Source organism: Mangrovibacterium sp. (assembly GCF_041596335.1).
Taxonomy (GTDB): Bacteria; Bacteroidota; Bacteroidia; order Bacteroidales; family Prolixibacteraceae; genus Mangrovibacterium.
The window spans coordinates 1-43,566 of record NZ_JBFHIT010000039.1; the positions used below are offsets into that span (position 1 = coordinate 1).

Here is a 43,566-nt window from a genome sequence, read left to right on the forward strand (position 1 = left end):
CGACGCCGGAGCACAAGCCGGACCCGACGCTCAGTCTTCATCTAAAACCGCTCAGGATGGCGAAGTAACAGATGTTGACTTTGAAGAAGTGAAGTAGAGTACGATAAATAACAATTATTGATAATTGGCAAGGCGCAGTAAATTCGAAATTTACTGCGCCTTTTGTTTGCGGTGATCGTTTGTGTCGGGGAAGTATAAGCTAATAGAAATTGTTGTTGTTGTTGTTGTTGTTGTTCTGATACGTTCGCCAACCATCCTGTTTTTGTCCCCAAAAGCTTAACTTATTTTAGGGTAAGTAAATTGTAGCGCCAGAATCATTGAAAAAGCAAGATACTTATATCTCAGCAGAACATTAGGATAATAGAAATATAGGAAGAGTAGGCGTAAAATAAGTTTTCCTGCATAATCAAAGTCAGGAGTAGTGGAAGTTTGGGTTCTTCGTCAATTTTGGGGAATCATCCTGACTGGGACAATAAGACCTTCCGGCAAAGCAGTTCAAAGCTTGCCCTCCCGTACATTTGTCGTTTAATGCTTTTAATTCTGTTAACATGGCCTTCAACGGGGCCATTGCTCCATTTTAGTTGTATTGCATTCTGAACTGCTTTAATATCACGTTTTAGACCTCTTGCAAAAGTCTTTAATCCCGGTAGTTTGGCTTTGGATTCCTCGATTGATTTAATCCATTTCTGAACCTGCCCTTCTCCTGTTTTTAGCATTTTTTTGAACCGCTTAACGAGCCTGCGAACCAGTTTTAGTATGGGCATATTATCAAAAAGAACTTCCATATAACTACTGTGGTCAATATCCTAAATATGATTGAGATAATGCCCAATATATTTTGCAAGTTTTCTAATAATCAGTTGTTTGGTGTGGGGGATCGGTTGTTTTCGCTGCTCAACATAGTTTAATGTCATAACTCCATTTGTTTCTTTAAGGAAAGAGAAGTATTGGTAGACCTGGGTGTCCCGCCGGTATATCCCATTTTTCGAATATCATTTATGATTTCCATATTTGTATAACCATCTATTTTCATTTTAGAAAGGATGTAATTTGAGAATACCTCAATATTGGTCCGTTTGGGATGTGATTTAGGAACCAGGGTATCTTGCTGAAAATATAGCTTTACAGTATTCCTGCAAATACCAAGTTTTCTTCCAATTCTCCTCCTTGATAAGCCTTTGGCCTGTAGTTTCTTTACCATGTTGAAAACCTCTTGCCTGGAATCTGGTTTTTGAACGTGGACAGGAATCTCTGCAATCTCCTTTTTACAAATGGAATTCTGGCTGGAGACAGCTTCTGCATTGCGAAGAATCTCGCAGGTTTTAGCTTTAATGAGTTTACTTATCTTCGGAGATATGCTTTAAAAAAAAGTATCTAAAGCATCAGACAGGTTCAGTAACAGGTGGAACCGGTCTGCTACCTGAACTGTATTAGGGCTAATAGAATCTATTGCTGTTGAATATGAACTGGCCCTGTCCCTTGTGATTGTTTCAATCCCCGGATGATCTCTTAACCAGGCTTTTAAATCCTCGCTATCTCGGGTAGGCAACATATCAATTGGCTTAGATGTTTCCATATTCACTAAGATCGTTCCGTAGTTAACACCTTTTCGAAAAGCCCAATCATCAACTCCAACAACTGTAAGGGTATTTATATCCGGGAGTGGTTGCTGATGGGCACGCCGTGTAAGAGTGGAGCGGCTAACTTTTATTTGTAGTATTTCCGATATTACATGCCCAGAACCGGTTGGCATATCAATTGCAATATCTGATAATAATCGTGTAACCCGCTCTGTTCTTCTGGCATAAGGAAGTATATTGTCATTTTGCTCAGTAAATACTTTCCTCTTGCACTTTTCATTACGGCACTTAAATTTATCGACCGCAAGAGTTTTTCTGGAATGATATTGAAATACAGGTAAATCTGTTATTCTCCTTTCGTAACGGTCATGTACAGAATAGCTGTATTTCTTGCATTCAGGACATTTTGCCCGCTTCCCGGACAACGAGGCATAAATGTGTATTATTGGTGGCTTAAATACAATACTTGAGACTATGATATTTGGGATGACAACAAGGCGTTTGATGTTCATATGTAATAGATTGTCAGCTATGTAAGGACACGAAAATGACATCTGAACAATGACAAAAACAGAGCATATACTCGCTGATTGTCAATTAATAAACAACGGTTTTGATTGTGAGATTTCGTTCCCCAAAATTGAAGAAGAACCACTTTCCCCGGAATAAGTAGGTTCAGCTACATAACTTGTAAACTTCACTTCCACACAAAAGGAAACAGCCCAAACCGTAATCTTCAAAATCGGGTTTACTGGTGTAAGTTACGGGTTGCCCATCTTTAGGTTCTTTTCCGGTTCCTTGTAAATAGCCCAAAAAGCCATTTTCGTGAACCGATTCGTTTGCCATTGCATTCCAGGCTTTGGTAATAGCCGGAAAATATTTATCGGCGTTCAAAGTTCCGTTGTTCACACCCCAAGCCATTCCGTATACAAATAACGAAGTTCCGGTGGTCTCTTTTCCTCCAAAATTATTTGGGTCGTGCAGGCTTGCATTCCAAAAACCATCTTCGCGCTGGATGGAACGTAAAGCTTCCATCATTTCTTTAAAGGTTGTCAGGTATTCATCGCGGTGTTTGTCATCAGCAGGCAAAATATCCAATGTGCGTATTAAGGCAGCAACCACCCAGCCATTTCCACGGCTCCAGTAACAGCCTTCGCCGTTCGGTTCTTTGTAAGGAGGCAGAAAGTCTGCGTCGCGCCACCACAGGCCTTCTTCTTTGTTGTACAAACCTTGAGTTTCCTTGGTGTCCATGTACATTTCGTACATTCTTTCCGAATAAGTATCATCGCCGGTAAGTACTGCAAGTTTTGCAAAAACAGGCATGGCCATCTGTAAGGCATCAATCCAGTCCCAATCGTCTATTTTATCTGTAATTAACATCGAATCAATCGATGCTTTTATGTCGCGAATGCGCTCGGGTTTTGGTTCCATATTGTACAAGTCGATGTAGGTTTGCCCGGCACAATGATTGTCGGCGTGTCTGGTTTTCGCACCATTTCGCAAACCCCATTTGTGCGATTCTCCCCAGTCGATAGCATATTGAAGATATTCCTCTTTGGGAGCTATTTCGTAAAGAGCCATTAATCCTTCGTAATAAACCGCACGGGTCCACAGGTTGCTTGGGCGTTCTTTGTTGGTAATTACGTTTACGCCCGGGGCGGGCCATTTTTTCATCAGGTAATCGTTGGTTAAAACCATTTTATCCAACACTTCTTGTTTCGCCGGTAGTTCCTGTGTTTTTTTACAAGCTACAGTAACAAAAAATAAGCTGCTGATTAGAATTAAAAATTTTATCTTCATATTATGGTTTATTGATATTTTGTCTATTAAATGTTTGATTTCCATCAGGTTTTACGACCTCAGCTCCCGGGCTTGCAGGCCAGAAAAAGTTCTGCCAACTATCGGGTTGTTTCGGATTGTAAGTTTCCCAATCGTTAACCACAAATTTTGTTAGTTGATGGTTTTGGTCAATAATTCCCTGAACTACACATTTTGCCAGTTGGTAAGCTCCGTAAGGATTAAAATGGGTGTTGTCAGCCAATGGTTTTTCCTGATTAGGAAAGGTATGTGCAGGGTAGTGAACAAAGGCTTTTTTTGAGTTTTCTACACCCAGACTTTCATATAAATCTTTGCTCATTTTATTTAAATCAACCAAAGGAATATTCTCTTCTTCAGCCAACTGACGCATGGCATCAGGATATTCTTCCAGTGTGTTTACAATGTTGCCTTTATCATCGAATTTACGGCGGTTGGTAGATGTTACCAAAACCGTTTCAGCACCTTTCTCTTTTGCTGATTTAATAAAGTATCGCAATTGTTGCTGATAACCGGAAAAAGGTTCAACATGACTGCTTCCCGGTTTTTGGTCGTTGTGGGCAAATTCGATAAACAGGTAATCGCCGGGTTTCATCACGCTTAATATCTTTTTTAATCGTTTTTCACCACGAAATGCTTTTAAGGTTTCACCCGATTCGGCATAATTGGCTACCACAATTTCAGCATTCAAAAAGCGCGGAAACATTTGTCCCCAAGAGGCCCAGGGTTCATTTTCCTGATCGGTTACGGTGGAGTTGCCGGAAAGAAAAATGACGGGTAAATCGTTAGCCTCCTCAATGGTCATAGATGAAACACATGGATTGGGACCATTAAATTCGAGCGTTAAATAATTGTCCCAATTTAAATAATCCATTTCGCGGCTTTTTCGTCGAATCTCTTCGGTGGCATTTATGCGCGGTGTGCGAACATCAACTACAAACGATTTGGAAACAGTTTCGCCTTTTTGTGTTTCAATATTTTCGAGCATTAATCGACGCGACTCGGCTTTAACTGTTGTTGCTGAAGTGCCATCGGGATTGCCCAAGCTTAGCGTAACTTTATACCGGCCTTCGGGTACATTAAGCTGAAAATAGAAAGGAGCATTGGAAGATATCCAATCGCCTGATAGGGTATTCTCCTTGTGGCTGTTCCAGATATTACTTTTTTCTCACTCAAAATACCAAAACCTTTTTCTTCAGAATAAACCGTTTCAGCATCTATTTTAATATATCCATTTGCTGCTTTGCCGTTTCCGAAATCAAAACGCCATTTTTTTATCTTTTTTTTTGCGTGTAAAACTGCAAGGAGCTATCGTTAATTTTAATATCGTGGTTTTTTATCAAAGCAATCATTTCTGCTCCGGCTAAAATTACCGGACCATAGCCGTGTGCAGCATATACATTTACAGGGCGATAATAGTAAAATGCCGGGTCGAATCCCATACCTGTCCCAACACAAGTGCCTTCAATCTGGCCTTTCTCGTTTACCTTGCTAGCCACGGCATTCCAGGCCAGACAAACCATTGGACCGTACACTTTGGCATCAACATATCCACGATTTATTGCCCGTGCAATTGAATAACAATAGATAGCCGTTGCCGATGTTTCCAGGTAAGTATCGTTGCGGTCGAGTAATTGATGCCAGAAACCCGTGCCATTTTGGTATTTTGACAGGCCATAAATGTGACGTTGCAGGAGGTCAAGAACTTTGTAGCGTCCATCGTAATTTTCGGGCAAAACTTCAAGTAATTCAACCAGAGTCATAACTGCCCAACCGTTGGCACGCCCCCAATGAAACTGTGGGTGTTCTTCCATTTCCTGAATCCAGCCGTGCATGTACAGACCTTTTTCGTAGTTGAACATTCTTTCAGAGAACTGCAAAACCTGTTTTACCGCATCATCAAAGTACTTGTTCTCGCCGCTGTAACTTCCCATTTGTGCCAGAGCCGGAACGCTCATAAATAAATCATCGAGCCAAAGCGAATTGGGTTGAGGGCGGTTTCGTGCCAGAGTATTGTCTTTTAACCTGAACTGTTTATTGCTGATGTAATCGATTTGCATTTTGATTGTTTTATCCAAATCATCAGCTTTACCGGCTTTTGTGGCTTTTATCATGGCCGCACAAATGGCACCACAATCGTCAAGAGCGTGTGGGTGGAGTGTACGTTGTAAGGCATGCTTTTTCTCTGAATTGTTCGACTCAAATTTTTCAAAAGCTGCAAGCGCCTTGCCCATGAAATTCACCCTTTCAAAGGTGTATTCGGCATATTTAGAATTTCCTGTGGTTTCGCTGGCCAAGAGCATTCCGGCGTAGGTTACGCCCCATTCGTAGCTGTTTAAACGGAAATCACCCTGCGAAAGAATGGTATTTTCATCCACTTTCGAAAAGTCGGTTATTTCTTTACCGGTAGACTTGTCTTCCAGTTTTGCAGGTGTAACGTCATTCAAGTAATCGTAAACCTTGTCCAGTGTCTTTATAATCTCTTCAAGCTCCGGTTTCCCATAAGGCGTAGGATATTCGGGTTGAAGAAGATGAAGTGGTGTGGTTACATCGTTTACTTTTTGGGCATTGGAAAGATGAGATAGAAGTAAAATGAAAATGAATAAACTGAAAATACTTTTTAATGACATAATGTATAGCGTCGTTTAGTTGGTAATTGTCTTTTAATGAATTAGTCCAGTAATCCGAAATAAAAGTAAAGCGTTCGTTTTACAGGCTCAGGCATAGTATTCAATTCTCCGGCAGGCCCCAAACTTTTGGTGTCGTTGCTAATGCCCATGGCCAGTTTTGTTCCCAATGGTGGAATGCCGTCGAGGAAAGAAATATTGCCAACAGGCAGGGCAGGGTAGTTGGTTGGTCCCGAAATTCCATAGAAGTCAAACAAACGAACAAACAAATCTTCTTCCTGTGCTACCATAGTGAATTTTCCGTAAACGGTATTAAATTCCATCCACGAAACATCGGCAAAATAGCCTTTAAACTGCGGGTGTTGCCAGTTGTTGTCGCCCGGCAAAACATTGTTGTACAGACGTTGGAAAACGTCGAGCTGTCCCCCTTGTAAACGGTTTTTCCAGATGTGCGATGGCCCTTCTCCCAGCCACTTTGAACTTATAATATCCGATTCGGGGAATGAAAAACTAATCCCGTTAAAATACTGTTCACCTTCCACTTGGTATTCGTAGTCCATTTGCAGCCAACCACTATTGTACATGGTCCATGTGAGCGATTTTAAAGTGCCGGTGTAGGTGAATTTTATTTGTTGTCTGTCTTTTCCTTTCTCCTGCGAAACGCCTGTTAATTGAGCTTCTCCTGAAACCAAAACCGGCCCGTTATTAAAAGGAATGGGCAACCCAAAATCATTTTTTAAAGCTGAAATTGTGCCGTCCTTTTTGTTCAATTTAACGGTAATTCCCGAAGCTTTCATGGAGATAGATTCTTCAGCTTCAATTACTTCAACTTCCGAGCTTAGGTTTTTGTCTCCTGCCTGCGCTTCAATGGGTAAAATATTATCTTCTTCAATACCCTGCGCTTTAAGTGCTTTTAACCGCTCCGTTTCATTTTCATTCAACGATTTTTCAACCAGTTTTACTACATGGTTGGTATTTCCATCCGTTTTCCAGGTCCAGGTATAAATTTCATCTCCGGCGGTATCAAATGCCCTTAAATAAAGTGCATCGTATTGTTTGTAATTTTCTGGAAGATTTAGTTTTAATTCGCCTTTTTCAACCGGTGCAACATTGGGGCTTTCCACTTTCCCGGTTCTCATTACTTTCTGAAAAGCACCTCGTTGTTGAGGTAAACTGAAGTTTACCAACTGCCATTGGAAACGAATATTTTTGAGGTTGGTAAAATGGTAGCGATTCTCAAGTGGAATAATTCCATTGAAGTTTTTCGGCAATTTGTCGAGATTAATTTTAACGGGTGAATAAATTTCGCGCATGGCATAAAAACTGCCTTCTTTTTCGCGGTGAGGACCAAGCAAACCATCAGGAGCATTTACGCGGTTGGCATCAATTACATTATTCATATCGGTACGAACCAATCCTTCGTCGGCCAATACCCACGAGAAACCGCCTGCTGAACGATCGGAGTTCCAGAACAACTCCCAGAAATCAGCCAGCGCTGTTGCTCCGCCTCCATCATCTTGTGCGTGCAAAAATTCGGTGGGCATGTAAATAAGGCCACCATCCAATATTTTTTTCGAACTGTAGTAATTTTCGTAGTGGTTACAATCCACGCCGTTGTAATCGTTTCCGGGTTTATGGTGCGCATGAATTACCGGGCGTTTCAATGGGTCGTACCTACCATAATCATCATCCAGTTCTTTGTTGGTACCACCTTCGTTGCCGTTGCTCCAGAAAAGAATTGATGGGTGATTCACATCTCTTAGCACCAGCTCGCGTACCAGTTTGCTACCCGATTCAGTATCGTATGCATTTTGCCAGCCGGCCAGTTCGTTTATTACATAAAGTCCCAGCGAGTCGCAATAATTCAGAAATGCCTTGTCGGGAGGGTAGTGGGCGCAACGAACACCGTTCATGTTCATGGCCTTTATAAGTTTTACATCGTTAAGGTCGATTTTTGAATTTACACAGCGTCCGGTTTCGGGCCAAAAAACGTGGCGGTTTACACCCTTCATTTTTATTTTTGTGCCGTTCAAATAAATTCCATCTCCTTCACGGATCTCAATGGTGCGGAAACCAAATTTTTCAACTAATTCATAAGTGGTGGTATTTTTATCTTTCAAACTTACTTTTACTGAATAACGATTTGGCGTTTCGGCCGTCCAGTTTTGTGGCTTATCAACTTTGCATGATAAAACAACCTTTGAATTGTCTTTGCTTACCTTGCTTTCGCAGCTTTGTACAAGGTCGCCGGCAGCATCATAAATTTCAGCAACAATACTTTGGTTTTCCTGAATGTTTACCGGAAAGGCTTCTGCATTAAAAGAACCATCGGCCTGTGCATTTATGGCTACCCGGTCGATATATGATTCAGGAACAGCTTCAAGGTAAACCGGGCGAAAAATGCCTCCAAATATCCAGTAATCGGCATAACGCTCGGCACGGTTTACCGAGTGGTTCGACGACCATTTGTCAACCTTTACTTCCAATTCGTTTTCGCCGCTTTGTAATTTATCGGTTATGTCGTATTTAAATCGATAAAACGAGCCCTGATGTTTTGGACCAGCCAACTGACCGTTGATTTTTACTTCTGTATCGGTCATCGAGCCTTCAAAAACAATCAATACTTTTTTCTTTTCCCATTTTTCGGGAATGGTAAAACGGTGTTTGTAAATACCGCTTTCTTTCGAGTAATCGAATTTTTTGCCATAAGTACGATAATCGCGGCCATAATCGTATTCGCCAAAACCTTGTTGCTCCCAATGCGAGGGCACTTCTATTGTTGTCCATTCGCCACTTTTTCGTCCTTCGGTACAGAAAAAATCCCAGGTTTCGGTGTTCTCGTTATCGGTTCCTGATAGGTATTTAATTTCTTTTTTTGTGGGATTAGCAATCGCTGCTAAGGAAAGAAATCCGAGCGCAATAAAAGTAATTAGTTGTTTTGTGAGATTCATATTTTAATAGTTTACTAGTTTCCAATTAGTAAGGAAAAGCTCTTTCCTGATTTTTCAATAATTACCTTTCTGGTATTTTCATCGTAGCTCCATTTGTCTGCACCATTAACCTTATTGGGTTTTGTTTTTCTTATAACTTCTATGGTATAATCATGTTCTTTTTGTCCTTTAATCTCAATAAGTTTTCCCTGGTTTTGAGTGCTAATTTCAACTTTCGACTGGTAGAAACCATCGCCCAGAGGTTCGTAAAAATGCATATTGGCATTTTCTTCTTTTAAAATGTGCACTACAAACTCTTTCGAATACAAAGTTGTATCGTCGTTAACCAAGGCTTGTATTTCAGTTGGATTTACCGGAATAATTACTAATTCGGCTTTAAAGTTTATTTTTCTAAATTGCTCGTCCAGCGTTAGTTTTCGCTCTTCTTGTTTTGGTGCAGCATTGGTCTTTATCAATTCCGGCTGTTGAATATTTGCAGACTCAATTAACTCAATTGGTTTACCACTAGCTGTTTTAAGCTGAACATTTTTCATGGTCCAATCGCTGGCATAACTCAATTTACCACTTTCTTCTGCTTCAACCGAAACATTTTCCCAATGGATGTTGTGAATGGGTTTCTCGGGATAGGCATTGGCATAAAATGCACGTTTGGCTTTTTCAACGGTAATATTGCTCAGCTTTATATTTCTGAATTCAGGAATTCCTTTTTCTTCCGGCTCAACGCGCTGGCTTAACACTCTCCAGCGGTCTTTAATTTCGTCTTCAGGAATATTATCGGGAATATTGCAGTAACTGTATTCAGGGTACCAGTTTAATTCAAAATGAAACGGATTGGCCACATTTTTCATATTAATGTCGTGAAAATGGATGTTCTCCATAAGCCCACCACGAACCTTTGCCGATTTAAAACGAATACCGATGTTGGTACCAATTGCTTCCAGTCCATATACCTCTATGTTTCGCATACCACCCGACGTTTCGCTGCCCAAAGTAATTAGGCCATGCCCCGAGCGGGTGATGCAGTTGCGGTAAACAATGTTTTCAGCCGGACGGTTAACGCGGAGGCCGTCGGCATCTTTCCCAGCTTTAATACAGAGATTATCATCGTTGCAGTCAATGTCGCAATTCTCCACCAGAATGTCTTTCGATGAGTCGGTGTCAATTCCATCCGAACTTGGCCCATGCCCACCAATATTATTCTGAACGACCAAACCATCAACATGAACACGTGTGCTGTAGGTTAACGAAACGGTCCAAAAACCTGCACGCTGAACAGTAAAATCTTTTAACAACACATCTTCCGATTCCCAAACTACAACTGGTCGCACACGTTCACAATCGTAATCAACTGCCCAGCGGATGCCTTTTTCTTTGTATTCGCCCCACATGCCGCCTGTGTAACGTGGTTCTCCCCAAAATTTTTTCCACCAGTATTTGCCATTGCCATCAATAATTCCTTTTCCGGTAATCCGCACGTTTTTTTCGTCGTAAACGTTTATCAATGCCGCCGGCCATTCCATTTCAATTCCGGCAATGCGGGTCCATTTTCTAGGGTAATGGTCGTTATTCTGAATGGCCTGAATAATTACTCCCTCACCAATGTGTAACTCTACATTCGACTTTATAAAAAGTGCTCCGGATAAATAAGTTCCGGGCTCAAAAACAACTTTACCTCCTCCGGCTTCGGCCGCAGCGTCTATCGTTTTTTGAATGGCTTCTGTTGCTATTGTTTTTCCATCAGCAATCGCACCGTATTTTGCTACGTTAAAAGTGGCATCAGGAATTGTTGTAAAATCCTTTTTGTAAAAGATATTCTCCAGGTGCTTTACCAGTTCACTTTTGCTTTCCTTATCAGCTTTTTGCGTACAGGAAAAAAGGAGGATAGACAAAAATATTAGAGTTGGAATTTTTTTTAGAAACATATTTGTATTGAAATATTAAAAGTCTTTTTTTATTGAAGTTCAACCATTACCACCGATTTGGCTGGCATATTTACCGTAAGCGTATTGCCTTTCATTTTTACTGCATCGAAAGCACTTTCTGTTACTTCCTCCTTTTTTCCAAAATCGTTATAGCTGTTAATTTTATCACCTGTTATAATGCTTCCTGTTGTGAATTCCGACACATCCATTCCGCGTAATTCGCAGTTTACCTCTTTTGCATTTTCAGGGTCGAGATTACTAATGGTAATGTGAACTTTACCACTTTCATCTTTCGATGCTGTGGCCGAAAGTGTTGGAACCGATTCATTTTCGAATGTGTAATTATCGCATTTTATTGATGCCGGAAGCAGGGTTGCATCATGATGTACTTTGTACATTTTAAATACATAAAACGAAGGAGTTTTAACCATTTCATCTTCTTTGGTAAGAATCATGGCTTGCAATACATTTACTGTTTGGGCAATGTTGGCCATTTTAACGCGTCGACAGTATTTGTTGAATAAGTCGAGGTTTACCGAAGCCACCATGGCATCGCGCAGTGTGTTTTGCTGGTACAAAAAGCCAGGGTTTGTGCCAGGCTCTACATCAAACCAGTTGCCCCATTCATCAACAATTAAACCAACTTGGTTTTCCGGGTCGTATTTGTCCATAATGGTTATGTGCTTTTGAAGAAGTTCTTCCATGGCCATTGTTTTTTTCATGGTAGTGAAATATTCACTTTCATCGAATTCAGTGGCTGAACCTTTTTTGGTCCAATTGTGGCAAATGGTGTAGTAATGCAACGAAATTCCCTGGAAGCTACGTCCCGGATTTCCATTTTTCATTAGGGTTTCCATCCATTCGTAGTTGTAGTCGCTTGGACCACAGGCAACTTTGTATAGCTTGTTGTCGCCATAGTTTTTTAGGAATGTTGAATAGCGGCGCATTTCGTCGGCATAAGCTTGTGCCGTGAAATTTCCACCACATCCCCAGCTTTCGTTACCTACACCCCAGTATTTTACTCCCCACGATTCATCTTGTCCATTGGCTTTCCGTAAGTTTGTCATGGGGCTAATATTGTCCGAATTCAGGTATTCCACCCATTGCGACATTTCCTGAACAGTTCCACTACCCAGGTTTCCGCAAATTACCGGTTCGCACTCTAACTGTTTACAGAGTTCAAGAAATTCGTGAGTACCAAAGCTGTTATCTTCAGTTACTCCACCCCAGTGGGTATTTATCATTGTTGGTCTCTCCGTACGAGGACCAATACCATCTTTCCAATGGTACTCGTCGGCGAAACAGCCACCGGGCCAGCGCAGGTTCGGAATACCCATTTCCTTTAAGGCATCAACTACATCATTTCTTATGCCATTAGTATTTGGGACTTCAGAGTCTTCTCCAACCCAATATCCACCATAAATACAGGTTCCGAGGTGTTCTGAGAAATGACCGTAAATGTGTTTGTCTATTTTTTCTTTGCCCAAATCGGCGTTAATTATAATCGTATTTTGAGCTGAAATAAACAATGTCAGATTCAGCAATAGGATTAGTACAATGTTTCTTTTAAAATTCATAGTAGTTTATTTAGTTAATTTATTTGTCCGTATACTTACTTTAGTCTTCCTGCTTTTTAAAACACCGGAGAAATATTTTCCCATTTTACGTCCCAATCTTCAGGAAAACCCGGATTCTCTTTTTCATTCCCTTCAAAACCAGCGCACATCATCGCAACTGCCGTTAACAGTCCGCCATTACCGGGTAAATAAATTCGTAATCGTTGTCCCTGGTAATTGTGGCCATTGACTAAATAGGTGTTTTTAAGTACATCTTTCAGCAGCAAATCAATGGCTTTATCGGGTTTCCCTAACCGCGTAGCACACATGGCTGCCATGGGGTAATCCCAGCCCCATGTTCTTTCCCAATTCCATGTTTTTTCAATGTAATCGAAAGTGGTTGCCATAATGGTTGTATCCAACTGGAGGGTTTCCGGTAATATTCCAAATGCTCCTAAAACCATCGGATGGTCGGAATAATATTCTTCATTTTCATAAGAATCAGGTGCACTTTCTGCCGCCAGGTACAATCCATCTTTATGTGCAAATAGGGATAAATTGTCGATAACAATCTGCCAGTCAGAGTTTGGTGGCAGGTTTAATTGTTTCAGCCAGTTTTGTGCGGTTGAAAGCCCCCAATGCCAGTATCCCAGCTCAAAAGGAGGGTTAAATGTAATTTCTCGTTCAAGGCTTTCCTGAGCGGGAATTAATGGTGGTCCCAAAATGTATCTTTTACTTTTCTCGTCCCAGCGGGCAAAACTTGCCATAAAATCGGCTGTAGCCGAAACCAGAGGCAGGTATTTTTCAAGTATTTCTTTATCTTGTTTTTCCTGAAACAGTTGTTCAGCAAAATAGATAATATGTGGTTGTTGCCAAATTAGAAACTCGCCAACACCCGATGGGCTGTCGTTTCCAAAATTATCGGTCATTTTGGGCCAACGAACTCCCTCGTAACCTTGAATTGTAGCCTTTTGCTGTGCTTTGTCAAAAATATTAAAATAGTAATCAAGGCTTTTTTGCATAAACTCACTTCTGTTCCAATATGTCCAGTGCGCTGCATGCCACCAATGCATTTCGAGGTGGAATTTCCCATACCAGCTGTTAAAGGTTAAACCGGTTTCCTGAGGCGGGTAGTTCCCTGCACATTGAATGCGGGTTAAATATTGCGAAAGAATAACCCGACGTTCTAATTCGTGTGCTCGTTTATCCTCCACGCCCGAAAAATCAACAATTCCACCCGTATTCCAGTAATTTTCCCATCTTGAATTCGAGAGCGATTTTGCTGATTCAAATGTTTCATTTTCAGTAAAGTTATCTTCTAAACTAAATTCAACCGAAACGTTTAATTGCGTTATTTCAGAAGCCGCCTGAAGTACAAAGTAGTGCTTTTCTTTGGTTGTTATTTTAGCGTCTTCAACCCAGTTTACTTTCACAAAATAGGTAGTTGTATCAATGGTGTGCTGAAAAACTGCACTGTTTTGATCGGAATGAATAATTTCGGATTGATGATTATTTTTTTTAGCCCATTCCGATGCATTATCAACATGATTTCCTGTGGGGTAGGGGAATTGTAACTTTAGCGCAACAAGGCCATTTTTAATTCGGTCGGATTTTATTTGTGTATAAATCTTGTCTTTTTCAGGATGAGAAAAAGTTAATACTTCGACTTTGGAATCTTCAATGTCAAAGGAACTGGAGATAATCCCTTCCCATAAATTTAATTGCTGATTGATATTTGTGATTTGGCCAGCTTGAACCGCCGAATTATCCGGGTTTACAAGTTCTAACCCAATATTTGCCAACTGTAAACGGTGTGGATTTACCCTGAAATAATTGGCAGCATCTTGTTTTTTGCCGGGTTCATTCCACTGAACAGCATAGGGGATTTGTCGGCCTTCAACTTCGTAATTTTTGTAGGCTTCTTCTAACTTATAATCTTTGGTGTTAGGAAAGCTATGCCATCCCCATTCGCTCATGGTTCCCAGGCAAACCCCATCTTTATATATCTCTGGGAAAGTTTGTAAGCCTGTTGCATCAACCGTAAAAGCAAATTTTCCGTTTCCTACCGAAAGTGAATTTAGTGAATCGAATGCATTAATTTCAACGTTGTGGCGATTCACCACAGCAAACCTATCGATTTTGGTTTCTGTTTTTTCGGAGGTACAAGAAAAAAGAATAAATAAGACAAATAAAAGGCTTAGGTACGATTTCATTTTTAGATGCTATTGGTTTTGTTTTAGAGTAATTTCTGATATGGTGACCGGACCACGCAAGCCGGAAGGAAGAGGCTGCCAGTGTGCGGCTGTAAAACAGCCATCTTCGCCGAGGTTTTCTCTTTTATGTGCAGCAAAGTTAACGTTGTAGAATTTTTTATAGTTGATGCCGTTTTTATCCATGTCGATAATACGGTTTGCCATAAGGTTGGTAACCTTTATTTCCAGCACGTTTACCGTTTGCAATAATTCATTAGGCAGAACTATCTGGAATGTTGGTCCAACCAGCGTTCCAATTTTTGTTCCGTTGAGTTTGACTATTGCTGATTCGTGAACAGTACCCAAATCGAGCAACAAATCTTTCTGCAAGTCCGTAGTTGGATCAAAATTAGTTGAGTATGTTGCGGTTCCCGAAAATTTTTCATGTTCTTCAGAAATGGTTTCCCAGGGCTGTAATTTGTCGATTGTTATGGTTTCTGGGAGCACTGGTCCACCCTTTTCAAAAACAATTTGCCATGAATTAGATAGTTCTTTTTTTATTTTTGGGCTGTTCCAAAGCGGGTAATTATTTGCTTCAACCTTTGTCGTATAATTTTGCAAGATTAAGGTTTCGCCTGGTTTTAGCTGAAGGTAAATTTTTGCTGTCGCCTTATCTTTGTTTATTTGTGCTTTACCAAACGTTTCATTCATTGGGTTAAACCAAACAGCCTCTTTTTCGAGCGTATTTAAAGTTACCCACTGGTCGATGTTTTTATCTGTCCAATTACTGATAAAATAACATGTGCCTTCGGGCCGGTTTACACGGTTAAACCATAAACCAACTTGTGCTATCGCCTCAGGGTATACTTTAGTTTTTTCGAGAAGTTTGGAAATATCTGCTCCGGCCAGAATACTTCCATTTCCATACTTTGCAAGTTCACTCTGTTTGTCAAAGTTTAGAGTTGTAATAATTTCTTTTAATTCTTTTTCCTGGATTTGGTGCTTGTTGAATCCAGGAACTTTTGTTGGAATTTGATTTTGAAAAATGATGTTTGCACCAGACTCCGCCAGTTCGACCAATTTTTTAAAGGTTGCCAACGAAAGGAATTCACACTCAGGAATCAGAACGGTTTTGTATGTCGCTCCTTTTGATTTAATGGCTCCGTTTTCAACGGTCAGGCTTGCAATTTGTTTGTCGGAAATATAATCGAAAGTATATCCTTGTTCAAGTAAACTATAACTAATTTCTTTTGTAAGTTCTTCGGTGTGCATACCAAAGTGGGGCAGGTGTTCTTTTGTGCGGTTGATCCATGCATCGTAAATGGGGAAATAAAGCAGAATGTCGTTGTTGGGTGTTGAATTTTGCAAAAACGACTGGCAGTTTGCCACATATTGGTTTACTGTTTTTAGCTCTTCCCACCAAGTGTTGGTTGGGGCAAAATGAACTGCAGCATAAAACATCCAGCCTGGCCAGTTTTCTTCAATCGGCGAATATGGAGTTCCGTGATAAACAATGTGATTTACGCCGTGAGTTAGATTCATATCGGCATTTTGTTTTACATCAGCAAGGTTGCTCAGAAAGTGTTCGTTTAACCAGGTGGCTGCTTCGCAGGCAACCAATGGTTTGCCCGATGTATGTGCAGCCGAAGTCGCCATTTTTATGCGCATTGGGTCGGTTCCTTCAGTTTCGGGAATGTGGCTGGCTTCGTACAAATCGAGAATGGCAGCCGGCGAACCGTGTGCCTGGTTGCGTATTGTCGCGTTATGCGATTCGGCCCAATCGGCCCACACTTTTGTGAATCTCTCTAGAATTAAGTCGGAAAGTGTTTCGCGGTAATCGCATAAAACGCGTTTGTTGGTTTCTTCATCCAAATTGCCAAATAAAGCAGGCAAGTGGTGTTGTAAATTGTAACCACGGCGCATTTCAAATTCTTCAAAAAACAATGGAGTCCAGTTTGCGTCGCCACGTGCATCATCAACCTCGTACGAGTCGTTAAAAAAGGCACGAAAACCTGCTAAATCGATGTTTGCTGCATTTTTATCGAAGTCGGACAAAAATACGTTTAGCGCTTCTTCCGAGAAGTGGTCGATAACATTTCCTTCGCCACCTGTTCCGGCACGTTCAACCATTTTACCATGCCATCCCTGGAAAATAGCGTATAAATTCCATGTTCCTTTAGGGGCTGTCCAGTACAGTACTCCGTTTGCGTTAACGGAATGGGTTAAATTAATAGTTTCTCCCTTTTCATTAAAAGCCATTAGCGATTGCAGGGGGAGAGGTTTTTCAAAACGCACCTGGTCGAGCGCAAGATTCTGCAAGTTATTGTTGCTGCTGATAGGGAATTTTATCTCCGAAATTTCTACTCTTTTGCCAACTGCACGAACGAATGGTTCTTGGATAAATTCAATCTTTTCATTTAATTGTTCGCCTTCATTTAAGGTGTATATTTTATATCGTAAATTTTTACAGGCATGTTCAGAAGAAATCCAGGGACCTCCAAATGGCCATCCCGAAGCATTTGCCAAATCAACTCCAAGGCCCAAACGTTGAGATTCTTTTAAGGTATGCTCAAACATTTCCATCCACCTTTTCGATTGAAAAGTAATGGTTTTATCTTCTTCGCCTTTTACATCATAAATGGGTGTTATTTCTACACCACCAAAACCTGCTTTTGCCAATTCTTCCAAATTTGACGTGATGTTGGCTTTATCAACAGCGCTACCGAGCCACCACCAGCGAGTCCAGGGTTTGGTTTCTTTGGTCTGTTCAGGCCATTCGGGTTGAGTTTTAATTTGGCAGGAAGAAAATAGAAGCAATAAGCATACAAGTATTAGTTGTGATAGTTTAGTCGTAAAAGTTTCAGACATTTTTAATTCAGATTAATTATCTATTGAAAATTAATATCTTAATCCCGAGCAAATGTATAAGATTGCCATGATTCTTTGCGATCCTGAATTAGCAAAGAGCTGTAGTGAATAAACGTAAATAGTATTTATTACCTTTATTGGCTTGTTCGCGTAAAATTACAAACTATTCTTCAATTATCCATTGTCCTAAAATGTTCTTTATAGTATAATCTGATGCTTTTTGTGGTGTAAGTTCGCAGGACCATTTAACACGTTTTTCAGTACTTGACCCAGTACCGGAGTTATTTTGAAAAAAACAAACTCATTGACCACCCTTCTCCGATTTGGTGTGAATATCACGAATTATCTGAATAATACGAAATGAGGTAGGTGTCGTAACATGCAGTTATGCAGTCGTCTGGATGGGTGTTGGAAGTCGTAGTGAGGTGATCTCTAAGAACCGTTATACATGGTCAATCGACTTTGTTATTGGGTGGTCTCACGCATCGTTTTTTCTAAGAGGAACTTTAAAGATTATTAATTCTTGTAAAAAAGCAGGTTTGCCTAAACCTGAAATAATTGAAACATGCCGTAGGCATACAGGTTACTTTGTTTAAGAATGCTGATGACGGTGATACAACCCAAGATATAGGTGGTCAAACAGGTGGTAAAGTTGTTAGTCTTACAGATAGACAAAAAGAAGTTTTTAAATATATTGTAGAAGAACCTACTATTTCCAGAAGCAAACTTGTCAAGAGAATGGGAATTAATCCATCAGCAGTACAAAAGCACATTGAAGCTCTTAAAAAGAAAGGATATATTATAAGAGAGATGGCGAAACAATAGGTTCTTGGAAAATTAGATTTCAGAAAAAAATAAAGACACCATGACACACTTGCGACTTCAATAAAAAGCAACAAAAAAGTGCTTATTTGTGCCATATATGTACGGAAAAATCATAAGGTGCTGTTAGTTAGCGCATATTAGTTTTGAAAAAGTCGAGTAAGGTATGATAAGTAACAACTATTGATAATTGGCAAGGCGCAGTAAATTCGAAATTTACTGCGCCTTTTGTTTGCGGTGACCGTTTGTGTCGGGGAAGTATAAGCTAATAGAAATCGTTGTTGTTGTTCTGATACGTTCGCCAACCATCCTGTTTTTGTCCCCAAAAGCTTAACTTATTTTAGGGTAAGTAAATTGTAGCGCCAGAATCATCGAAAAAGCAAGATACTTATATCTCAGCAGAACATTAGGATAATAAAAATATAGGAAGAGTAAGCGTAAAGTAAGTTTTCCTGCAATATCAAAGTCATGAGTAGTGAAAGTTTGGAGCACTGAGATCCCAAATGGAACCGATAAGTACAAATGTAAGGTCTGAACCTAACTGATTTAAATTTATACATATCAGTAATTAGCCCCATAAGCGGGGCGTTTACTGCATCTATTTATCTAACCAGTATGAATATAAGGGCGACATCTTTGGGTTTAATTCCAAATATATCGGTATAAAAATAAGTGAAGATTTGGAACATGTAGGAAGTTGCCACGTTCATGGTGGCGGCTCCCGACTCTTAACCAATTTTATCGAGTACGTTTAGTTTTTGTTTTTGTATTGATTCTTAAATTTTAGCAGCCGTTTCAATCGCAATTTTTAATGCTGTTTTGTGCTCTATGTTTTGAAGAGAAGTTTCATATTACGCAGAATACAAGGATTGATTAGAATACCATTGGTGAGGTGGGGTTTAGGATAAAACAAGTGGAGTATTTGGTGAAAATTAGTAAAAATCCGTACACATAAAAGTGATAGGTACTTTTAATATGCATATTATATTTATATTTGGATGTATAAAACTAATTGCACTATCTATTAAGTATTTAACAAAACAAGATGGAAGAGCTAAAACTTTGGTGTAAAATTAAAAGAGGAGATAATAAGGCTCTTCAAGAACTTCACAATAGGTATTTTCATGCAATGTGCTTGTTTGCTTCAAAATCTATAACTGACCACCAAAATGTTGAAAATCTGGTTTCCGATTGTTTTATAAAACTTTGGGAAAACCGAAGTAAAATTGAAATTAAAACTTCTGTTAAATCGTACTTGTACAGAATGTTGCGAAACGGCATAATTGATTTCTTCAGGAGAAAGGCAGAAATAGCAGAGTTTAGGGAAGAGTTGCCTGATCTAGCTATTGAAGAAGGTTTCGACGAGCAACAACATTATGTGAAAATTCATAGAGCAATTGCCAAATTACCGGCAAAAAAAAGAGAAGTTCTTGAATTGGCTGTTTTTAAATCGCTTACATATCAGGAAATTGCTGATGAATTGAACATCTCGAAAAACACCGTAAAAAATCAAATTTGTAGTGCCTATAAATTTTTAAAAGATTCTTTGCAACCCCACGATTCCTTTTTTTTAGTTTTCTCAAAAAAAATACAAAAAATCACTTTTTACTATAGTCCTACTTTAATTCTTTTTCGTCAGCTTAGTAAAAGGCTACTATTATAGTCTATTAGTATGGTTAGATTGGAGAGAACAGCCGCTATATGCAGCTGTTCTTTAGAGAAATTAAGAAATGGACGAGAACAGAAATAAAGAAAGATTTTGGGAGTTAGCAACTTTAAGAATACATAAAGAGGCTACAGAAGAAGAACTAGATGAATTGGAGTTATTTCTTCAAAATGAAATTTTCCAAAATCTTTATGCCGAGATTGAGCAATTGAATAGCGATGTGAAGAAAACGAAGCCTCTCTCTCATGTCTCTCAAATAAATTCGTGGAATCAAATTAGTAAAACCCGTAGGCAAAAAAACGGTAAAACTTCTATATGCGATTTCTCGTTACGCTGCTGTTTTTATGTTTGCTCTTGCTTTAGGTGGGCTTCTTTCTTTGTTTATTGAACCGCAAAATACATATGAAAGTTTCGCAGAGATAAATGTTCCCTTGGGACAAATGTCGGAAGTAATCCTGTACGATGGCACCAAAGTGTGGTTAAATTCGGGTACAACCTTGAAACCCAACTAACAGTGGTGCCGTAGTGCCAAAAGAAAGAAAAAAAGATGTAGTTATTCTGTAAAATAGATTTTGATTTTATGAAACGAGTATGTAAAATATTCACACCAAAGAGGATGATTAGCATAATGTGATTTACATGCTATGATGTTGGTAATAACCAATTTAAACAGGATGAAATATAAAATCAAAATAGTACCACTCCTCGCAGAAATGTACTAATATTAATAAAAGTAATTTGTACTTTTGCTTGAGCTGATTAAACAAAAACTAACATGAAAAACCGATACATCTTGCTAACATTCTTTTGTTTTGCGTTGTTTCTTTCCTGTACTCAGCAACAACAAGAAGAAAACACAACCACCTATCAAACCGATGGAGAAAATATTATTGGGAACAATATCAACCGTTACAACAACCGTCCGTTATATATAAATAATACCGATGGATTGATTTTAACCGGAGACAAACCGCTTATCCGATTTATTAAACACCGCGATTTATTTGGTAATCTGGTGCTTGTGGTAAAACGTAATGGAATAAGTTTGCAACTGGACGAGTTCGATCAAACCAACTCATTCTTCGCTCCGGCACAAATGAAGTGGAGGCTTCAAGATAGCCGTTTAAATGACCTTGAAATAAACTTAAATGTACTTCCTTCAGCAACAGGAATAGGAATGGCCGTTCAGCTTGAGACAAACAATCTTCAAAAAGGTGATTCAATTCTCTGGTATTTTGGCGGAGCGAAACATTATCCCGGAGAAAACCTCTTACGCAGTTTCGATATAATGGGGCATCCTGAATTAATGGAATGGAAAGATTGCGGGAATACCTTAGCTTCCCCCGTATTTTATGGAGAGTTTTTAAATTCAACCAATGTACACTCTCTCGCATTTAGCCTGAATGAAAAAGGAGAAATTAAATATTTTGAGGGAAATGAAGCCAGACAAGCGTTTCGTTTGGCACAAGAAAAAAAGGCGAATTTACTATCAAGAATGAAAATAAACACGCCTGATCCGTATTTGAATGTTATGGCAAAAACATCGTTGGTTGCTGTAGATGCAACCTGGTATCCACCGGTTTTTGTACATGCTTGTATGACCTGGAATGTGCCATTCCCCGGTTGGAGAACTATTTTTGGAGGCACCATGTACGGTTGGCACAACAGGGTGCGAGAGCAAGCTAACTACTACATTGCATCGCAGGTAAAAGAGTCAGATAAAAATGAAGCTAAGGCGGATCCTTATGCTTTACTTACCGAACAAAACAAAGATTCGAGGTTTTATGGTAAGGGACGTATCGTTCAAGACCAGAAATTCTACAACATGCAATCTCAGTTTTTCGACCAGTTGATTCAGGAGTACCGTTGGACAAATGACCCCGGATTAATTAAAGTTTTAAGAGGTGGTCTTGAATTACACCTTGAGTGGTTGCGCGATTGTTTTGACCCTGATGGCGATGGGACTTACGAAAGTTACCTGAACTCGTGGCCCAGCGACTCGCAATGGTACAATGGAGGAGGTTCTGCCGAAGAAACTGCTTATGCCTACCGCGGACATCAGGCGGCACGTGATATGGCTCGCAATGAAGGTGATAAAAAGGCAGAAGAATACCACACCAAAATGCTTGAAAAAATAAAGAAAGGGTTTTTCGATAAACTTTGGATAAAAGATAAAGGGCATTCAGGTGCTTACCGCGAACAAGGAGGGCGCGAACGCCTGCACGAAGACCCATGGATTTACAGCATATTTTTACCTGTTGATGCCGGCTTAACTTCTCCGCTTCAATCTATTGAGTCGGTTTATTATACTGAGTGGGCATTGCAAAACGATACTGTGCCTTATGGCGGTCGCCAGGTGTGGAGTTCGAACTGGGTTCCCGGTATTTGGTCGGTACGCGAAAAATGGCCAGGCGATAATTATGCCCTTGCTTTAAGTTATTATCAGGCAGGTTTGCCAAAAGATGCCTGGGATATTTTGCGGGGAACATATACCCATACGGCATTTAATCACCATGTGCCCGGCAACCTTGGCGGACATCAGGGAGGAACCGATTTTGGTGATTGTGTGCACCCTTTTAGCCGAACTCTTGTAGAAGGATTGTTCGGATTTCAACCAGATTATCCCAATGGAAGGGTGAAGATAAAACCACAATTTCCGGTTGACTGGGATTTTGCAACATTGGAATTACCCGATTTTTTAGTTGATTTTAAAAGAAATGCATCTGAAATAAACTACAATATTGAAATCAGCCGACCTGCAACGATGGGGCTTGAACTGCCTGTTTATGCTGGGAAAATCGAGAATGTGAGCATTAACGGAAAACAAGGCAAGTACAGTATCGAACCAGGAGTTGGTTGCTTTTTGCTTAAAGTTGAACTGGAGAATGCCACTAAAGCCAACATATTAATCGAAACAAAAGATACCAAACCTCTATTTGATCCGGTATTTATTGAAGGAAATGCTGATGACAAAATTGAACTGAATGTTAAGGACGCGATGATCGTCTCTTTTGAAGATCCACAGGGAGCAATTGCAGAGGCAAGCATCGAAGATGGAATACTACACGCAAGCCTTACCGATAAAAAAGGATACCACACCCTACTGACAAAAGTAAGGGTTGACGAAGCAACGCAGTACAGGGTATTTCGTTTAAAAATTAAAACACCTGAAGCCGATAAAAAGGAACTTGAGCGAAAGGTTAAAAAGGTACCTCAAGATGCAGAATGGGAATGTGTTAATTTAGCAGCTCAACACAATGCAGACATCACTACTATTTACAAACAGAACTATTTGTCGCCACGACCCAATACAGTTTCTGTTCGTTTGGGAACGGATGGCTATTCGCCCTGGACATTCTGGCATTGGAAAAGTACCCCTCCCGAAATAAAAACAGATAATGTAGCGAATATGCTGTCTGAAAAGAATCGCCTGCAAACGCCGCAGGGTGTACCTTTTGATTGGAGTGCCGGTGACCGAAATATTGCTTTTACATCAATGTGGGATAACTTCCCAACAAAGCTTAATTTTCCCGTAAACAAAACGGGTAAAGCGATTTATTTTTTGGTTTCAGGGTCAACCAATGTTATGAATTGTAACATCGCCAATGCAGTTATTTACCTAAATTATTCCGATGGACAGAGCGATTCACTTGAACTTGTTCCTCCCCATAATTACTGGAACCTAAGTCCAATTTCAGCTCGTGCAACTGCTCCGGGACAAGGAAGCAGAAACGATTATACTTCAGAGACAGATAAGTTTTGTATGCCGGAGGTATTTCCGGAAACCGTTCAACTGGGCGAAAACTGTAGGGCTATGTTGCTCAACCTTAAATTAAGAGAGGATGTGGAACTGGAAAGCGTTACCCTGGAAACGTTATCGCAAGAAGTTGTTGTGGGTTTAATTGGTTTAACAATAATGAAATAAAGACTATGAAACAACTACCATTAATCCTAATATGCATTATTTTAATGCTATCGTGTGAGCAAACAACGAAGGAGAAAAAGCTTGAAGAAGACCCCAAACGGGCATCATCGATAGATTACGAGCTTCCACCAATACCGGAAATACCCGAAAAACAACCGGAAAATTCGGTAACACAAGCTGATGCAAAATCATTCGAAGAAGTAAAACTCGACCTACCAGTTTCTGCGGGTCCTTACAAGCCAACCTGGGAATCGATTGAGGCCAATTATCCGGGAACACCCGATTGGCTGAGGGAGGCAAAGTTTGGCCTGTGGGTACATTTTGGCCCGCAATCGGCAGGGAGAAGTGGCGATTGGTATGCACGCCGGTTGTATATACCCGGCACCAGTGCCTATAAAAATCACCTCAACAAATATGGACATCCTTCTGAAATTGGTTACAAAGAAGTTTTGCGTGACTGGAATCCCGACAAACTCGACCCCGCCAAATTGGTTGAAATCTATCGTGATGCAGGAGTACGTTTTTTAATTATTCAAGGGGTACATCACGATCAGTTCGATATGTGGGACTCGAAGTATCAACCCTGGAATGTCACTAATCTTGGCCCTAAACGCGATTTAATGGGCGAATGGGAAAAGGCAGCCCGAAAAGCCGGTATTCGTTTTGGAATAGCATTTCATCACGAGTATTCGTGGTGGTGGTGGCAAACCGCTTTTCAAAGCGATACCGAAGGCGAAAAAGTTGGTGTTCCTTATGATGGCAATTTGACACTTGCCGATGGCAAAGGAAAGTGGTGGCAAGGTCTTGATCCGCGCTTCCTTTACGGAGTTAACCTAAGAGAATATAAAGGTATGGACAAAGCGGCAAACTCTGCTTGGAGTCCACCTCCTGCGGGCATTTTTCATAATCACCTCGAATTTGCCGAGTGGTATTCAAAGTGGTGGGCACTACGCATGATGGATGCAGTTGATAAATACCAGCCCGACTTTATTTATACCGATGGCACCGACCAGCAACCGTTTAGTGGCTTTGGAACAGGTACCGGTTATAAATGCGATGCCATGCAGCGTGTAATTGCCGACTTTTACAATAAAACCTTGGAACGTCGAGGCGAAGTTGATGTTTTCAGCATTGTTAAATTCCGTAAGAAAACCAATGGAACGGTAAATACACAGGAAGGACACATTCCGCACGATATAAAAACCGATCAGGACTGGATTGCAGAAACACCTGTTGGCGATTGGTTTTATGGCCCCGATTTCAATTACAGCCCCGATGCCGTAATCCGCTATCTACTGGAACAAGTTTCGCGCGATGGGAATGTGGGACTTTGTGTTTCGTTGCTTCCCGATGGTTCGATAGATGAAGGGAGCGCAAAAATGCTTAAAGAGGTTGGTGCGTGGATGAAAATTAACGGAGAAGGAATTTATGGAAGTCATTCGTGGAAGGTGCTGGGCGAAGGTGCTAAGGGTAAACTGAATGTTCTTCCCGGAGGTAAAATTGGAGACCACCAGGCCAATCATGAGTTCTCCACATCCGATTTCCGGTTTACTGTTGGCAAAGACGGCAACCTGTATGTGTGGTGTATGAACGTTCCCAGAGCCGGAGAAAAATTACAAATTGTTTCGCTTGGAAAAGATGCACAACTTTTGGGTAAAAAGATAGAAAAAGTAGAATTATTGGGCTACCCGGGAGAGATTAAGTGGAAGCAGGAAAATGCGGCCATGAGAATAGAATGCCCTTCGGAAATGGACTTTTCAACGGCTGTATGTTTTAAAATCATAGCTGAAAATGAATAAATCGAACAGCTTCATAGTGCTGATAGCTTTGTTGTTCACTGTAACATCCTGTTTGCAACCAACAAAAACCAAGGTTCCTTCGGAAGAAGAAATGAAGGCTTATCTGATGGTCTATTTTAAAGACAGCGACCACAGTCTTCACATGGCGCTAAGTGCCGATGGTTATTCTTTTACAGATATAAACAAAGGAAATCCGGTAATCTCTGGCGATACAATTGCCCGACAAAAAGGTATCCGCGATCCGCACATTATGCGAGGGCCCGATAATATGTTTTACCTGACCATGACCGATTTACATATTTACGCCAAACAAGCCGGTTTTCGGACAAGAGAATGGGAGCGGCCACGCGAAGAATACGGTTGGGGAAACAACACCGGTTTTGTGTTAATGAAATCAGTAGATTTGATTCATTGGTCACACACAACGGTTGCTATTGACAAAACTTTTCAAGGTTATGATAGTATTGGTTGCGCTTGGGCACCTCAAACAATTTGGGACGATGAAGCCGGCAAACCAATGATCTACTACTCCATGCGTTTTAAAGATGGTAAAACAAGGTTGTATTACACCTATACAAATACAGCGTTTACAGAACTTGAAACAGAACCGCAACTATTGTTTCAGTATCTGGTTGATAGCTCTTATATTGATGCTGATATTACAAAAATTGGAGATCAATTTCACATGTTTTATGTTGCTCACGATGAAACGCCGGGTATAAAACAAGCCGTTTCGAGACAAGTCAATACTGGATATGTATACGATCCAATGTGGTACGACTCTGAAGACGTAAAATGTGAAGCACCAAACGTTTGGAAAAGAATAGGTGAAGAAAAGTGGGTGTTAATGTATGATATCTATGGAATCCAACCACACAACTTTGGCTTCAGGGAAACAACCGATTTTAAGAGTTTTAATGATTTGGGCAGGTTTAATGAGGGAGTTATGAAAGCTACCAATTTTGAAATACCAAAACATGGTGCCGTAATACATTTAACCAAAGATGAAGCGGAGAAATTATGCGAACACTGGGGATTGGAAATGAGTTTTGATAAATTGTAAAATAATTTCAACTAAACGAATATAGAGATGAGAATCAAGATTTTTATACTAGTACTTTTGGCAACTGGCCATTTTACTTTCGCGCAAAAAGAATTTACTGTTGACGTAGAAAACATTGGTGCCGAAATACAGCCTGATATGTACGGTGTGTTTTTTGAAGATATTAACTTTGGTGCCGATGGTGGTTTGTATGCTGAGCTCATAAAAAACCGCTCCTTCGAATTTCATCAACCTTTTGTGGGGTGGACTCCATTTGGCGAGGTAAAAGTGATGAACGAATCTCCTTGTTTTGACAGAAATCCAAACTATGTACGGTTAAACGAGAACGGGTTGCGACGTGGAACTGGACTTGAAAATGTTGGTTTTACAGGCATTGGCTACAAGCAGAACAATAATTACAGATTTTCTTTTTACGCCCGTTCATTGGATGGTGGTGAAAAGAAATTCAGAATTGAATTGGTAAGTGAAGAGAACAATGCTATTGCTGATGCCGAGATTGTAATTAATGGAAAAAGCTGGAAAAAATATACAACGCTTATAGAAGCCCAAACAACATCGGCAAAAGGCAAATTGCGGTTAATTTTAAAGACAAAAGGTGAAGTTGACCTCGACCACATTTCTCTGTTTCCGGTTGAAACATGGAAAAACCGTGAGAATGGTTTGCGCAAAGATTTGGTAGAAGCACTTTATGAATTAAATCCCGGAGTGTTTCGTTTTCCTGGTGGCTGCATTATCGAAGGCAACACGCTTGACACTCGCTACCAATGGAAAAACAGCGTTGGCCAGGTTGAGAACAGACCCTTGAATGAAAACCGCTGGAATTATACTTTTAAACACCGTTTCTTTCCCGATTATTACCAAACGTATGGGTTGGGTTATTACGAGTTCTTTTTGCTAAGTGAAGACCTTGGAGCCGAACCGCTTCCGGTTATTAGTTGTGGTTTGGCCTGCCAGTACGAAAGTACCGAATGTGTACATGTTGATGATTTAGAAACCTATATTCAGGATGCTGTGGACTTGATTGAGTTTGCAAACGGTGATATTGATTCTAAATGGGGAAAAGTTCGTGCCGAAATGGGGCATCCCGAGTCATTTAATCTAAAATATCTGGCTATTGGTAACGAACAATGGGGCGAAGCTTATGTAGAGCGTTTAATTCCGTTCCTGGAAGTATTGCGCACAAAACACCCTGAAATTAAAATAATCGGAACTTCAGGGCCGGCACCCGATGGGGATAAGTTTGACTATTTGTGGCCCAAAATGAAGGAACTGGAAGTTGATTTGGTGGATGAACATTATTACCGCAGCCCCGAATGGTTTTTGGCAAATGCAGCGCGCTACGATAGTTACGACCGCACTGGGCCGAAAGTGTTTGCTGGAGAGTTTGCTTCGCATCATAAAAGTCGCGATAACAATTTACGTGCAGCCATTTCAGAAGCTGCCTTCATGACTGGTTTGGAACGTAACGCCGACATTGTTCACCTGGCAACTTATGCTCCTTTATTCGCACATTACGATGCCTGGCAATGGAAGCCAGATATGATTTGGTTCGATAACCTGCAGGTGGTTCGTACCCCAAATTATTACGTGCAACAAATGTATGCCCAAAATCCCGGAACTAATGTATTAACTCTTACTTCGGAAGGAGTAAATGTTACCGGACAAGACAGTTTGTATGCAAGTGCGGTTATTGATAGGATAAACTCGGAAGTTATTGTGAAGATTGCAAATGCTGGTGATGAAGTACAAGACATTAAAATAGACCTTAATGGTTTGAAGCAAACACTTAATGGAAAAAGGATTGAAATTACCTGTTTGCATACCAATCAGCCCGAAGCAGTAAATACACGCGAAGCGCCCAATACAATCATGCCTGCACATTCGTCGGTTTGGGCTGAAGAAAAAGGCTTCGAGCTAAAGGTTCAGGGAAATGCATTTTATGTGTGTAAAATAAGAATTCAAGATTAATAATGGAGACCTTCAAGGTTTCAAAAACCTTGAAGGTATAAATAAGTAATAGTATGAAACAAATTAAAAAACGATCAACACTCCCAATAGTTATCCTGGTTATTTTATTAGCCGGTTGCACCAAACAAGAAAAATACGAAGCTTACCTATTTTCCTATTTTATAGGAAACGATCCCGGAGAAGAATCCATTCGGTTTGCAGTTAGCGAAGACGGCTATAATTACCGTGCGCTAAATAATAATCAACCCATTCTCGACAATAAAGACATTTGTAAAACAGGTGGAGTTCGCGACCCGCATATTCTTCGTGGACCGGATGGTAATTTTTACATGGTGGTTACTGATTTATATACCACCGAAATGGGCTGGAAGAACTACGCCATGGTATTGTTAAAATCAAGCGACTTGGTGAACTGGGAATCGTCGGTAGTGAATATACCAGAGGCGTTTCCTGAAGAGTTTGGCAATGTTTGGCGCGTTTGGGCACCGCAAACTATTTACGACGATAAAGCCGGAAAATACATGGTTTATTTCTCGATGAAACAAAATAACGACCCCGATATTATTTATTACGCATACGCCAACAATGATTTTACAGCCTTGGAAGCAGCGCCAAAACAGTTGCTGTACAATCCTACAAATAATGCCTGTATCGATGGCGACATCATTAAAAAGGATGGTAAATTCTATATGTTTCATAAATCGGAAAGTGGAGCACCCGGAATTAAGCTGGCTATTTCTGATAAACTAACGGAAGGATACGAGTACCCGTATTTTCATAGGGTTGATAAAGAGACGGAACGTGTGGAAGGCTCGGGGGTTTTTAAACTAAATAATTCCGACGAATGGATTTTGATGTACGACGTTTATGGAGAAGGACGTTACCAATTTACGAAAAGTTCCGATCTCGAGAATTTTACGGTTATTGATGAAGCCGTTTCCATGAATTTTCATCCGCGGCATGGTACAGTAATTCCTATTACAAAAAGCGAATTAAAACGTGTAATTGAAACGTGGGGCACAGTTGAGAACCATTAATTGATGTCAATGCTGAAAGTGTTAGTAAACAAAATGTTTTAATTGATAGTGAAAAGGAATAATGCGTTTACCGGTTAAAGAAGGCGCCGATTTAGCAAATTTCGATCCTGAATTCACGTCTTTTTCAGGAACAAAAATTTCTCCTGAAGGTACACAGAATTTTTCAAATGGCCATGTTGATTACACCGTTAGTATTGAAGTTAAAGGGGTAGTGACCAATAGGGTAACCGAGGCAAAAGATAATAACAGGGTTTTGGATGGTTTTTATGCCGACCCGGATATTTTGTATTCCCAAAAAACAGGAAAATACTACATCGATCCATACAGCGACGGATTTTATAACTAGGGTGGCTACTTTTTTTAAACATTTTCTTCCGAAAATCTGGTTAATTGGGAGGATGAAGATGTAATTTTAAATTTGAGAGAAGATGTTTGCTGGGCAAATATTAATGCCTGGGCACCGTGTATTATCGAGAAAGAAATAAACGGTGCGTACAAATACTTCTTTTATTTCTGCGGAAGAAATAACGATACAAACAACCAAAATATTGGTGTCACGGTAGCCGATAATCCTGAGGGACCTTATGTAGATTCGGGTAAACCTTTAATTGATTGGAGAGTTGAGGAAATAAAAGGAGGTCAGGAAATTGATCCGGATGTATTTACCGACCCCAAAACCGGAAAAAGTTACCTTTATTGGGGAAATGGTTACATGGCCGGTGCCGAGTTGAACGACGATATGACTTCGCAAAAAATGGAAACTTCAACCATTATGACGCCCGACAAAACATATCGGGAAGGAGCTCATGTTCTTTTCTGAGATGGAACCTATTATTTTATGTGGTCGGAAGACGATACCCGCAGCCCGAATTACAAAGTAAGATATGGAACACGTAAAAGCCCTTTGGGACAAACTTACTATTCCTGAAAACAACATCGTAATTCAAAAAGATTCGAAGCAGGAAATACTGGGGACAGGGCATAATTCAACCATTCAGGTTCCAGGAAAAGATGAGTGGTATTTGGTTTACCACCGAATGACTTATCCGAAAGGAAAAGAAATGGGCCGTTTTTCCGGCTTCCATCGCGAGGTGTGTGTCAATAAAATGGAGTTTGATGCTTACGGAAATATTGTGGAGGTTAAGCATACTTTGGAGGGGTTTAATTTTAAAACCGCTCTGTCTAACTGTTAAACACATACTTGATCGAGCATATCAATAGCAGACTTGTGCAGTAAAGAGGAAGTTCATATATCACGTTATATTATAGTTTACAGATTTGTCCTCTTTATGTCTGTGGATGTTGACTTATTGAAAATGTATTACTAGTATTTCTGCGCTATTAGAAGGGTTTGGTGTCCTCTCTGTTGCGGTATAACAAAAAGTATAAAATAGAAATAAAAGTTTAATGTACTTGTATTAGATTTGTGACGAGATTTGACATGATGGAACTTTACAATAAACATCCGAAATATTTTGTAGCAGTCGACTGCGTAATTCTTGGGTATAACGAAGGGGAGTTATGCCTGCTATTGTACCCACGAGGTTTTGAACCTTCCAAAGGAGTTTGGTCTTTAATGGGAGGCTTTGTCCAGGATGAAGAATCGTCGGATGATGCGGCAAAACGTGTGTTGAAACAAACAACCGGATTGGAAGATATTTTTATGAAGCAGGTTTCTGCCTTTGCCGAGCCCAATCGCGATTCGGAAGCCCGTGTAATTAGCATTGCCTACTATGCATTGGTGCGCATGGATGAACACGATAGAGCATGTGTTCGTGAAAGCGGAGCGCATTGGTGGGCGCTGTCAGAACTTCCTGAAATGGTTTTTGACCATAACAAAATGGTAGATAAGGCCTTGGTGAAGTTGCAGCAAGAGGCCGGCTATCGTTTAATTGGAAGTGAGCTTTTGGCTGATAAATTTACATTGCTTCAGTTGCGTAGATTATACGAAGCCATTTTTCAGCGAGAATTCGACCCTGGTAATTTCCGCAAGAAAATTTTATCGCTAGAAGTTTTGGAGCGCCTAAATGAAAAAGATGCATCGGAATCGAAAAAAGGAGCATTTTATTATCGTTGCAAAAAAGAGGTACCCGTGAAAGGTTTAGACCGCATTGTAAAGGTCTAATTTTTTGCCAAATAATAAAAAGTATACAAAACTGCTCAGGTAATATGAATCAAGACAAACAGCACCTTAAGATCTAAGGAAGTGTAGTTTATAACGGGTAGTGAACACCTTTTTGGACCAAAAACGTTACAACAGGTTGATGAAGATTCAAGCAATATTGAAAAAGACTTCACTGCTACCGGCGAAATCCCAATAAACATTGTTTTTAAACCTTAGGTTAAAACACCCGATGAAATATTGGATATTTGTGCACAAGCCAGCGCGGATAAAAACTGTATAGGAATAATTACTTGGATGCATATTTTCTCTCCTGCCAAAATGTGGATTGCCGGTTTAAAAGCCTCAAATAAACCTTTTATGCAATTGCATCCGCACTAAAACCAGAATTTGCCAAGGGGTGAAATTGACATGGATTACATGAGCCTTCTCCAGAGTGCACATGGCGGTCGTGAGTATGGCTTTATTAATGCCCGCATGCGCAAGAATCGTAAAGTCGTTGTTGGTTATTGGCAGAACGAACAGGTGCAAACCGATGTCGCTAACTGGTGTTGTGCTAGAATTGGCTGGTCTGAATTTCAGGGTCTAAAAGTTGCCTGATTCGTTGATGATATGCACGAAATTGCGTTAACTGAAGGTGAGAATGTTTAAGCTCAAATAAAATTTGGATGGCAAATTGCTACCTATGGAGTTTGTGATTTAGTAACCTATGTTGAAAAGGTAAGCGAAGAAGAAGTCGATGCATCATAATAAGAATACGAAGAATTGTACGAAGTTGCTGACAGTTGTAACTCAGGTGTCGAATTTCATGAAAATGTTCGCGTACAGGCAAGGTTTGATATCTTGGTGTAATTGTGCCACTTGTTTCGGTGGTGCTGTGCCACACAAAAAAAGAATGAGTTCGTGGCCAAAAAAAATACTTTATTTGAGTTTTCTTCATTTTGTTTTTCCGCAATGATTCACCGGTTAATTCAATGCGATGCGAAGCATAGAAGATCCAGTCTAAAATGGCATTTTTACTCACCGGATCATGAGCCATGTGTTCAAAACCAGCATTAAGCAGCACAAAGTAGTTTGGTTGCTCTGTCATGTTTTTTGGCGGAACTCACGACGATGGAATGACTGCCAGTAATGGTAATGAAAGCCAGTTTATTGCCAAGTCGATCCGTGATACCTGAAAGAAATAAACGTGAATCACGAGTTGACACACATCTCTATCTCATGGGAGCAGGTCATCCGACAAGAACTCGTAGGCAAGAGCTCATGGGGGATTTTATTCAGGATCGAATGTTGGTTGCCAGTGGTGGCTGAGATGGCTTTTGTTTCATCCGGGCAGGAATGTTTTGGAGCAGAACCTCAACAAAAACCTGCGCCATTTTCTTGTAGCCCGTGGTTTTCAGGTAGCAGGCGCTTATTTCGCGCATTGGTGTTGGCGATTCAATTTCTTTGATCATGGTCTCATATTCAGCCGGGATATTGCTGGTTGCTAACTCCGGAATAAAGGTTAATCCGCCCTGGTTTTCCACAATTCGTTTTAGCGATTCAATGGAGTTGGATAGGTAGCGAAAAGGAGCATCCGACTCGCTGTAATCCGGAATCCGACAAACGGAGTTGACCTGATTCTGAAAGCAATTTCCTTCGTGCAAGTAGTGTAATTCTGTTTCATTAATTCCGTCAAGTATTACCGAGTCTTTCTCAAATAGCAAATGGTCTTTCGATACATATAAATAAAATTGCTCGTAGAAAAGTGGCACAAAACCGATATTGGTTGTTTTCACCGGAGTTGAGATGATGCCCAGATCCAATTCGTTATATTTTAAACGAGACAGAATATCTTCGGTTTTTAATTCCAGAATGTCAACTTTTATGGAGGGGTATGTTCGTGTCAGTTCATTCATAAATAAAGGCACCAGATAGGGCGAGAGTGTTGGGATAATTCCTACGCGTAACTTTCCTTCCAGTTGACCTTCGAAATTGAGGCCAAGCTGCTCCAGATCCTCAGCTAATTGCACAATTTCCAATGCTTTTTCATAGAATAGTTCTCCTTCGGTTGTTAGTGCCAAAGGGTGTTTGGTCCGATCAATGAGGGTAAACTCATATTCCTCCTCCAGTTTCTGAATTTGAATGCTTAAGGCTGGTTGGCTAATGTTGACAGCAGCGGCCGCTGCCGAAAAACTTTTATGCCTCCTTAGTTCAATGAGGTATTTTAGTTGGTTGAAATTCATAGGATATAAATAAAAGTAATAGCAGCATAAAAATAATAAATATAGCTTATAGTATCTTTGAATTATCAAATAAAAATCAACGTATATAAATTATAAAAATTGAAATCATGAAAACAGAAGTAAAAATTAATCCGGCAAACGAAGTTGTTGTAAACGAGTTAAATCAATTTGTTTCGAACCTTCAGGTTCACTATCAGAACCTGAGAGCTTTCCATTGGAATGTGAAAGGAAGTTTATTTTTTGTGTTGCACGCAAAATTTGAGGAGTATTACACCGAAATGGCAGAAGTTATTGACGAAGTAGCCGAGCGAATTTTGATGGTCGGCGGGGAACCACTCCATTCGTTTTCTGACTACCTGGCAAATGCAAGTTTAGACGAAATTACCCATGTGAGTGATGGCATTGAAGCGGTGAATTATACGGTTGCTCAAACAGAGGTTTTACTGGAACAAATGAATCAAATTCAAGCCAATGCAGCTGATCGGGGAGACGAGGCAACCAATGCTCTATTCAGCGAATTAATTAGCAATACCGAGAAGAAGTTATGGATGCTGCGTGCATTTCGTTCATAGACTTAACGTTTATATGGCAAAAAAAAAGGATCCGATCGGATCCTTTTTTTTTTACGATATAATGTTCAAATTAATGAATGAATTCCTTTATTTCTTCGTCGTCGGTCAGCTCACTGTCCGAAATGGTCATGGCAGTTTCAATCAGTGCCAAATGCGAGTAGGCTTGCGGGAAATTACCGAGCATCCGTTTGGTTTCGAAATCAAGATCTTCGCTAAATAGACCTAGATGATTTGAGTAGCTCAATAGGATTTTGTATTTCTTCAATGCTTCCTTCTTTCGACCTATTTTGTACAAACTGTTGATAAGCCAGAATGAGCATATTGTGAACGCTGATTTCGGCGTTCCGAAGTCATCCTTGTTACGGTATCTAAACATCAAGCCATTGTGTTCCAGTTCCTTTTGGATGGCAAGAACTGTATTGACATAACGAGGGTCTGAGGCCTCAATGAATCCGTACGATTCCATTAAAAGCACCGAAGCATCCAGATCATTCGACCCGTATGCCTGGGTGAACGAATTTTTGCTTTCCGACCACGCGTTTTTATGAATGTCCTGACTAATCTTATCGCGCAACTTCTCCCATTTATGAATATTGTTCTCTTGCTTGAGTAATCCGGCGATTTTTACAGCACGGTCAACAGCGGTCCAACACAACACTTTACTGAATGTGAAATGCTTGTTTTCACTGCGGATTTCCCAAATTCCACGGTCGGGTTTTTGCCAGTTGGCTTCCACTACCTTTAAAATATTCCGTACAATCGTCCAAAGCTCTTCGCTGTGGTCCAGACTGATTGAGTATAATTCAAAATGTTGGTAGATCACATCTAGTAAGATGCCGTAAATATCATTTTGTTTTTGTTTGTAGGCAGCGTTTCCGATACGAACCGGGAACGAATCTTCGTAGCCTCCTAAGTGATCCAGGGTTTTTTCAGTCAGCTTTTTTTCACCTTTGATGCCATACATGATCTGCATTTTCTCATCTTTATCGGGCAGAATATCGATAATGAAATCCAGATAATGGCGCGCCATTCGGAAATGGCCCAGCGAGGTCATAATTTTTACGACCATCGAAGCGTCGCGAATCCAGCAAAACCGATAATCCCAGTTTCGTTCTTCGCCGATAGATTCGGGTAGCGATGTGGTTAGTGCTGCAAGTATAGCCCCACTTTTGTCGAAGCTCAACATCTTTAACGTGAGCGCACTCCTGATAATCTGCTCTTCGAAATATTTAAAGGAAGTGGTTCGCTCCGACCAATTCAGCCAGTACACCTTAGTTCGTTCCAGTTTTAATCGCGAACGGCGAACATCCTGATGAAGCAATTTCTGATTGTAGCTAATCAGGCAAAATTCATCTTTAATCAGTTTTGCCGTTTTCGATCCGTCAAAAATCGAAAGGTCGAAACTTGAATACATATAGAGCGAATCGTAAGGTCCGCTGGTTGTTGTCGATTTGATGTAGTCGGCTTTGACAACATTTTTAGTCCCGGGCACCCCGTATTCCAGCATTGGCTGATATTTTAGTGTGATTTCCGGATCACCGACGATGTGTTTGAAATAACGAACAATATCCGGCGGAGTGTAATACGACGCGTTAACGTCGATTCGATAGCGAGGCATGAAATCGTGAATCTCGAATACTCCGTCAAGGCAGTGAAACCGTGTAACCAGAATGTTTGTTCTCGCGACATAATGTTGCTCCGTTCTTTCCAGATATTTGGGTACAACGGTGAAAAATCCTCCTTTTTTCTCATCCAAAATTGAGGCAAACACTGACGACGAATCGAACTGAGGTAAGCAGAGCCACTCAATCGCTCCCTGTTCTGAAATTAACGCGGCACTTCTGCAATTACCAACCACTCCGTAATTTAAATTCTTCATAGGCAAAATGTATCGTTGAGTCATAAAACGTTCAGTCTGATATTCTGTTAACTAATTTGTTTTTTTAACTATATTTGTAAGTCTCAGACAAAATTATCGTTTTACGGGAAAAGCAGATTTTTGATCGCTTTTCGTATTCAAAATGTCAAAATTAAGTATTATACTTCAGAACACATGATCGTAAGTGCGTGTTCCGAATGGATAATAACATTTCCAACATTTAACTAGCAGATATGTTGACACGTACGACGATGGTTTCACAAGTAAATAATTTAAGAATAAACTAAAGCATAACCTTATGAATAAGATTCATATCGTATCAAACCGATTACCTTTAAGTATTAACCGAGAGGATGACGATTTTACATTTACCCCAAGCGTAGGCGGATTAGCTACCGGAATGCGGTCGATTTACAAGGATTTTGGTGGAAAATGGATCGGATGGTCCGGGATTCCGTCCGATGATTTGACAACCAGTGAGTTGAAGACAATTGACGCAAGACTGGTAAACGAAAATTGCAAGGCAGTACACCTGGATAGTGAGGAAATTAACTTGTACTACGAAGGATTTAGTAACAATGTTATTTGGCCACTATTCCACTATTTTGCGCAGTATATTGAGTACAATGTCGATTATTGGGAAGCCTATAAGAAAGTCAATCAGCGCTTTGCTGATGCTGTTTTGGAAGTAGCTAATGAAGGCGATACCATTTGGGTCCACGACTATCAGTTGTTGTTAGTGCCGCAAATGATTCGGGAAAAGAACCCGGATGTGACTATCGGGTTTTTCCTTCATATCCCGTTTCCTTCGTTCGAAGTGTTCCGAATCCTGCCTTGGCGTAAGGAGCTGATACAAGGGCTGCTTGGTGCCGATTTGCTTGGATTTCATACCTATGATTATGAACGGCATTTTCTGAGTTCTGTGCGTCGGCTATTGGGATATGAGGTTACTTTCAATGAAATTCATATGGAAGACCGAATTATTCTTTGTGATGCATTTCCGATGGGAATCGACTATGCGAAGTTTAAGGATAAAGCGAATGAGCTTTTCCGAAAATCATTGCCGGAGAAATCGGAATTGCACCGCGAACTGGAAAAGTATTTTTTAATGGGATCGGATCGTAAACTAATTCTTTCCATCGACCGATTGGATTATACAAAAGGAATTCCGAGCCGCATTCGCGCTTTTGAACATTTTCTGGAGCATTATCCCGAGTTCCGAAACCGGGTAACACTAATAATGCTGGTTGTTCCATCGCGTGCCGAAGTTGAACAATACAAATTGCTGAAAAGCGAAATCGATGAGTTGGTTGGACGAATTAACGGTCGGTTTGGTGGTGTGAATTATACCCCTATTTGGTACTTCTATCGTTCGCTTCCGTTCGACAGCCTCATCGAACTCTATAGTTTGTCGGATGTGGCTTTGGTTACTCCGGTTCGGGACGGAATGAATTTGGTTGCCAAAGAATATATTGCCTCGCGGATTAATCAAACCGGAGTCATGGTGCTTAGCGAGATGGCTGGAGTTTCCAAGGAAATGGGTGAAGCGATCATGATTAATCCGAATAATGAACCGGAAATTGCCGACGCTATTTATCAGGCATTAACGATGCCTTTGGAGGAGCAAAAGGACCGAATGACAGTACTTCAGCAGCGTATTGGCCGGTACGATGTATTCAAATGGGCATCGGAATTTGTCAAGTCATTGCAGAAAGTGCAAAGTATTCAGCAGAACTTCTTGGCTAAGAAAATCACTCCTTCCGTTCGGAAAGACATTGTCGATCGGGTGCTTTCCGCAAAGAAGCGGGCCATATTTCTCGATTACGACGGAACGTTGGTTGGATTTAAAAACGACCCGCAAGCTGCCAGCCCGGATGAAGAATTGCATAAATTGCTGACTGCTCTGGAGAGTGACCCGAAAAATATGGTTACTGTAATTAGTGGCCGCGACCGGGAAACACTCGAACGTTGGCTGGGAAATCACAAAGTGAATCTGATTACCGAACACGGAGTGTGGTTACGCCGTTTAGGGGAAGATTGGCAAATGATCGACAACCTGAATAGTAACTGGAAACCGTCCATTCGGCCGCTGCTTGAATCCTATGTCGACCGGACACCTGGAACTTTCATCGAAGAAAAAAACTATTCGCTTGTTTGGCATTACCGCAAAGCTGAACCTGAACAAGGCGAACAACGTGCAAACGAACTGAAGGATGAGTTGCACGATATGATTTCGAACTATAATCTGGAGATTATGGAGGGCAATAAAGTAATTGAAGTGAAAGCCGGTGGAATTAATAAGGGAATCGCTGCCATGCGTTTCCTGAATAATCATCAGGTTGATTGTATCTTAGCTATAGGAGACGACTGGACCGATGAATACATGTTCCGTGAGCTACCGGAAACAGCAATTACGGTGAAAGTAGGCTTGAAAAATACAGCTGCAACATACAAGGTTGAGTCGGTTAATTCGGTGCGTTTGTTGTTGAAATCATTAACTGAATAAATCAAAAAATTGATTGTTGAATGCAAAGCGGGGTTCTTTCAGGCTCCGCTTTTTTCATTAGTTTTGATCGATGAACATGATTTGATCTGTCTACTTAAAACTATAATTTGATGTTGAAGCGAATTACACTCTTGTCCGTTTTTCTGATGTGTTTGATTGGTCAATCTGCGAAAGCACAGGAGGTGATGAACCAGGTCGATGCAGCCGGGAATAAACAAGGACTTTGGGAGAAGAAACAGCCGAACGGAAAGCTTTTGTATCGGGGATATTTCGAGAAGAACAAACCGGTTGGCGAATGGAAACGATACCATTCCAATGGCGTAGTGAAAGCACAAATTAACTATCGCGCTGATTCAGATACTGCTGTGGCTATTCTTTTCGATGAGACAGGCGTGAAGGTGGCCGAAGGTTTTTATTTGGGGCAGGAAAAGGCAGGGCGTTGGATTTATTACAAAAAACGTCAGAAATCAGCGGAGGAAACCTGGGCGAACGGATTAAAAAACGGAATCGCAAAAACCTATTATCCGACCGGAGAACTGTTTGTTGAAAGCAACTATGTGAATGGCAAATTGGAGGGTGTTTATAAAACGTTCCTTACAAATGGAAAGGTGTATTTTGAATGTCAAATGAAGGACGATAAGCGGGATGGATTTTGTCAGATTTTTTACCCCAATGGTGAAATGGAAACCGAAGCATTTTACGAAAATGGCATTCGACACAATGAATGGAAATACTACGATGAAAGTGGAAATTACAGCTATTCTCTAATTTATGATCGCGGGTTGGTGCTCAATCAGTCTGTGTTGGATAGTTTGGAACAAATCAGGTACAAACAACTGGATGATAATCGCAATAAAGTGATTGATCCGGAAACTTTTATGAGTGATCCCGTAGAATACATGATTCAGAAAGGAATTCACTAGATGAACATTAGGCTCTTACCGAAAATATTGCTTTTGGTGGCCACCCTTCTTTGGGCCGAAAAAGGTCAGTCGCAAAGTACACAAAACTACTATTGGGTTGCTTTCGACGGCAAGTCGGCGTCAACGTTTTCTGTCGGACAGCCCGAAGCTTTTCTATCTCAACGGGCAATCGACAGGCGGGTAAGGCAGGGAATCGCCATCGATGAGCGGGATTTGCCTGTGCCGGCGGTGTATGTCGATAGCTTAAAGTCACTTGGCGCATTGGTTGTTCATCAGTCTAAATGGTTGAATGGTGCGACGATTCAAGCCGACCAGGAGTTGGCGGCTTCAATTTCGGAGCTTGAATTCGTATCGTTGGTTGAACTTACAAAGCCCGGAATGAGCTTAAAGTCAACCCGGCAAAAATGGGCCGATGAGCAAGTGACTGAACAAATTGATACCGCTCGGTACGGTTCGTCTGTTTACCAGGTTGGGCAATTAAACGGGCAGTATCTTCATAATCAAAACATCAAGGGAGAAGGAATGCAGATTGCCGTGCTCGATGCCGGTTTTTACAAGGTGAATGAATACAGCGCATTTACCGGTTTGTTTGCTGGCGGAAGGCTGTTGGGAGAGCGCGATTTTGTTTCGCCCGGAAATGATGTGTACCAGGAGCATTCGCATGGACTCAGTGTTTTATCAACAATGGCGGCTAACTTGCCGGGAACGCTAATCGGAACTGCTCCTGAGGCGTCGTATTATTTATTTCGAACAGAAGATGCTTCGACGGAATACTTAATTGAAGAAGATAACTGGGTTGCTGCAGCCGAATACGCTGATTCACTAGGGGTTGATTTGATTAATTCGTCTTTGGGCTATTACGAGTTTGATAATTCGTCGATGAATCATTCCTATTCCGATATGGATGGCGCAACAACCAGAATAAGTCGGGCGGCCGATATTGCCGTTCAAAAAGGGATGTTGGTTTTTACCAGCGCCGGAAATGAAGCCAATGATTCGTGGCGGTACCTGATCGCTCCTTCCGATGGAGAGTTTGTTATTGGTGTAGGAGCCGTTAACAGTAAGGGAGTTTGGGCGCCCTTCAGTTCATTGGGGCCCTCGGCTGATGGTCGGGTGAAACCAAATGTTGTCGCGATGGGGTGGGGTACAAGTCTGATTCGCTCCGACGGCTCAGCGGGTGTTTCAAACGGAACATCATTTTCGTCGCCGGTTTTGGCCGGACTAGCGGCCTGTTTGTGGCAAGCCAATCCCAATGCAACTGCTCTTCAGATCAAAAAAGCTATCGAGCAAAGTGCAAGTCAGTATGCAGCCCCTGATTCCCTTTTAGGATATGGGATTCCTGATTTTGAGCGCGCCGATTGGTATCTCAAGAGCCTTTTTGTTGATTCCGACGCCGAATGGACAGCCTACCCAAATCCTTTTCAATCGAAAATTTATCTGAGCAAGTTGAGCGATTTTCAATCTGAATTACTTGAAGTTACAGTTGTAAACATCGCAGGAATGGTTGTTTCGAAAGAAAATATCACCGCGGCCAACCCGCTAGTGCTAACGAATTTGGCTACCTTACCGCGTGGTTTGTATTTGCTTCACCTTCGTTGTGGAAGTGAACAGGCAACGGTAAAGGTGGTAAAGTCGGATCGGTAGAAAATTCATCGCTGTTGTTGGACTAAGAAATTCGTTATGAGTAATAATCAACTCTCCTTATTGGAATTGAACCAGTTAATTAAAGATACGCTGGACGATGCTTTTGCCAATTTAGTTTGGGTTAAAGCTGAAATTAGTGAGATGACCGTTAATCGGAACGGCCATTGTTATCTGGAGTTGGTTGATGTTGACCCTCAGAGTAAGGAGGTGTTGGCGCGTACCCGGGCAACTGTTTGGTCGTACAGCTTTCGCATGTTGAAGCCTTATTTTGAAACCATCACCGGGCAGTCATTTACACAGGGGATTAAGATTCTGGTCAGTGCCAAAGTCGAATTTCATCCGGTCTATGGGATGAGCCTCAATATTCGCGATATTGATCCGACTTACACCATGGGGGATATGGCCCGGAAACGCCGCGAAATTATTCTTCAGTTGCAGAACGATGGTGTGTTCGATATGAACCGGGAGTTGGATTTACCGATGGCTGCACAGCGAATTGCCATTGTTTCGTCGCCAACAGCTGCCGGTCTGCAAGATTTTATCGACCAGCTCAATCATAATCCCAGACAAATTCGGTTTTATACCAAGCTTTTCCCAGCCGTAATGCAAGGGGCCGAAACAGCCAGTTCGGTCATTCAGGCACTGGAGCAAATCTATCAGTACGAAGATTTTTTCGATTTGGTGGTTATTATTCGGGGCGGTGGTGCTCAGCTCGATCTGGCTAGTTTCGATCATTACGAATTGGCTTATCATGTGGCTCAGTTTCCAATCCCGGTCGTTACAGGTATTGGTCACGAGAAGGACGAAACGGTCGTTGATCTGGTTGCCCATACGAAAATGAAAACACCTACCGCAGTGGCTGAGTTTTTAATTAACGGAGCCGAGAATTTCGAACTTCTGCTCAACGACCTTGAAAGTCGGTTTGTTGATTTGGTACAAGAAAGGCTAGCTGAAGAAAAAAACTTTCTGGAACAAGCAGTACAGCAATTAAAACATGGGGTTCGGGAGTTGGTTACCGAAGAGAAGCATCGTTTTAAAATCAATAGCCTTCAATTAAAAAATAGTGTTCCACGATTCTTGAAGCAACGAAAAGATCAGTTTCGGAATTATTCGCAACAACTCATCGTGGAAGGGCGAAATCTGGTGCAGGATCAACAACATGGGCTGAAGCAAAAAACAAGCCTGTTGAATATTTGGGCACAACGACTTCTGCGTGCCGATCGAACCAAAATGGAAGAACGAACGCATGTGCTGAAAATTAGGATGGCAGACGAGTTTAGGTTGCAGCAAAACAAGCTCCAGTCATTGGAGGTAAAGCAACGGTTGGTTGACCCGGTTCGTATTTTGCAGCGAGGCTACAGTTTGTCGTATAAAAATGGAAAAATTATTAAGTCGGTGGCCGATTTGAATGAAGGAGATGAACTGCAAACTCAATTGTCCGATGGAACAGTAAAAAGTAAAATTATAAAAACAGAGAAGCATGGCAGCAAAAAAAATGAGTTATAAAGAGGCCGTCGAGGAAATCGACGAAATTCTTGAAAAAATAGAGAACGAGGAGCTCGATGTCGATGAGCTTTCGGAAAAAGTAAAACGAGTGTCTGTGCTCATTAAGTTTTGTAAAGAGAAGTTGCACACCACTCAAACTGAAGTCGAGAATATCTTAAAAGAAATGGAAGAGTAATTTATGGCAGCAAATGCCTTAAATTTTAATCGTTTAAGGCAATGAAATGGACTTATTGTGTTTTGTAAGAAAATAAGACTACCTTTGCGGCTCAATTTTTTGCATCGGTGGCAAGGGGATATATTGCAAAGTTAGTTTTTTGTCATCAGTGCTATTTGGACCGGAAGGGCGGTTAGCTCTTCAACTTAAAAATACGATGATGACATTTGAACAAACGGGTCTA

31 protein-coding genes and 1 pseudogene are annotated in these 43,566 nt (G+C 40.8%); 18 read left to right on the forward strand and 14 right to left on the reverse strand.

Annotated elements, in window-relative coordinates; translation table 11 throughout:
- Nucleotides 1-455 precede the first annotated feature (455 nt).
- From ABZD21_RS13430 to ABZD21_RS13480, 11 genes are all read right to left on the reverse strand, one after another.
- On the reverse strand, nt 456-716 hold the full coding sequence (locus tag ABZD21_RS13430) for a transposase (protein WP_372775547.1): 261 nt from the start codon (nt 714-716) through the stop codon (nt 456-458).
- 644 nt (nt 717-1,360) lie between these two features.
- Nucleotides 1,361-2,092, reverse strand: a complete 732-nt coding sequence (locus ABZD21_RS13435; RefSeq protein WP_372775548.1) for an ISL3 family transposase — start codon at nt 2,090-2,092, stop codon at nt 1,361-1,363.
- Between the two features lie 163 nt (nt 2,093-2,255).
- Complete coding sequence (locus ABZD21_RS13440) at nt 2,256-3,380, reverse strand: glycoside hydrolase family 88 protein (protein ID WP_372775549.1); 1,125 nt, start codon at nt 3,378-3,380, stop codon at nt 2,256-2,258.
- A 1-nt stretch (nt 3,381) separates the two neighbouring features.
- Complete coding sequence (locus ABZD21_RS13445) at nt 3,382-4,440, reverse strand: rhamnogalacturonan acetylesterase (protein WP_372775550.1); 1,059 nt, start codon at nt 4,438-4,440, stop codon at nt 3,382-3,384.
- A gap of 2 nt (nt 4,441-4,442) precedes the next feature.
- Complete coding sequence (locus ABZD21_RS13450) at nt 4,443-4,673, reverse strand: hypothetical protein (RefSeq protein ID WP_372775578.1); 231 nt, start codon at nt 4,671-4,673, stop codon at nt 4,443-4,445.
- On the reverse strand, nt 4,670-6,025 hold the full coding sequence (locus tag ABZD21_RS13455) for a glycoside hydrolase family 105 protein (RefSeq protein ID WP_372775551.1): 1,356 nt from the start codon (nt 6,023-6,025) through the stop codon (nt 4,670-4,672). The genes ABZD21_RS13450 and ABZD21_RS13455 overlap by 4 nt, the downstream gene beginning before the upstream one ends.
- A gap of 41 nt (nt 6,026-6,066) precedes the next feature.
- On the reverse strand, nt 6,067-8,973 hold the full coding sequence (locus tag ABZD21_RS13460) for a glycoside hydrolase family 2 TIM barrel-domain containing protein (RefSeq protein WP_372775552.1): 2,907 nt from the start codon (nt 8,971-8,973) through the stop codon (nt 6,067-6,069).
- Between the two features lie 14 nt (nt 8,974-8,987).
- Nucleotides 8,988-10,862 carry a glycoside hydrolase family 28 protein gene (locus tag ABZD21_RS13465; RefSeq protein ID WP_372775553.1) on the reverse strand — a complete coding sequence of 625 codons (1,875 nt, stop codon included), beginning with the start codon at nt 10,860-10,862 and terminating at the stop codon, nt 8,988-8,990.
- A gap of 62 nt (nt 10,863-10,924) precedes the next feature.
- A complete protein-coding gene (locus ABZD21_RS13470; protein WP_372775554.1) occupies nt 10,925-12,472 on the reverse strand; it encodes an alpha-N-arabinofuranosidase in 1,548 nt (515 codons plus the stop codon).
- A 56-nt stretch (nt 12,473-12,528) separates the two neighbouring features.
- The gene (locus ABZD21_RS13475; protein ID WP_372775555.1) at nt 12,529-14,664 is read right to left on the reverse strand and encodes a hypothetical protein; all 2,136 of its coding nucleotides are present in this window, start codon (nt 14,662-14,664) and stop codon (nt 12,529-12,531) included.
- Between the two features lie 9 nt (nt 14,665-14,673).
- A complete protein-coding gene (locus ABZD21_RS13480; RefSeq protein ID WP_372775556.1) occupies nt 14,674-17,511 on the reverse strand; it encodes a glycosyl hydrolase in 2,838 nt (945 codons plus the stop codon).
- Between the two features lie 558 nt (nt 17,512-18,069).
- Here ABZD21_RS13480 and ABZD21_RS13485 point away from each other — a divergent pair.
- From ABZD21_RS13485 to ABZD21_RS13540, 12 genes and pseudogenes are all read left to right on the forward strand, one after another.
- Nucleotides 18,070-18,336 carry a winged helix-turn-helix transcriptional regulator gene (locus ABZD21_RS13485; RefSeq protein WP_372775557.1) on the forward strand — a complete coding sequence of 89 codons (267 nt, stop codon included), beginning with the start codon at nt 18,070-18,072 and terminating at the stop codon, nt 18,334-18,336.
- A 1,042-nt stretch (nt 18,337-19,378) separates the two neighbouring features.
- The gene (locus ABZD21_RS13490) at nt 19,379-19,996 is read left to right on the forward strand and encodes an RNA polymerase sigma factor (protein WP_372775558.1); all 618 of its coding nucleotides are present in this window, start codon (nt 19,379-19,381) and stop codon (nt 19,994-19,996) included.
- Between the two features lie 778 nt (nt 19,997-20,774).
- On the forward strand, nt 20,775-23,924 hold the full coding sequence (locus ABZD21_RS13495) for a DUF4450 domain-containing protein (RefSeq protein ID WP_372775559.1): 3,150 nt from the start codon (nt 20,775-20,777) through the stop codon (nt 23,922-23,924).
- A 5-nt stretch (nt 23,925-23,929) separates the two neighbouring features.
- A complete protein-coding gene (locus ABZD21_RS13500) occupies nt 23,930-25,723 on the forward strand; it encodes an alpha-L-fucosidase (RefSeq protein WP_372775560.1) in 1,794 nt (597 codons plus the stop codon).
- Nucleotides 25,716-26,786, forward strand: a complete 1,071-nt coding sequence (locus ABZD21_RS13505; RefSeq protein ID WP_372775561.1) for a glycoside hydrolase family 43 protein — start codon at nt 25,716-25,718, stop codon at nt 26,784-26,786. Before ABZD21_RS13500 ends, ABZD21_RS13505 begins: the two co-directional genes overlap by 8 nt.
- Before the next feature lie 27 nt (nt 26,787-26,813).
- A complete protein-coding gene (locus ABZD21_RS13510) occupies nt 26,814-28,754 on the forward strand; it encodes an alpha-L-arabinofuranosidase C-terminal domain-containing protein (protein WP_372775562.1) in 1,941 nt (646 codons plus the stop codon).
- Nucleotides 28,755-28,807: 53 nt separating this feature from the next.
- Nucleotides 28,808-29,791: a glycoside hydrolase family 43 protein gene (locus ABZD21_RS13515; protein ID WP_372775563.1), complete on the forward strand. Its 984-nt coding sequence runs from the start codon at nt 28,808-28,810 to the stop codon at nt 29,789-29,791.
- Nucleotides 29,792-29,852: 61 nt separating this feature from the next.
- A complete protein-coding gene (locus tag ABZD21_RS13520) occupies nt 29,853-30,137 on the forward strand; it encodes a hypothetical protein (RefSeq protein ID WP_372775564.1) in 285 nt (94 codons plus the stop codon).
- Nucleotides 30,138-30,209: 72 nt separating this feature from the next.
- Nucleotides 30,210-30,611, forward strand: a complete 402-nt coding sequence (locus ABZD21_RS13525; protein WP_372775565.1) for a family 43 glycosylhydrolase — start codon at nt 30,210-30,212, stop codon at nt 30,609-30,611.
- 64 nt (nt 30,612-30,675) lie between these two features.
- Entirely contained in the window at nt 30,676-30,984 is a 309-nt protein-coding gene (locus ABZD21_RS13530; RefSeq protein ID WP_372775566.1) for a family 43 glycosylhydrolase, read from the forward strand.
- 248 nt (nt 30,985-31,232) lie between these two features.
- The gene (locus ABZD21_RS13535; protein ID WP_372775567.1) at nt 31,233-31,916 is read left to right on the forward strand and encodes an NUDIX domain-containing protein; all 684 of its coding nucleotides are present in this window, start codon (nt 31,233-31,235) and stop codon (nt 31,914-31,916) included.
- A gap of 90 nt (nt 31,917-32,006) precedes the next feature.
- A pseudogene (locus ABZD21_RS13540) lies at nt 32,007-32,663 on the forward strand (hypothetical protein).
- Here ABZD21_RS13540 and ABZD21_RS13545 read toward each other — a convergent pair.
- Both ABZD21_RS13545 and ABZD21_RS13550 read right to left on the reverse strand, forming a co-directional pair.
- Nucleotides 32,593-33,003: a hypothetical protein gene (locus tag ABZD21_RS13545; RefSeq protein ID WP_372775579.1), complete on the reverse strand. Its 411-nt coding sequence runs from the start codon at nt 33,001-33,003 to the stop codon at nt 32,593-32,595. The pseudogene ABZD21_RS13540 and the gene ABZD21_RS13545 overlap by 71 nt on opposite strands.
- 187 nt (nt 33,004-33,190) lie before the next feature.
- Nucleotides 33,191-34,138: a LysR family transcriptional regulator gene (locus ABZD21_RS13550; RefSeq protein WP_372775569.1), complete on the reverse strand. Its 948-nt coding sequence runs from the start codon at nt 34,136-34,138 to the stop codon at nt 33,191-33,193.
- Between the two features lie 107 nt (nt 34,139-34,245).
- Here ABZD21_RS13550 and ABZD21_RS13555 point away from each other — a divergent pair, with 107 nt between their 5' ends.
- A complete protein-coding gene (locus ABZD21_RS13555) occupies nt 34,246-34,710 on the forward strand; it encodes a Dps family protein (protein ID WP_372775570.1) in 465 nt (154 codons plus the stop codon).
- A 70-nt stretch (nt 34,711-34,780) separates the two neighbouring features.
- On the opposite strand, the gene ABZD21_RS13560 is transcribed toward ABZD21_RS13555, so the two are convergent.
- On the reverse strand, nt 34,781-36,589 hold the full coding sequence (locus tag ABZD21_RS13560; protein WP_372775571.1) for a glycoside hydrolase family 15 protein: 1,809 nt from the start codon (nt 36,587-36,589) through the stop codon (nt 34,781-34,783).
- A 298-nt stretch (nt 36,590-36,887) separates the two neighbouring features.
- On the opposite strand from ABZD21_RS13560, the gene ABZD21_RS13565 reads away from it, so the two are divergent.
- The 5 genes from ABZD21_RS13565 (at nt 36,888) to xseB (ending at nt 43,343) form a co-directional block, all read left to right on the forward strand.
- Nucleotides 36,888-39,095 (forward strand): bifunctional alpha,alpha-trehalose-phosphate synthase (UDP-forming)/trehalose-phosphatase, encoded by a 2,208-nt coding sequence (locus ABZD21_RS13565; protein WP_372775572.1) that lies wholly within the window; start codon nt 36,888-36,890, stop codon nt 39,093-39,095.
- Between the two features lie 110 nt (nt 39,096-39,205).
- Nucleotides 39,206-40,018 carry a toxin-antitoxin system YwqK family antitoxin gene (locus ABZD21_RS13570; protein ID WP_372775573.1) on the forward strand — a complete coding sequence of 271 codons (813 nt, stop codon included), beginning with the start codon at nt 39,206-39,208 and terminating at the stop codon, nt 40,016-40,018.
- Nucleotides 40,019-41,662 (forward strand): S8 family serine peptidase, encoded by a 1,644-nt coding sequence (locus ABZD21_RS13575; RefSeq protein WP_372775574.1) that lies wholly within the window; start codon nt 40,019-40,021, stop codon nt 41,660-41,662.
- 36 nt (nt 41,663-41,698) lie between these two features.
- Nucleotides 41,699-43,168, forward strand: coding sequence for an exodeoxyribonuclease VII large subunit (xseA, locus tag ABZD21_RS13580; protein WP_372775576.1), 1,470 nt, complete (start codon nt 41,699-41,701; stop codon nt 43,166-43,168).
- Nucleotides 43,143-43,343, forward strand: coding sequence for an exodeoxyribonuclease VII small subunit (xseB, locus tag ABZD21_RS13585; protein WP_372775577.1), 201 nt, complete (start codon nt 43,143-43,145; stop codon nt 43,341-43,343). Before xseA ends, xseB begins: the two co-directional genes overlap by 26 nt.
- The last annotated feature ends 223 nt before the right edge of the window (nt 43,344-43,566 follow it).

Excerpts from the sequence above, each read along its gene's own strand:
- ABZD21_RS13430 (WP_372775547.1), bottom strand. The coding sequence starts at position 716 with ATGCTAAAAACAGGAGAAGGGCAGGTTCAGAAATGGATTAAATCAATC.
- ABZD21_RS13435 (WP_372775548.1), bottom strand. The coding sequence starts at position 2,092 with ATGAACATCAAACGCCTTGTTGTCATCCCAAATATCATAGTCTCAAGT.
- ABZD21_RS13440 (WP_372775549.1), bottom strand. The coding sequence starts at position 3,380 with ATGAAGATAAAATTTTTAATTCTAATCAGCAGCTTATTTTTTGTTACT.
- ABZD21_RS13455 (WP_372775551.1), bottom strand. The coding sequence starts at position 6,025 with ATGTCATTAAAAAGTATTTTCAGTTTATTCATTTTCATTTTACTTCTA.
- ABZD21_RS13460 (WP_372775552.1), bottom strand. The coding sequence starts at position 8,973 with ATGAATCTCACAAAACAACTAATTACTTTTATTGCGCTCGGATTTCTT.
- ABZD21_RS13470 (WP_372775554.1), bottom strand. The coding sequence starts at position 12,472 with ATGAATTTTAAAAGAAACATTGTACTAATCCTATTGCTGAATCTGACA.
- ABZD21_RS13475 (WP_372775555.1), bottom strand. The coding sequence starts at position 14,664 with ATGAAATCGTACCTAAGCCTTTTATTTGTCTTATTTATTCTTTTTTCT.
- ABZD21_RS13480 (WP_372775556.1), bottom strand. The coding sequence starts at position 17,511 with ATGTCTGAAACTTTTACGACTAAACTATCACAACTAATACTTGTATGC.
- ABZD21_RS13490 (WP_372775558.1), top strand. The coding sequence starts at position 19,379 with ATGGAAGAGCTAAAACTTTGGTGTAAAATTAAAAGAGGAGATAATAAG.
- ABZD21_RS13495 (WP_372775559.1), top strand. The coding sequence starts at position 20,775 with ATGAAAAACCGATACATCTTGCTAACATTCTTTTGTTTTGCGTTGTTT.
- ABZD21_RS13500 (WP_372775560.1), top strand. The coding sequence starts at position 23,930 with ATGAAACAACTACCATTAATCCTAATATGCATTATTTTAATGCTATCG.
- ABZD21_RS13505 (WP_372775561.1), top strand. The coding sequence starts at position 25,716 with ATGAATAAATCGAACAGCTTCATAGTGCTGATAGCTTTGTTGTTCACT.
- ABZD21_RS13510 (WP_372775562.1), top strand. The coding sequence starts at position 26,814 with ATGAGAATCAAGATTTTTATACTAGTACTTTTGGCAACTGGCCATTTT.
- ABZD21_RS13515 (WP_372775563.1), top strand. The coding sequence starts at position 28,808 with ATGAAACAAATTAAAAAACGATCAACACTCCCAATAGTTATCCTGGTT.
- ABZD21_RS13520 (WP_372775564.1), top strand. The coding sequence starts at position 29,853 with ATGCGTTTACCGGTTAAAGAAGGCGCCGATTTAGCAAATTTCGATCCT.
- ABZD21_RS13530 (WP_372775566.1), top strand. The coding sequence starts at position 30,676 with ATGGAACACGTAAAAGCCCTTTGGGACAAACTTACTATTCCTGAAAAC.
- ABZD21_RS13535 (WP_372775567.1), top strand. The coding sequence starts at position 31,233 with ATGATGGAACTTTACAATAAACATCCGAAATATTTTGTAGCAGTCGAC.
- ABZD21_RS13545 (WP_372775579.1), bottom strand. The coding sequence starts at position 33,003 with ATGACAGAGCAACCAAACTACTTTGTGCTGCTTAATGCTGGTTTTGAA.
- ABZD21_RS13550 (WP_372775569.1), bottom strand. The coding sequence starts at position 34,138 with ATGAATTTCAACCAACTAAAATACCTCATTGAACTAAGGAGGCATAAA.
- ABZD21_RS13555 (WP_372775570.1), top strand. The coding sequence starts at position 34,246 with ATGAAAACAGAAGTAAAAATTAATCCGGCAAACGAAGTTGTTGTAAAC.
- ABZD21_RS13560 (WP_372775571.1), bottom strand. The coding sequence starts at position 36,589 with ATGAAGAATTTAAATTACGGAGTGGTTGGTAATTGCAGAAGTGCCGCG.
- ABZD21_RS13565 (WP_372775572.1), top strand. The coding sequence starts at position 36,888 with ATGAATAAGATTCATATCGTATCAAACCGATTACCTTTAAGTATTAAC.
- ABZD21_RS13570 (WP_372775573.1), top strand. The coding sequence starts at position 39,206 with ATGTTGAAGCGAATTACACTCTTGTCCGTTTTTCTGATGTGTTTGATT.
- ABZD21_RS13575 (WP_372775574.1), top strand. The coding sequence starts at position 40,019 with ATGAACATTAGGCTCTTACCGAAAATATTGCTTTTGGTGGCCACCCTT.
- xseA (WP_372775576.1), top strand. The coding sequence starts at position 41,699 with ATGAGTAATAATCAACTCTCCTTATTGGAATTGAACCAGTTAATTAAA.
- xseB (WP_372775577.1), top strand. The coding sequence starts at position 43,143 with ATGGCAGCAAAAAAAATGAGTTATAAAGAGGCCGTCGAGGAAATCGAC.